This window comes from Gemmatimonadaceae bacterium, from assembly GCA_035633115.1.
GTDB lineage: Bacteria > Gemmatimonadota > Gemmatimonadetes > Gemmatimonadales > Gemmatimonadaceae > UBA4720.
This window is the reverse complement of the sequence record DASQFN010000058.1, coordinates 172,329-229,999: the sequence shown is the minus strand read 5'-3', so window position 1 is coordinate 229,999 and position 57,671 is coordinate 172,329. Positions and strand designations below refer to the sequence as shown.

The following is a 57,671-nucleotide window of genomic DNA, read 5'->3' as shown; positions in this document are numbered from 1 at the left end:
GCGGAGGAACTTGGCGGCATTCGCGCTTCTGTGCTGCGACAGGGCGAAAAGAGCCTTGTCCTTCAGCTCGTCGTTGCTCGACGAGCCCAGAATCTCCTGAAGCATCGTCACTGCACGTTCATCAGGAACCTGCGAGAGCCAGAACACCGCCTGCTCCCGCACTTCCTGATCGGGATCGTTGCGCGCGATTCCGAGAAGGATGTCCGCTGTCTCCGGCGTTCGATTCTGCGACACCAGGAATACTGCCTTCCTGCGCAACCCTACCGAGCATGCATCGCGACGCTCCAGAACCTTCTTCAGGATCGGCATAGCGCGCTCCGCATCCATCTGAATCAGCGCGTTGAGCGCCGCAACGCGCTCGTCATCGTCGTCGTCCGCGGACGGGCAACCCCGTCGAGCCGCGCGAATAGCCTCCGCGTTTGCTGCGCCTGCGACTGCACCAGCCACGGCGCCTGACACAGCTCCCGCAACCGCGCCACTGACCGCGCTCGAGATCGCCGAGCTGACTGCTCCCGACACCGCGCTGGTCACAGCCCTCGCAACTTCGGCAGCGCAGGCCTCGTCTCCCTGCCGGGCAAGCTCGCCACAAACGCGCGTGCGCAGCGCCTTGGCGTCGCTTCGCCTGGAGAGATCCGGGTACCGGCTCTCGATCAGCGACAGCGAATTCAGCGCGCTGTGCAGTCGCTCTGAGCCGCCGATGCGATACTCCGAAAACGCGAGATAGTACAGCGACTCGCCCGCATACGCGGATTGCGGGTACTGCGCGTAGATCCGCCTGAATATTTCGGCGGCCTTCTTATAGTCGCCTTTCCCGAGCGCGGCACGAGCCTCACGGTAAAGCGAGTCAGCCGGATCCTTCGCTGCCCACGGTGCCGGCGCCATCACCGAAAGCGACGTAGCCTTTGCCGCCGCAGCATCGCGGCCGGGCTTCTCGCCGCGTGGAGCAGCCTTGTCGGTAGTCTTCCCCGCGCCGCTCATGAAAAACGCCGCGGTGACGACCATGAATGCTGTCTTCATCATCTCTCCCTATAGTCCTCTCGTTGGCCCCGCGGGAATCGCGGTGCGCAAGCGTGTCATTACCTGTCCACTCTGAATGCTTCCTTCAATCAGCTCGCGGTCCTGCGCCGCAGCACCCGGCGAGAGCTGAACTATCTGCGCCAGCACGAGCTCGAGATCGCCGAGCAGTCTGGCGCGCTGCGGATCGTCGGCCGCCGGTGAATCCAGCAGCAGACGGGTGTTCGACAGCAGGTCACGCGCCCAGGTAGACAGCTGCGCGTCCATCCTTGCATCGCGCGAATCGGTTCTGAACGCCGTCAGCAGCGCTTCAGCATTCGCGAGGTGACGATTGGCGGCCACCTGATAGGGGCCTTCCGGCCGAACGGATCCAACGGAGCCATAGCCCGATCCGGGCGGGAGATCATCGGAGCGAAGCGTCGTGCCTGCGCCTCTCCGGGTCGTGGTGCTGCTCCGAACCGTTTCCGATCCGGCCCGAGGAGTGACGCCCGCGACCCGAGTCTGGGCCGTTCGCGCAGGTGAAGTCTCGCGAGCCGATTCGATTTCGGGCGCCGACTCGATCTCGGGCGTCGATGCGAACTCGGGCGCCGGATCGGTGTCGATTCGGGCAACGTCAGCGGGTGCCGGTGCAACAGTTTTTTTGACGGATTCAGCAGGCGCACCGCTCTCCATCGACCACCGGCCAATTCCAACACCGGTCGCAACGAGCAGCACTGCTGCAGCCACGGCGCCGATCCAGCTGTAACGCGCGAGCGGACGATGCGTCGGAGAAGCGACAATCCGCATCGGGCGCACGGCCCGCTCGGCTTGCGCCTTCTCGATCGCCGCCCACATCTCGTCACGAGGGACGACTGCTGGTGGCTGGTTGTACTGCTGCGCCGCTTTCTGGAGCAGCTCGTCAAATCGGTTGTCGTTACTCATCATGAAACCCACTCCTCTCGGAAATCGGCGAGCTGTTCGCGAAGCTTTGCGCGCCCCTGAAAGAGACGTGTCTTCGAAGTCCCGGCGGGAATGCCGAGTGCCGCTCCGATTTCGTCGTGTGTGAATCCTTCGACATCATGCATCAGGAAAACCGTTCGGTACTTTTCGCTCAGCGAGTCAACGGCCGCCTTGAGCCGCGTTTTCAGATCGGGATCGGCCTCACGCCCCGCGGTGCCAAGGCCGTGGGCCTCTTCGATCGGGACGTTCCGCGCGCGCATTTTCTTGACGGTGCGAAGCCCGTTGAGCGCGACGGAAACGCCTATCGAGTGAAGCCACGTCGCGAACGACGAGTCGTGCCTGAACTCGGCAATTCGCTCAAATGCGCGGATGAACGTTAGCTGAGTGAAGTCGCGGGCAAGCTCGTCTTCGCCAGCCAGGCGGTAGGCGAGACGATACACGCGGTCCACATGGCTCTCGTACAACTCGCGCTGTGCCCGGCTTTCGCCTGCAATCACGCGCGCGATCAGTTGTCGTTCGTCCACCCGGCCTCGGCTCTCATCGGTGATTCGAAGCGCCGTCATTTGCCCCTGTAGACACGGTAAGCCGCAATTTGGTTCTGTCGAGGGCTCGACTGCGGACTAGTCAGCATCCGTGCGCCTGGGCCGCTGGCGGCATTCCCCTGACTCCGCTAGCACTGCGCACGCTGCGTCAGCGGAATGCCCCCAGCGCCCCCGTCTGCCAACACTCCAATGCCCGGGTGCGCCCCTCTCCTCTGCGAAATTGCTCGGCCCCGTGGGTTAGGGCTCCGAGAGCGTTTCAGCCTCCGTCCCGCCGCGGCCGCGGTGACGCAAGCTCCCCGTGAAGTCGCTAACGCGCGGGAGAATAGCGACACGCCTGCTTCGGGAGGCATGCCGGGAGGGCGGTTGTGAGGGGGTTCGCCCGCGGAGCGTACACAAGCACCGAGGAGACCGACGGCTTTCGAAGCCGCGGCTCCAGGAGGGAGCCGCAGCGGAGAGTCGGGCTCCGTAGAGTGCGCAGTTGTTAGCGGATGCGGCTGACCCCCTCACAGGCGCCCGAGGCGCAATAAAACCCTAAAAGTCGAGGTGATTCCAATTTGCAATCGCGTTCAGCGCCAAAGCGAAGGAGCCTTGAGACTCCCACCGCCAAAGCGGGCGGATGCTGAACAAGATCACGTGACCCTTCCCCACGGGGGCATCCACCACCGCGGGTTTATTGTTCAGCTCATCCCCGTTCGCAAGCAGGCCTGACACGAGAAGCGAGTCCACCTTCTCGTGGAACTTGAGGATTACCTTCGCCCTCATTCTCTCTCGCTGTGCATCGATCGCCGGGCTCCTGCCTTCCACCACGATCGTGTCCCTGGCGGCAACCGTGAAGAGCGGCGCCTGATTGAAGTACACGGGGAACGAGCTGCCTTCGTACCCGTAAAGAACCGGACTCGCCTTTGCCACCGGCTGCGCGCGGAAGATTGCACCCCGTGCGTTGAGCCGAGGCGTTGTTGCGAGAGTGACGCTGGTGTTGAATCCCATCTCAACGGGCAGCCGGCTGGTATTCCCGCTCGCGAGCAGCAGGCCGCCACGCTCGACGAATCTCCTGAGCGTGGCCAGACCCTCGAGTCCCATGCCGGCGCGTATGTCATCCGTCTCGTCCCACTTCCCGAGGTTCGGAGTGGCCGCCGTCTTTTTCCAGGGAATCGGCGGCCCAACCATGGGACGCCCATTGAGCAGCGTCGTCACCGCTCCGCTCACGTGAGGGAAGACGACAACATCGAAGCGGTCCAGGGTGCCGGCCCGCCTGAGGTCCTGGTCGGAGATATATGTATATGGTATGCCCATCTGGTCGAACGCGAACCGAATCCATCCCTCGTTCTGCGTTTCGATCCACGAATGCAGAAGGGCAGTTCGGGGAACGTTGATAAGGTGCTTTCTGACCGAGGGCACACTCGAGACTGCTACAGCATTGAGCCCCAGCGCGCTCACCAGGTCCCGCGCTTGTGACGACGTATTCTCGATGATGAATGTGCCGGCCGGATACGTCGTACCACCGACGGTGAATGTCGCCGCAGCCGCACTCGCGCGCCCGCCGCGAAGCTTCCAGGGAAGCACCGCTGACCGCCAGTCACCGAGGTGCTTGACGATGAGCGTCGTGCCGGTGCCCACCGTACTCCCCGCCACCGTCGCGTTCTGGGTAATGAGCTGCATGGGCCGGGTGAAGATCGTCGAGTCTGTAACCTTTATCGTCTCCACGTGCCGAAGTGCATCCATAGTCCAGCCCGTGTCGTCGTAAGGAGGCGGATCGTCGGCCTTGAATTTCTGGATCGCCAGCAACGTCCTGACCGTGGCTGAGTAAGGTTGATCGAGGCGAACGATCCAGTCGCCGGTGCGAACCATCACCGGCGTCGATCTGGCGGGAGTTCGAGTCGGACGCGTGACACTGTCGCCGGCTCGCGTGATGGTATCAGTGGCGCGGCGGAGAGTGTCCGTTGCCGGAGTCTTCTCCGGCGCGGCCTTCAGCGCCATGTCAGCAGTCGCGACATGGACCTCCGCTCCCTGCGCGCGGAAAAGATTGACCATGTCTGCCGCTTCGGCCGCGTGTCGCTGGTTCCGGGGAATAACAAACGCATGCGGCGCGGAATTGCGCCCGCGGGCGATCATGCGCTCGGCTTTCGCGACGTAGTTCGTGAGGAATGTCTCGCGATGATCGGCAACGTACCGCAATGCGATGAGCGAGCCGGATTGCTGGAAGTTGATGTTGTTCCGGATGCACCAGCGGATGCCGTTGACCGGCGGATTGGAACGATCCCATCGGCGTGTCGTGTCGGCTGTGGGCAGCTGCACCAGGCGGCACCCGGCACCTGACGACGTATACGTCTCGTAAAAGCGACCGATCGAGTTATGGAGATTGGCTACTGCGAGAAGCGTGTAGTTTGGCGCCCACCCGTCATAGAAGCCGTGTGTCCAGATGCCTGGAAGTCCCCGGCGAGTGAGCTCGTTGATCTCCTGATAAGCGAGCGTATGCCATTCGTTTACGACTATCGGGTCGTACTCATCGTTGTAAGGACCCGTGCCGGTGCTCGTATACAGAAATGGCACGGATTCGTGAAGATCGTGCACCACCACGGGCTTCCAGTGGAGAAAGCCGGCCATGAAGTTCTGTGTGAGCTTCTGCGACAGCACCATTCCGTCTCGGTTGTTGTCGTGCGCGGTGTATTTCCCCCAGTAAATCAGCGGAGCGAAACCGGGCCCGAGCTGGAGAGCGCGCCCCTGCTTGTCCCAATCGACCATGCGGTCACGACCATCCACTTCCGTGACCGGGGTGATCAGCGTGATGACGTTCGAGCGAATCGCGCGCGAGTTGTCCGACTCGTCGACGGCAAGACGATAGGCGAGCTCCATCAGCATCTCGGGGCTTCCCGTCTCCGGCGAGTGGATCGACCCGCTCAGCCAGTAGATGGGCTTCGCTTCGCGGATGAGTCGCGCTTTCTCCACTGCGCTAAGTCCGCGCGGGTCGGCGAGACGCGCCAGCTGCGTGCGATAGGTCTCGAGGTTGGCGATCGTGCTCTCGTCGGCGATCGCGAGCAGAATCATCTCGCGACCCTCGTCACTCATCCCCAGCGAAAACAGTTTCGTTCGTGGCGATGCAGCGGCGATCGCCCGGAAATACCGATTGATGTCGGCGACGTATGACAGACGTCCGAGTGTACCCGGCACGTACCCGAGAACTTTGAGCGGCGACGGGACGGTGCTCGACGCCGGCAGGGACTCCACGAGATCGGTGTTGAATTTCCAGACTCGATCGGTCGTGGTGAGCTCGCGGATGCGCGCGGTGTAAGCGCTGTCGACGGGTTGCTGAGCGAGAGCCGCTGGAAGCGCGCTGACAAAGGGAATGACGGAAAGAATGACGCGGACCAGTCTCATGTGATGTGCGGTTTATTGGGAGGGATATGAAATCGAACGGTCAAGTTCGCCTTCAGCTAGAAAGCTCCCGCTGCAAAGCTCAAGCTACCGGCACGTGCGGTGCTGTTAACAGTCTCAAGTCGGCGCCGGCGCCGGACTCCGCTGAAGGCGCATGACGAAGAACACTACGGTAAGGATTCCGAGCATCACGGCCAACGCCATGAACTCCCGCAGAGTAGAGCTGCTCATCAGCCAGACGATGATGGCCGACGCCAGAATTGGAACCACAGGCCCGCCAGGCACCTTGAATGGAACTGCTCCGTCCGCGCGCACATCGCGCCGCTGAAGCTGAATTGTCGCCAGGCAGCAGGCGAGATATACGAGGAGCGTCAGCAACACCACGAAAACGGACAGGGACGCAAACGTTCCGGTGAGCGCGAGCAGCGCACAGATCGCTGCGTGAAGAGCGATCGCCACATGGGGCGTGCGGTAACGATCGTGGACGAGTCCAAAGAATCGAGGGAGAAGGCCATCGCGGCCGAGTGCGTACGGCATGCGCGGCCCGGCCAGCATGTCGCCCGCGACGTAACCGAATGTCGAGATGGCTGCTCCAAGCAACACGAGCAACTCGCCACCCCGGCCAAGCACAACCTTCGCCGCCGCCGCCAGCGGCGATTTCGTGTTGGTCGCGAGCTCAGCGCCCAATATTCCCTGCGTGACGATCTGCAGCGCGATGTACAGGATGGTCACAATCGCCAGCGCCGCGAAGATCGATCTCGGTACGGTTCGCGCTGGATTGCTCACCTCCCCGCTTGGGGTCAGCGCGGACTCGACACCCATGAAGGCGAAAATGAGGATGACTGTGGCGCGCGCGGTTTCGCCTGCACTTGGCATTCCCGGCCAGGCGAGGTTGGCGCCGCGAACTGCGAACAACCCGAAGCCCACGAGAACGAGAATCGGGATGAGCTTCCCGGCGGTCACGGTCTGAACGAGTCCGCTGCTGAGCTTTACGCCCCGGATGTTGGTGAACGCAAGCGACGCGTAGAGAAGAAGAAGTACCGCAGTGCGCGCCACCGGCGTCTGGAGCGCGGGGACGAGCTGGCCGAGTGAGTCGATGAAGACAATGGCCACAGAAGCGCTGGCGAGTACCATCGACATCCAGAGTCCCACCGCCACCATGAACCCCACGTACTGCCCGAACGCAACCTCGGCGTACGCATAGGTTCCGCCGGAGAGCGACACGCGGCTTCCTGCGTCTGCGAAGCAAAGAACTATCAGCCCCATGGCAACGGCGCAGACGACGTATACCATCGGAGCCGCGGCACCGACGGTCGCAGCGACCAGCGCCGGAAGCACAAAGATTCCCGCCCCGATCGTATAGTTGATGATCCCGGCGGTGAGACCACGGAATCCGACGGCGCGGATCAGTCCCTCTTCTTTCACCTGGTGTCCTGTTTCACTGTGAGTCGCGCGTTGGCATCCGCCTGCGCGCGAACGCGGATTGCGTCGCGTCGCGCGTTCACCGAAAGAGCCTGAACCCTTTTCACGTCGGCTGAGAGCTTGACTCCCGGCGCCAGCTCACGGTTGAGGCCCTTCGAGAGCTGGTCCGTCCCTTGCTGAACTATGTCGCCCACCGACCACCTCGCGTGCGAGCGAAAATAGTCCCGAACCTGGTCGTGCTTCAGCCATTCGAAGCCGCTCACCAGAAGATTCGCCGAGCCTGCGTCGTAATCGAGATCGGGGACGAACAGCTCGTTTCTCGCCGGATCGTATTTCGGAGTGCCGATGAAGTAGATGCGGCCCGAAACCGTGCCGCCAAACTCCAGCTCGAGGGCAAGCCGTCCCCCTCCGATCCCGAAGAGTCGTACGTTCTTCACAACGAGCGTCTGTCCCTTCCCCTCGACGATCTTGCCGACAAGCCCCTTCTCCAGCAGGCGCGTCGCGAGCGCGTAATCGACGACGCCCTCCATCAGGATGTGAAGACCGTCTCCCACTGCGGCTGGATAAAGCGGAGGAAGCGGAGTCTCGACCGTTGGCGGCTTTCGGCCGGTAACGACGCGAGGGGATGCCGAGAATCCGAGCGCGGTGACGAGGGTGCGCTTCACGCCGACGGTCTCGCCCATGCGGACCGCGCTCGGATTGAGCAACAGCCAAACGCTGTCCGTGAGCGGAATCGGGCGTTGCAGCAGATGCCACCAGCCTTCGAAACGGCTCCGGATATCGATGGATGCGATCTTCTGGTCGACCAGCCCACGCTTGTCGTTCAGAAGATTCCGCGTCGCCTCAATCACCCGGCCGGTAACACTGATGTTGAAGACCGTCACCCGGCATTTATCCCTGTTGGCGCTGCTGTACGGCTCGACACCGGCGATTCGCGTCTTGCCGCGGAGCCTCCACCCCTGGGTGAGACTGAGCGCCGACGTGACCTGGATTCTCGCGCGCGGTCTCACGCCTTCCGCGCCACAGGAGCCGCTGACCTCGGGGACAACCGGTGCCTTGTACCACCCTCTGCCGGCGTAATGAATCACTGCTGTGAGGTGCGCGACCTGCCCGTCGAGCGAAACCTTGAATGGGTCCCGCACGGCCTCGAACGCAACGCGCATTCGCGGCTGCCCGGGAACCGCGTGTCGCTCGTTGAGGTTGCCGAACTTCTTCGGCACGGCGTTCTCGAGGGCCTGAACGACGGGCGAGAGATCGTACGTCAATGGAATGTCGAGAGTGGACGTCGGCAACGCCGGGAGCGTGTCGACGTCCGCCGTAACAGCCGGTGCCGGCGCCTCCAGGTCGAGCTTGTCGCATGCGGCCAGCAGCGTGGCGGCAAGGATTACGGCGGGGACAGGTAGTCGCACGGCTGAAACGTAGCAGCGGGCCAGCGCTTCGCTATCTTTGCTGCACGACTCACTAACCGGAGCTCACATGTCTGGCCTGTTGCTGCTCATCATCGTCGTCGTCGTCGCGTTCTTCGGAATTGGAGCATACAACAAGCTCATCTCGCTCAAGAACCAGGTACAGAACGCGTGGAAGCAGATCGACGTTCAGCTCAAACGCCGTCACGACCTGATCCCGAATCTGATCAACACAGTGAAGGGCGCGATGAACTTCGAGCGTGAAACGCTCGAAGCAGTCGTTGCGGCACGCAATACCGCAATTGCCGCGTCAACTTCCGGCAGCGTTCCTGCAACCTTGGCCGCGGAGACGCAGCTCACGGGCGCGCTCAGCCGTCTTCTCGCCGTTGTCGAAGCGTACCCGGACCTGAAAGCAACCGGCAACGTCGCTCAGCTGCAGGAGGAGCTCACGGCGACTGAGAACAAGATTGGCTTCTCCCGCCAGCTCTACAACGACACAGCGACGCAGTACAACACAGCGCAGCAGACTTTTCCGACGATGCTTTTCGCGGGAATGGCGGGTGCGACTCAGGTTCCGTTGTGGGAGATCACCGATGAGCTCGAGCGAGCGGTGCCGCAGGTCGATCTATCTTCGGGTCCTCCGCGGCAATCACTTCAGGGGAAGGCCGGCCAGCGGTCGCTCGAGTCACCCTCCGACGCCGACGTGTGACTTGTGCAGCCGGGAATGGATCGTACCATCCTCGGCGCGCTCTAAGAACTCCGAGAGGGCGGCACGATCGCCGTGCAGCAGCTGCGGCTGCACCCGCTCGAATGTCGCCCTCACCCTGGCGGGATCGAACGTGCGCGCCTCTTCCCGGATGCGCTCGGCCAACAGCTCCGGATCGTTCTCGTAGACAACGAAATTCGACGAGTATTCGGGCTTGCGAGGGCCGTACACGCTCTCACTGATCCAGTGTGAGGAGGCCCAGTACGTGTCGGGCATGTATATCCTGCAGCCGCACGCCTGAAGCTCGCATACCGGAAGGCCGAAGCTTTCACAAAAGGCGAGGAAATACATGGACGAGCGCCGGTAAACCTCGCGGATCTCTTTCATGCTGTACCGCCCTTCGAGGACAACGTAGTCGACGCCGGCGAGCCTCAGCGCATCGAGCTGGACTTTGCGGTAAGCGAGATTCTGTTCGCCGTGCCGAATGAAATCCACGAGAACGGAGAATTCTCCCCCCTGATCGGGATAGAGCGATCCGTCGTCGAGATCGAGGCCGATGAGGGAGTATGGGAGCGGGCCCGGCGGCAGGCGAAGCTCGCGCTCGACCGACCCCATGAGATACCAGTCGTATCGCTCGAGGCCGTAGGAGCCCCTGTCGAAGATGCGGTCCGCCCCGCCTCGAATTGCCGTTTTCTCCCCACGCAGGAGAAACCGGGCCCAGCTGTTCAGCGTCGGCAGAAAGACCATGTCGTAGTTGACCACCGGAACATTGGGCAGCCGCTCGCGTAGTGTCTCAATGTTCGGGAATACACCCTTGGCGAAACTGGCAGGTACGTGGAGGACGACAACAATCAGATCGGCATCGCCCACCCGCTCGACGAATTCATCGAACGCGCGTCGGCTCGGAATGAGTCGCAGCGTCGAGCCGGCGATCGATCGCAGCGAGGTGGGATCCACCGACCGCCGGAGGCCGAGATGAGCGAGCCCGTCATAGTGCATCACAGGCTCTGCGCCGCACGCCTCGAGCATGCGGAAGAGACCTTCGGCAAGGGGACGGACATAGCTCGGCCGATCGTCCGCGAGTATCGCTACTTTCATTTCATTCAGTTCGAGGTGAGGCTACAATGTTGGGGGCAATGAGCGAAACCGGGAGTGCGGTCACTGCCGACCTGTCAAAATACCGCGGCGGCCGCGGGAATCTGTTCGCCCAACAGGAGGCGAACAGGAAGGCCAGCCGCCGCCTTGTAGCGGGATTTATCATCTTCCTCGCATGGCTGGGCTTCGGCGGCGACCTCATCTGGTACCTGTGGTCGTCCGGTGCTGCCGGAGAGCGAGCCGCTCAGGGTTTGCCCCCCTCGGTGCACATGTTTCCCGGACTTGGCATCCTGCTCCTGATGATTGCCGGCGGAATGGCATGGTGGGGATACCGGTTCGGCGCAACGACGCTGGTCAAAGCAACCGGGGGGCGCGAGCTGACCGAGCCCGCAACGGAAGCGGAGCGAAAACTCGTGAACGTCGTGGACGAGATGACGATCGCTTCAGGCGTGCCGCGTCCGCGGATCTGGCTCATTCCTGAGCCGGCCCCCAACGCGTTCGCAACCGGCGTCCATCTCAACGATTCCCATATCGCCGTCACCGAAGGACTTCTCGAAACGTGTACGCGTGACGAGCTGCAGGCGGTGGTCGCACACGAAATGGGTCATGTGGCGAATCTCGACGTTCGGCTGATGACGCTCCTGACGGCGCTGGTTGGAGGCGTCGCCGTGGTACATGAGGCAGCATTCCGGTGGATGCGCTTCGGCGGCGGCCGCTCGCGGTCACGCTCGAACGGCGACAGCAAGGGCGCGGGAATTCTCGTGATCGTGCTGCTCGTCGTCTGGATAATCAGCTGGGTGATTGCGCCGCTGGTGACACGCTACATGGCGATGAGGGTCGGCCGCTCACGCGAATTTCTGGCCGACGCCATGAGCGCCCAATTCACGCGTAACCCCGCCGCGCTGGCGGATGCTCTCGTCAAGATCGGGGGATCAACAGTGAAGCCGAAGGCAATCCCCAAGAGCTCGGCGCAGCTGTGCATCGTGGATCCTTTCCACTCTCTCTGGGATGAGAAGGAAGGGCGGCTGGCGAATCTCATGGCGACGCATCCGCCGCTTCGCGACCGGGTCGCCCGCCTGCGCGTTATGGCCTATCAACCCGAGTTTGAATCCACCGCTCCGCCGGCGACTGCAGAGATATCGTCCTGACTGCAGCCGTTCAGGGAATCGTCTCCAGCTTCCATAGTCCGTTCAGCATATCGGACGCATAGAGCTTCGTTCCCAGCGCCTGAACTCCCCATACGAAAACAGGCGAGCCGGTACCGGTGAGCCCCTGTGCAACCTCGCGTCCAACCTTCCCCAGATCGCAGCGCCCGAGGCTCTTCATCGCGGAGCTGCATTCTCCAAGATTGCCGCGAACGTTGAGCGCACGCACGCCTCCATTGTAAAAGGCGGCGAACAATACGCCGCGGCTCTCGTCCGCCGAAAAGTTGTGCGCGCCCGCTCCGGCCACGCTGTAGACGGCGACTTCCCGCGGATTCGCGAAATCGGAAACGTCCACGACGTGGACGTCGCCTTCCGAAGACGATCCAATCGACCCCGGCCCTTCTTCACCTACGAACGCGTAGCGCCTGGTCCCGTCGGTCTTGTCATGGAACCACCAGATGTTGTGAGCCTGGCCGCCGACAGTCCTCACGTTGCCGAGCAAGAGGGGATTGGCGACGGTTCCGCCTTTTCCACCGCCCCCGATGTCGAAGATCGACATGCCTTCGGTCCATAGCGCGGCCATGAGAATTCCATCGCGCACGAATACATCGTGCACATACGGGTCTCCCATCACCTTCGAGAGTACTTGAGACGGCGCCGCTGGATTGGTGATGTCGACAACCACCAGGCGGGCGGGCGCATCCTTGCCGGGATCGACGCACAGAAAAGCGTACAGCCTGCCGTTCACCCGCTGCACTTCGGCAGTGTGTACGCCCGGATCGGTATTCGCGTTCGTGAATCGCGAGATGAGCTGCGGCTTTTTCGGATTCGCCAGATCGTAAATCACGATCGACCCCGGAGCGAATTCCGTCGCTACGACGAGAAGCTTGCCGTCATCGGACGCCTGAATGTCGCCGAGCGTGAATGCGTCCGCCACGATCAGCGAATCGATGAGAGCTGGAGTCGTTCCCGAAACGTCCCAGATCTTCACGGCGTTCCCGACGGATCGGACGTCGTTCACGACGCGCGAGCCCCACGTGGTGGTGTAAGCGACGTTCCCGACGACCCAGAGCTCCCCGGTGAAGCGATCGGGGACAGGCCCGTTACCCTCGGTGCGAAGGGCTACCGCCGAAATCGGAGGAGGAGTGCCATCGCCGTCGTCCGGATCGGTGGGCGAATCGTCGCACGCCGTCAGTGCGGCAAATGCGCTAACGGTCGCCAGGCAAAAGGATGCTCGCATTCTACGGAATAGTTCTCAAGGCGACTCGCTTTCTCTCAGGGTGGGACAGTATTCCAACACCGACATGGGCGCGCGGTTCCGCCGAAACCCAGGCGGATCAAACCCATCCTTAGTGCGCGTGCCGCACGGCTGCACCGTACGTGCCTGTCCGTCGATGAATTGTTCCAGCTGAGATCGTCATTCCGGCGGAGTAGCTCCACAGAGTATTCGAGCCGTAGAAGTCCCTCGAAACGAAAGCCGAGGGCGTGGCGAGGTCGGTCACATGCTGCCGGCCGATCTCGATGAATGGCGTGAGCGCTACCGAGCTCGAGCTCCACGCCCTTGCGCCGAGTCGCACGGAAGCCATGTCCCACCGCGTCCGGCCGAGGATGCTGAAATCCGTCGCAGGGCGCTGAGTCCGAAAGGGATCGCTGAGCCGCTCTTCCTCGGGCCGTTCCGTCCGCTCGAGTCGTGCGGCCACTGCGAGCCACCCGCGAGCGAGCTCTCCTTCGGCAAGCATTGTCGTGAAACTGAAAAATTTTTCCCCTGCGTCGTAATCGGCGCTCCGACCCCATTCGACAAGTCCATACCGGCGCCACGTCCTGACCGTGTCATCAGTCGTCTGCATCGCTGAATGCAACTCGTGATCGTGTCCCACCGGCCGCTCGCCCTCTCTGCCGGGGAGTGCCCGCTCGTCTGCAAATCGAAGTGAGACATTCCACTTCCGCTGATCGAGTCCGCCTCCCCCGTCGAGCTCGGGAGACTTCACCCTCGCATGACTCGCCTGCACCTCCAGCCCGACCGCAGGGAACACCGTTGCACGAGCGGACCACGAATCCCATAAGCGGTCCGAATTCGGCCAGTCGCTCGGCGAGACGGGCTCATCGCCATTGAAGCGCGACGTTTCGAACAGCAGCGGGCCCTGTCTCACCGCAACTGTTGCCAGCAGACGCTCGACGATTTGCGCGATGTGATGATTCGCCGGGTATTTCACGAACGGCCGCACCATCGGATCGTCGGTTCCAAATGCGACGAACCCTTTCCCTGCCGCCAGAGAGAAACGCGTTCGCTTCAGCGTCCCGACTCCGCTTGCGACAAGCTCGTGCAGATACGTGTGCGGGTGCCTGCGATCGACGTATCCCTCGCCGTGCATTCCTGCATCGAGCTCACCTCGCTGCAGTGTGATTCCCTCGAAGTCGAGCATACCGTGAACAGCGATGCGGCTGTCCAGCGCCGAGAGCATACCCATCACCATCGGCTGAGTCAGGTATCCCTCACGAAGAGTGCGATTCGCGTATGCCGGCGACGCCACTGTGAGAAGGCCTGTCGCCTGGGCGCCAAGGGACAACACGACCGGCGCATCAGCGCTCGAGTCCGGTGAATCATGGCCCGGGGGATGTTGAGCCTGCGTTGCGGCGGCGAAGAGTTGAGCAGCTCCGGCCGCGAAGCGAATCCACCAGGCACTCACAGGTTTCCGCTGGGCGCGCGAACAACCTGAGCCAGCTCCTCTCTCGGCGAGGGCGTGCTCGGCGTCGGGTCTTCTCCCGGATTGATGAACAGATCGTGCTCGAGGCCGTACTGCCTGTCGTAGAGCTGACGATACCGGCCGCGCATCGCGATGAGCTCTGTGTGCGCTCCGCGCTCGACGATCTCACCGCCCTCGAGCACGAGTATCTGGTCAGAGCTCTCGATTGTCGAAAGTCGGTGAGCGATGACAAAAGTTGTACGCCCGCGACGCAGCGACCGCAGCCCGTCACGAATCATCGCCTCGCTCTCGCTGTCGAGGCTCGATGTGGCCTCGTCGAGCAGCAGAATTCTCGGATCGGCAAGAATCGCCCGGGCGATCGCAATCCTCTGACGTTGTCCGCCGGAAAGCTTCACACCGCGCTCGCCGACGACGGTCTCGTATCGAGCGTCGAATCGGTCGATGAATTCATCGCAGTGAGCTATGCGACTCACTTCGCGTATCTCTTCGTCGCTCGCATCCGGGCGGGAGAATGCGATGTTCTCGCGGATGGTTCCGTCGAAGAGGAAGTTGTCCTGAAGCACGACGCCGAGCTGGGACCGGAAATCCTGCAGTCTGACTGAAGCGAGGTCGCGGCCGTCGACGAGCACACTTCCGCTGTCAGGCCTGTGGAACGCCATCACCAGCCCGATGAGGGTGCTCTTGCCCGATCCGCTCGACCCGACCAGCGCGGTTGTGGAACCCTCCGCCGCCCGGAATGAAACATCCCGCAGAACGGGTACCCCGGGCACGTATGAAAACGTCACATGGTCGAACTCGACAGTACCGGCAACGTCGCCGAGCGGAGCGCGTGCCGCGTCGTCGCGGTCTTCCGTGCGCATCTCGCGGATCTCGCGAATCCGGTCGAGCCCAGCAAAGGCTTCCGTGATCTGCGTGCCGATGGACGCAATCTGAACGAGCGGCGCGGCGACCATGCCGATGAAAAAGATGTACATGACGAAGCCGCCGAGCGTCATCGTGCCGGCGAGAATTGCGTTTCCGCCCACGATGATCATTATCACCCCGATCACGCCGACGATGAGCGTCGCCCCGGCGCCGACGAGCGACGTGGCCGTGAGCGTGCGGGCAACGTTGGCGAACAGTTTGTCTATTCCTTCGCCGAAGATCCGGTCTTCACGCTCTTCCGCTACGTAGACCTTCACGATCCTGATACCGCCGAGCGATTCGGCGAGGCGCCCGGTGACATCGGCGTTCAGCTTTCCACGGTCGCGGAACAACGGTCGGAGCCTCGCAAAGGCGGCAGCCATCATCCCGCCAAAAGCAAGCAGGATGACGATTGTTATCACAGTCAGCTTCCAGTTGAGGTAGAACAGGACGGCCAGAGCGATCGCCGCGGTGACCATTCCTCCAGTCAGCTGTATGAGTCCCGTGCCAACGAGGTTCCGCACTCCTTCAGCATCCGTCATGATGCGCGAGATCAGCACGCCGGTCTTGGTCGAATCGAAGAAGGATACCGGAAGGTGAAGCACGTGGGACTGAACGGTCTTCCGCATGTCGGAGATGGCCCGCTGCGCGGCGATGCTCACGATCTGCGAGAGCGCGTACGCCGCGACAGCCTGGATCAGCACGGCGAGGCCCGCCGCAACCCCGAGCGGCACCAGCAGATCAGCGCGGTTTTTCCCGAGGACGTCGTCGATGAGGTATTTCGAGCTCGCGGGAAGCACGAGGCCGGCGAGTCGATTGACGAGCATCAGCGCGAGGCCGATGGAAAGCGAGCGCCTGTGCTGCCAGACGAGCTCGCGCGCCTCCGCCCACGCCCTGCTGTAGTTGATTTTCTTCGACGGTTCAGCAGCCATGATGTGCGGAATCTAGCGATCCTGTCTCACTGAGCGAAGGAGCTTGCGCTCACATGAGCCGCGCTGAATTGTTCGAGCACTTCTCCTACACATCGAATCACATGCCGACTACGTCACAGTTAATACGATCAATCGCACTGCTGCTGATCGCTTCTCCGTTGGCCGCTGCTGGGCAGTCGCTCTCGCCCGCCGAACGCAGGATGCAGAGTTACGTGGAGCAGCACGTTGCGGAGCAGATCGCGTTTGTCGGGCGGGTGGTCGACATCGGCTCCGGCACGATGAATCACGCCGGCGTCCGCGCAGTGGGCGAAGAATTCGCGCGCGAGCTTCGTTCACTCGGATTCGAGACGCGCTGGGTTTCGCTCCCCGATTCAGTGAAGCGCGCGGGTCATCTGTTCGCCGAGCACAAGGCGCGCAAACCGAGGAAGGGCCGGCGGCTGCTCCTTCTCGGCCACCTCGATACGGTGTTCGAGGGCGAGGGGCAGAAATGGACAATACTCGACGACTCCACGGCGAAGGGCGCCGGCTCGAGCGACATGAAGGGCGGCGACGCCGTCATTCTTTATGCACTGAAGGCCATGGCGGCAGCCGGAACGCTCGAGGACACCGACATCATTGTGGCCCTGATGGGCGACGAAGAGCTTGCGGGCGAGCCATTCAGCGTTTCGCGGGCCGCCCTGATCGACGCCGCAAAGCGGAGCGATGCGGTCCTCGCATTCGAAGAGGATGCCGGCAAAGCGACGGTCGCGCGCCGCGGGTGGAGCTCGTGGCTACTCACCGTGAGCGCCAAGCCGTCGCACTCACAGGGAATCTTCTCGGCGGCCTCAGGCTACGGCGCGGTTTACGAGGCCGCGCGCATCCTCAACGCTTTTCGTGAAACTATGGCGGGCGAGCAGTACCTGACATTCAATCCCGGCGTGATCGTTGGCGGAACGAACGTGGCGTACGATACGACACTCAATTCTGGAACTGCCTCGGGGAAGCTCAACATCATTCCGAAGACAGTTCAGGTGCAGGGCGACCTGAGGTTTCTAACGCTCGAGCAGCTCCACAAAGCACGCAGCCGGATGCGCGAGATCGTGGCTACGAATCTCGCGGGAACTTCGGCGGCTATCACATTCTCAGTGGAGTCGCCACCAATGCCTCCCACTCCCGGTAACTATGCGCTTCTGGCGACGCTGGATACCGTGACGCGCGCGTTGGGCATGGGACCGACCGAAGCGCTGGACCCGGGGCTTCGCGGCGCCGGCGATATCTCATTCGTCGCGAGCTACGTCGACGCGCTTGACGGTCTCGGACCGGTTGGCAATGCGGGGCACACTCCTGACGAGACGGTCAACCTGAAGTCGATTCCTCGAGCGACCGTGAGAGCTGCTGTACTGATCAACCGACTCGCTCATACCAGGAAGGCATCTGTGCGCTAGCCACAGAATCACAGAAGCACAGAAGGCATCACCTGCTGTTTTCGGCGTCGATTCGCAGCCGTTTTTTCTTGATTGAACTCAGTTTGGCGAGCGCCGCCGGATTGGCACGAGCTGTCCCAAAGAAACGCTGCTGTGATTCTGTGTTTCTGTGGCTAGCGCACAGATCTCGCCTAAACGAGATCGTTGCCGAGGTGCACTCCCTCGAACGCTTCGAGCAGAATCGACAGAACACCCTCGCGAGTAACCGGCCTCGGATTCGGATATGGTCGCTCCACCGCAATCTCCGCCGCGCGCTCGAGATCGTCTTCGCGTATTCCGAGCTCCGCGAGTGATCGAGGAATCGGAAGTCGGCGGCCTAGCTCGAACAAGCCCGCAGGCGCGTCGGAAGCTCCCAGCGCGCCGGCTACGCGTGACATCGCTTCGACCGCCGCAGGAGCGTTGTACTCCGCTGTGTACGGAAGAAGAACTGCGTGAGTCTCTGCATGCGGGAGATCGAAGCTCCCGCCGAGTGTGTGACACAGCTTGTGATGCAGTCCCATCTGCACCATGCCGAGCACGGTTCCTCCCATCCACGCTCCGTAAAGCGCCAGCGTTCGCGCGTCGAGATCGTCGGGCGCGGTCACGATCAAAGGCAGTGCGGAAACCAGGGAGCGTATTCCTTCCGCGGCCATCAGTGTCGTGACCGGATTCCCGTCAGGCGCGTACATAGCTTCGACACAGTGCGCGATCGCGTTCATGCCGCTCGCGGCCGACACTGAGACCGGGAGCCTCAGCGTCAGCTCCGGATCGTAGATCACCGTTCGCGGCTGCGCGCGCGCATCGCGTGCGGTCTCTTTGATTCCGCCTTTCGTCAAACCCCAGATCGGAGTGACCTCCGATCCGCTGTATGTAGTGGGGATAGCGACGATAGGAAGACTCGTTGTGACCGCGACGGCCTTTGCGACACCGATCGACGAGCCGCCGCCTATGCACACAATCGAATCAGCTCGGGCTGTCTTCGCCTGATCACGCGCACGTTCCGCAACTTCCGCCGGAACATGCATCACAGCCTCGTCGAAAACCCCCGCGACCCTTTCCCCGAGCAGCTCCTTCGCGCGCTCCAGAAGATTGCCTCGCCCGCGACTCCCGACCAGAAGAACGGCTCTCGCTTCGAGTCTGTCGACCTCATCGGCGAGCTGCGAAAAGCAGCCGGCGCCGAAAACGACGCGCGCCGGGAGCGCGTCGAATGTGAATCGCATCTAAGCGTCGGCGAGAACAGCTGCCATCATCTCGCGGACCTTCTGCACTTCATCTTCGTTGACGATGTGATCCATTCCGGGATAGAGCTTCATCGTCACGTCGGCGCCCATCTTCCGGAGGACGCGCGCGGATTCGTGAACGCGCTGAGCGGGAATATGAAAATCCGCGTCGCTGCAGCCGAGAAAGATCGGAGTGCCGTCGAAGGATCCGGGATAGTTTCGCGGCGTGTCATCAGGACCGATCAGGCCGCCGCTCAGGCCTGCTAAGCCGCCATATCGGCGCGCGTGACGGGCGGCGTACTCGAGCGAGAGGCAGGCGCCCTGTGAGAAACCGAGCAGCATCGTCCGCTCGAGCGGAATGCCGGCGTCCACAATCCGCTTCAGCAGGTCGTCGATCGCCGCCAATCCGGAAGTAATACCGGGTTCGTTTGAAGCAATAGGAGAAAGGAAAGAATTCGGATACCAGGTATTCCCCGCTGCCTGCAGGGCGAGGTAAGCAAATCCCGCCGTGTCGATCGCCTGAACGAGCGTCAGAATGCTTTCGGCTGTCGCGCCGCGACCATGCAGCATCACCATCGCCGCCTTGGCGGATTCGAGCGTCGCCCCCGCGGTGCGGACGGGCTGTCCCCGATGGGGCGAGGTGGCTGGATCGCGCGATCTCATTGGGCGTCGTCCGTCCAGCTGTTCCTCGCTCGAGAAATGAGGCCGTCAGTCAACTTTTCTCATCCAGAAACTGCTCGAGAAATAGTTGTCACCAAATCCCAACCCATTCGGAGGCGGAAATGCTGATTTCAGCTTCTCCGGATGCTTCGAATAGACATAGCTGCCGCACCACAACACTTCGAAATCTCTGTTTCCAATCAAAAAGGCCTGCAGGAGGTATTGTTCGGTCCAGAAGTTCTGCTTTCGCACTACCCAATCCTTCGGGTAATGGTGGGGGAGGAAAATATCGTGAATGTGGACAACGACTCCCTTCTTCAGCGTCGGAAGCACTTCCAGAAAGAGAAGGTTTACGTCGCCGCCCATGCGGACGACATGGCTCGAGTCGATGAAAAGAATGTCACCGGCCTCGAGCTGAGTAAAGAAATCTGCTCCCACATGTTCCACTTTCTTGCGAATCAGCTCCGCCAAGCCGGGAAATCCCTTTTTCAATACGCGTTTCGGATATGGCTCGATCGCGATCAGCTTTGTGGAGTGTCCATCCGCGGCATTCATGAGACTCGCTCGTGCCGACACGTATGTCGAGTTTCCCGATCCTACCTCGATGATCGTTCGCGGAGAGAAATGCCGAATCATCCCGTGCAGCACGGCGGCTGATACGAGCCCGAACGCGCCGTTGTTGATGAAGTATTCATGCGGCGTCGCAGTCTTGTTCAACGGGAAGTCGTATTCATGCTGGAATCGTGGAAAAACATCACTGAGCAGCTGTAATTGTTTTTCCACGTTCAGATCGACGCCCGCGAGCTTTGCTTCCTCTTCCCACATCGCCTCGTCTGCGGCCAGAGCCTGGGTGTCCGGGATGGGATTATAGAAATGATGTCGCGTCACGTTGATGCCGTGGCGCTGAAACAACTCGAAGGATTTCTGGGAGAACAGGACCTTGTGGATGGCGCGCTTGATCCTGCCCATGACTAAATATGCGGCATTCCCGCCGCCTTGAACTAGTCGGTCAGAGCGTACTGGTGCGAGGAGGGTGACGGTACGCTGGCTACGTTGACGTCGATCGGGAGCTTCACGCCGTTGTGCGTTTGCACCACGTCGAGGACGCCCTGCCAGACGTTGGCGAACGAATGCCCTACTTCGTGCGGCTCGCTGTCCTCGGAAAATCCGCGCGAGCCGGCTATCCAGAATTGCGGCTCAGCGGAAATCGCCGCGGAGACGAACACCCGCGAAACGTCGCGGTACACGAGCTTCGCGTTGTGGTTGTGTGTGTAGAATCCCGGGCGGTAGCGGCCGTCCGCGAGCACGCTTGCCGTCCACGACTTGTAGTAGTCGCGCATCGACTTCGGGACCGAGTCCATTCGCTCGATGTCGAGGAATATCACGGTGCCCCTGGGGAATCCCTCGGCGGCTGTGCGTGTAATTGCGTCGCGTGCATCGATATGCCCTCGCGCACCACTTACGAAACGAGTCGAGCAGTTCGAGCCTTGCTTCGCGCGAGCGTACGTCACGACTTTGACCGGAACGCGCTTCCGAACGTATCTCGTGACGCGCTTGCCGTTTCGTCGAGTGGTGACCTTGACCCTTTTCGTGACGTACTTCGTCCTGACGATCTTCTTTGGCGGGACTTTGGCCCACGCCTGCTGCCCGACGTAGATCACGGCGAGTCCCCAACCCATGCCGGTGAGCTTCTCGCGCGTGCCCGACCACGAATCGCTCCTGTGGCAAGGGGACGGCAGGTAATACCCGACCCACTCGTAGGGAACACTCTCGTCGCGCCAGGCGCGCATCGCTTCGTCACCCGGATACGAGTACGTGTCGAACCCGAGATAGCTCGTGCGCTGAACGTTGCTGACGATCTGCTCGGATGCAGCAGTAATCGCGTCACCGACTTCAGTGACGGGATCGCTGAGCGTACGCGAGAAGTCGTAGGGAACGACGAGGAGCGGAATTGCGAGCGTGAGCGTCGCGACCATCTTGAGCTTTGTCATGGGCACGAATGTCCTACACGTGGTGCGATCGAAAAGTGCCCTCATTGCGCATGTGAAAATTCACGCCTCGGAAAGATTTGTGAGCTTGCCACGGAGCGAGAAATCAGGGCGCGTGATGCGGCAATCAGAACTGGAAGTAGATGAACGGCCGCGTATGCACGGGCGAGAACAGAAATAATCCGACCAGCCACACAGTCAGCACGAATGCGCTCACGAATCCCGGACGCGGCAGGAGCATGTAGAGACCGGACGCGCGATGCGGACGGAGAGCTATGCCGGCGGCGGCATCGTATATCCGCGACGCAAAGCCCGTAGCGGGAATCCACATCTCCGGCGAGGTGTTCGTTCGCTTCTCCTGCTCGCTAATCCACACACCGGCTGCGTGCGCAGCGACGACAAGCGGGACGATCAAGAGAAGCGGCAGATAAACCCAGTTCGCTCCGCCCGGCTCGAGGCCGACGATCTTTCGCAGCATCAGCATTGCCGTCCCGAAATCGGCCGCGCGGAAGAACACCCATCCGACGCAGACGAACGCGTACGTCGTCAGCCACCCGACAACGCCATGAAATGGCTGGCGTCCCTGCGATACCTGCTGCGTCCAGATCTTGTGAACGGCAAGACCGACTCCATGCAGCAGTCCCCACACAACGAATGTCCACGCCGCTCCGTGCCATAGCCCGCCGAGCAGCATCGTGAGCATGAGGTTGATGTATGTGCGCCGAGCACCCTTCCGGTTGCCTCCGAGCGGAACGTACAGGTAGTCGCGCAGCCACTGTGAGAGTGTGATATGCCAGCGCCGCCAGAATTCAGTGACCGACCTGGCGATATAAGGCATGTTGAAATTCTCGGGGAGATCGAAGCCGATAATTCTCGACACGCCGATGGCAATGTCGGAGTATCCCGAGAAGTCGCAGTATATCTGGAGCGAATACGCCACGACTGCTGAGATAACCGTGAACTGCGAATACCCTTCCGGCGCGAGGAAAACCGGGTTCACGAGTGTCGCCAGCCGGTCGGCGATGAACAGCTTCTTCGTCACGCCGAGCAGAATGAGCTGCAGTCCGACCATCGTACGCTCGCGAGACGGCTCGAGCTTGCGGTCCATCTGCGGCAGGAACACGGATGCGCGGACGATCGGACCCGCGACGAGCTCCGGGAAATACGACACGAACATCGCGTAACGCCATATGCTCCTGCACGCCGGTATCTCGCGGCGATAGACGTCGATCGTGTAGCTCAGCGTCTTGAAGACGAAGAAAGAGATCCCAAGCGGCAGCGCGAGTCCGAGCGGTATCGTAGAGACACCGAGGAGATCTCCGATCGTGTCGGCAAAGAAATCAGCGTACTTGAAGTAGGCGAGCAGTCCCAGATTCGAGACGAGGCTCAGCATCAGCCATTGTTTTCTCTTAGCGGGATCCTCGGTGTCTTCGATCCGCACGGCGCAGGCGAAGTCGATCAGGCTCGGCACAGCGAGAACCAGCAAATGCCACGGCGTGTGGGATCCGTAGAACACTGCGCTGGCGATCAGAAGTAGACATTGCCTCGATTCACGCGTGGGCATGACACGCAGCCCGGCCAGCACAATCGCGAGAAAGGCAACGAATTCCCAGGAGATGAAAAGCATCTCGCTACCCGTCTGCCATCTGGACCATGCTTCTCGGCATCTCTGGACGCACTGCACTCCAGATCGCCCGCCCGACCAGCTCGTGTCCCTTCGCGTTGAGGTGGCCGACGCCGAGCGTCGTCGTCTGGAACCCTCGCACAACGTGGCCCGCGCGCCGCGCCGCGAGCATCGTCTCGCGCATCGACACGCACCGCACGTGATACTGAGCGCAGGCTGAGAGCAGACGCTCCTCTCCGTCATCGACCCGCTCGCCACCTTTGACTCGTACGTCAGCGGTATAGACAATCAGCAGACCTGGCCCGTACGCCTTCGCCAGAGCCTTCACCCCGGCACGCGGGACGGCGGCGAGCATCTCCGGCGTCGGAGCCGGTCCACGGGGCTCGACGGGTGTGTTGAGAAACGCCCGCAGATTCTTCGGCGCCCGCTCGAGGACGCGACGCCATCTCATCCGTGCGAGCATCGCGACTGTGAAGCGCCCGCCATTTATGGCCGTGTCGGGATTCACGTCCGGTGAGTGAACGATCTCGACGGCATCGTCCTGCCCGATCCGCATCCGGGGAAACCGGCGATTGAGCGGGTCGGCGCCAAGGTCGTCGCCGTCGAGAATCACTACGACCTGCACCGGCCGCCACCGGTCGCGCACGTCGCCAGCAACCATCAGGTACTGCGGCGGAGAAGCGCCGCGCCACCCGTACTGGCGGACGTTGAGGAAGTAGCGCTCGCGCCGCGCGAGACGCTCGATCCAGGAACCCATTGTCTCACCGTCGCCTATCTCGCGGGCGACAACGTGAGAGTCACCGAGAACAACGATGAGCGGCGCGCCGGATAACGTCGGATTTCCAGTTAGACGAGCGCCGGCGGCGGAGAAGTTAGCCTCGGCGATTCCTTCCTCCAGCTGGCGCGTGGTGACAACCGGCGCGTCGAAAGCGTCCAGCGCCGGCCGCGCAAATGGAGGCAGATCGGGTGTGGCAAGCGGCCTGAGACCGAGCTCGAGAACAATCAGCGCGGTAACAACTCCGCAGAACGTCGCAACGCCACGATAGAGGGGGGACGTCATCCCTGAATGACTTCCCCCGAGCGGCGAAGGCAACGCCCAATGGGCGCGCCGATCGGTCTAGCGCTAAATCAGCTGGATCCGCCGAATCCGGCGAATCGCCTAGCCCGGCAAATCAGCTGAACCCGCCGAATCGGTTCCACAAAAAAAAGCCCCGATCCTCGGATCAGGGCTGTTTCGGGCAATTTGTGGACGATGAACCTCGCGCGCCGTCAGCCCTCGTACTTGATGACGCTCACGTCAACGCGAATGATCCTTCCCCCGCCCGGGGCAGCCTCGATCGTTACGGCGCCCGTCGATTGATCGACGGTCTTGAGGCGATGGTCCGGCAGGGCAACCGTCTGGAACGAGACGCTCACCAGCTTTTCCGAAGAGCCGTAAGGCGGCTCGAAGCGCGGAAGGTAACTGCCGACCTCGAAGGGCTTCTGGAACGAATCGCCCGAGAACAAGAGGACGAAATCTCCATCTGTGCCGTCACTCATCGCGACCCAGCAACCCACCGCGTGGAAGCCACTGTTCTCCAATGTTCCGGTGAAGGTAGGCGGAGTTGCTCCGCGCACATGTCCGATGGATGTATAGGTCCTGCCCAGGGTCTCGACGGTGCACCGGTTATCCGGCGTGATGGTTGCCCGGAGAGGAATCGTCTCAACGGCAGGCGGGCCGGACAGGTCCTGGATGCATCCAGTAGCGACAAGCGCTGCAGTCGAGCAAAGGGCGGTGATTCTCATTGATGTCGGATGAAAGAAAAAACGAACGGGTCGACTGATGCTCCTCTGCCTTTGACAGACGAGCGGTCGACCCGCGGGTCACGTTGTCGCTGCCTTCAGTTCTACCGTACCGAGAGCCATCCGTTCCGAATCCGACGATAGGAGCGACCCCGAAATCGGTCAAGTCGTGTTTTCGGGCAAGTTGCTTTCTGTGTTATAACACATATATTTACATCATGACCATAAAGCTCAAAGACGAGATCAAACAGTCGAAGCCGTTCCACACTCTCGAGCAGGAGGCGATGCTCAGCATCCACCGCACCGACGCCGTGCTCGGCTACGCGATCATCGAGACGCTCAAGCCGTTCGACATCACACCGACGCAATACAACGTTCTCAGAATTCTTAAGGGCGCCCGCCCTGATGGCCTCTGCCGGGAAGACATTCGTGAGCGGCTCATTTCTCAGGTACCTGATGTGACCCGATTGCTGGACAGGATGGAAGAGGCTGGACTCGTTGAACGCGAGCGGGACTCGACGGATCGGCGTCTCGTCAACAGTCGGATCACCGAGACTGGCCTCGCGCTGCTCGAGAAACTCGAGGCACCGATCGCAAAGGCGCACGAGGAGCAGCTCGGACATATGACCCGCACAGAGCTTCGAACACTCATCACACTCCTCGCCAAGGCACGAGAGAGGGAGTCATCATGAAAACATCCCAAACCAAAGGCATTGCTGGCTCGACGGCGGAGACGCCGACACCGCGCAACGATCTTCCCTACGGTATTGCCCCGAAAAAGTACCGCTTGCCAGACGACACGCGGCTTGGACCGGTGCGTCTGCAGGTCGCCGATCTCGCGCGCTCATTGGAGTACTACCAGCAGGTCCTCGGGTTGCGCGTGGTCGCGCAGTCCACCGGTCGCGCTTCGCTGGCCGCGCAGGGCGATGACACGGTTCTCATCGAGCTTCACGAGCTGCCTGGAGCGCACGCAGTTCCACGGCGCGGGCGGCTTGGATTGTATCACTACGCGATTCTGCTTCCTGACCGAGCGTCACTGGGTCGATTCGTCGCGCATCTATCCAGCATCGGGGCGTACGCGGGAATGTCGGATCACCTCGTGAGCGAGGCTCTCTATCTCACGGACCCCGATGGTCTCGGCATCGAGGTTTATTCCGACCGTGACCGGAGTACCTGGAAGTACGAGGGGAGACAGCTCGCGATGGCCACCGATCCGCTCGACGTTCAGAGCCTGGTCGACGCAGCGGGTGACGTTCCATGGAGCGGAATGCCGGCCGGCACGAAGATCGGCCACGTTCACCTGCACGTTGCGGACATTCCCGAAGCCGAGGCGTTCTATCACGGGGGGCTCGGGTTTGACAAGATGGTCTGGAGCTATCCGGGCGCACTTTTTCTCGCGGCTGGCGGCTACCACCATCATCTGGGAACGAACACGTGGGCGACGGGAGCGCCGCGCTCGGAGGAGAATGACGCCCGGTTACTCGAATGGACCGTTGTGGTTCCGACCCCGGCTGATGCGGCTGCCGCCGCGCAAAGTCTCGAGGCCGGCGGCTACTCCGTTCACGCCGACGCCGATCGGCAGAGCTGGAGGACAGCCGATCCGTGGGGCACGCCGCTCCGCATCGCCCCCGCGGAATCAGTCAGCTGATCCTTCCGCCGAACATCGCGTAGAGGTTTTCGAACAGGAAGCCGCCTTCGTCGAGTGGCGCCTCATCGGCCTAACCGGTGGCCTCTACCGTGTAAGAAAAATGTATTGCGGGCTTCCGCCACTACGATTCGCTTCACGCGACTGGCATATTGGATCAGCTCCGCCGTCGCCGGTACCGGTGACGCCGAATAGCCCCCTTCCCCGACATACATGCCACGACTTCGTTTGCTCGCTGCAGCCGTCGCTTTTCTTCTACCCGTTTTCAGTCCTGCACAGCAGCTCGCGCCAGCGACTTTCTCGGCGCCCTCGCTCGACACGAAGCTCCCTGTCGACAGCAAAGTGCGAATCGGAACGCTGCCCAATGGCATCCGCTATTACATCCGGCAGAACGCAAAACCCGAGAAGCGGGCAGAGCTTCGGCTTGTCATCAACGCAGGCTCCATCCTGGAGAATGAGAATCAGCTCGGATACGCCCACATCGTGGAGCACACGGGCTTCAACGGCACCAGGCACTTCGCGAAGAATGACCTGATCAAGTATCTCGAGTCGATCGGGGTCCGGTTTGGCGCCGACCTCAACGCCTATACGGGCTTCGACGAGACAGTCTTCATTCTTCCTGTTCCAACGGACACGGCGCGGATCATCGAGCAGGCTTTCACGATCCTCGAGGACTGGGCACACGGCCAGATATTCGACTCGACCGAGGTGATGAACGAGCGGGGTGTCGTTCGCGAGGAATGGCGCGGAGGGAAAGGCGCCGACGAAAGAATGCTCAAGCAGTGGCTGCCTGTGGCATTCAAGGGATCGCGCTACGCGGTGAGGCTTCCGATCGGTACCGAAGAGAGCATCATGGGTGCGACTCCGTCGAAGCTTCGTTCGTTCTACCAGGACTGGTATCGCCCCGATCTGATGGCAGTGGTCGCTGTCGGGGACTTCGACGTTGCGCAAATCGAGGCGCAGATAAAGAAGCATTTCAGCGGCATACCCGCGCGGAAGAATGCGCCCAGGCGGGTGAGCTACGACGTTCCGGCGAACAAGACGCCTCTTGTCGCGATTGCAAGCGACAAGGAAGCGACTTCGTCGGGTGTCAACGTCATCTTCAAGCTTCCCGCTACCTCGCTGCGCACTGTTGGCGACTATCGCCGGGAGATCGTCGAGCGACTGTACCTGCAGATGCTGAACGATCGCTTCTCCGAGATCGCCGAGAAGCCGGATGCACCCTTCCTCGGCGCGAGCGCGTCGAAGAGCAGCTTCTTCGCCAGGACAACGGAAGCTTTTGCACTTGCTGCGGGCGTGAAGGACGGCGGTATCGAGGCAGGCCTCGAAGCGCTGCTCAAGGAAGCACGCCGCGTTGACCAGTTCGGATTTCTCCAATCCGAGCTCGACCGCGCGAAGCAGAACCTCGTCCGCTCATACGAGCGCGCGTACGCCGAGCGGGAAAAGACGCAGTCTGGGCAGTTCGCAGATGAGTACATCCGCCACTTCCTCGAGGAGGAGGGCATCCCCGGTATCGAATACGAGTACAAGCTCGTTCAGTCGATTGCCGGCACGGTTACTCTCGCGGAAGTGAACCAGCTCGCGCGCAGCTGGATCACCGACGAGAACCGCGTCATCATCGCTCAGACACCGGTGAAAACCGGTGTGCCTGTGCCGACCGAGAGCGGGCTGCTTGCGGTGTTCGATCGTGCATCGAAAGCGCCCATCGCAGCCTACGCGGAGAATCTCTCCACCGAAGCTCTTCTCGCCAATCCGCCAAAGCCAGGCAAGGTGCTGAGCACGCGCACAATCGCGAGCATCGGCGCCACAGAGTGGAAGCTTTCAAACGGAGCGCGTGTCATCGTCAAGCCAACGGACTTCAAGGATGACGAAGTGCTTGTCGGCGCGTACAGCAAGGGGGGGACTTCACTCGCGTCCGACGCCGATGTCGTGTCCGCCGATCTCGCGGCGCAGATCATGGGGTTGAGCGGCGTTGGCACGTTCAACCGGATCGATCTCGAGAAGAAGCTGAGCGGGAAAGCGGTGGGCGTTAACGCGACGATCTCCGAAACCACCGAGGGATTGAACGGTCGCAGCTCGCCGAAGGATCTCGAAACGCTCTTCCAGCTCATCTATCTGGGCTTTACGTCGCCGCGCCTCGACAGTGTCGCATTCGCAGCGTTCAAGAATCAGGTCACACCCTTCCTCGCGAATCGCGGATCGTCACCCGAGGAAGTGTTCAGGGATACCGTGCAGGTCACGATGAGCCAGCACAGCGTTCGCGACCGGCCGTTCACGCCGGCGGTATTTGCCGAAGTGAATCCCGCGAAGTCGTTCGCCTTCTACAAGGACCGATTCGCCGATGCGAGCGACTTCACGTTCGTATTCGTCGGTAATGTCGATACGACGACCCTGAAGCCGTACGTCGAGCAGTATCTGGCTAGTCTCCCGTCGCTGGGCCGGAAGGAAAGCTGGCGCGATACGGGCGTTGCTCCGCCGAAGGGCGTCGTGCAGCGCACCGTTCGGAAGGGCACCGAGCCCAAGGCGAATACTCTGATTCAGTTCACCGGCGCCTGCGTGAGCACGCCGGAAAACCGGTTCGCGTTGCGCGCGCTGACTACACTCATTCAGATGCGTTTGAACGAAACCCTGCGTGAGAAGCTCGGCGGCACGTACAGCCCGAATGTCGGCGGCGGCTGCAGCCGGGAGCCGCGCCCGGAGTACGCGATTTCGGTGTCGTTCGGATCGTCGCCGGAGAACGTCGAGCCGCTGACGAAGGCGGTGTTTGCGCTGATCGACTCACTGAAGGTCAACCCGGCTCCGCAGAGCGACATCGACAAGGTAAAGGAGCAGATTCTGCGCTCGCGTGAGGTTGAGACGAAGCAGAACTCGTACTGGCTCACGAACATCCTGGCGCGCGACGCGGCCGGCGAGGACCTGGCCGGCTTGACGAGCGTCTACGACGAGATGGTGAAGCGGCTGACGCCGGCGCAGCTGCAGCAGGCGGCTCGGCAGTACTTCAATACCGCGAATTACGCGCGGTTCGTACTGCTGCCCGAGACGGTCAAGCGACAATAGAAGCGGGAGAGCGCACTCTTCAACTGAGAACTACACGCGACCCGCTGACCGCTTAACGCTGGCCGCTGCGCGCTAAGACGGAACACCGCGCGTGGGCTGAAATCTCCGCCGATGTTCCGCTTGAGCACGCAGCGCTGAGCGCTTAGCGATCAGCGGTCGCGTGTAGTTCTCAGTTGTTGTTATTACCCGCCGCGCTTGCCGAGCGTAACGCTCAGCTCGATGCGCTTGCCGCCGCGCATGACAACGACTTTCACTACATCGTCGGGTTTGTGCGCGTAGAGAGCGTCGGTGTAGCTGTAAAGATCCTTTACCGGCTTCCCACCGAATTCGACGATGACGTCACCGGCTTTCAGCCCACCCTTGTCGGCCGGGCTTTCCGGCCTCACCGCCATGAGACGCATTCCAACAACGTCGGTGGCTGCCATGTCGGGAACAGAGCCGAGGTAGGTCTGCGACCCCTGCCGGCTCATGGATCGCACTGGCGCCGCCGTCTTCACGAAAGTGAGGTGCGACGGCCGCTCAGCAATCGATCGCGCCACTCTGTAAGCGAGATCCACGACGCGGGCTGTGCCCGACGAGTTGATCTTCTCCACATCGTCGGTAGCCCGATGGTAGTCCTCATGCTGATTCGTGAAGAAATGCAGGACGGGGATGTCCTTCGCGTAGAACGATGACTGATCTGACGGGCCGAATCCGTCGCCAATTCCTGTCAGCCTCAGCGCACCGTTTGCCGACGCTGCGTTCGCGCTGTCGAGGAGCGCTTTGAACTCGGTGGCGGTCGCCGTCCCGTACACAGTAAGCCTGTCGTTCTGGAGGCGGCCAACCATGTCGAAGTTGAGCATTGCGACGATGCGGTTTATCGGCACGGGCGAATGGGCGACAAAATATTGTGAGCCGAGAAGGCCGAGCTCCTCGCCGCTGAAGTTTGCGAAGATCACAGAGCGGCGCGGCGGATTCATCGCGAACAGTCGCGCGAGCTCCATTACCGCGGCAGTGCCGGACGCATTGTCATCGGCGCCGTTCCGGATTGCGTCCTTTGCGTCAGGGTCTTGCGCGAACGTGGTGGAGCGTCCGAGGTGATCGAAGTGCGCGCCCACTACTATATACTCTTCGCGGAGCACCGGATCTCTGCCCCTCACGAGGGCGACAACGTTCTGCGAGCGCCGGGGCTCGGTGCGTCCGGCACGTGCATCGGCGGCCGAGCGCGCTTCGAACGGCTGGAGGTAGCCGGGGAACGGTGCGACGAGCCCAAGCGTCTTGTACCGGCGGGCAAGGTACGCGGCGGCGGTGTCGTTCCCCGGCGTTCCGGTAAGACGGCCTTCGAGCTGGTCGCTGGCGAGATAAGCGATATCGCGGAGGATTGCCGTCGAGTCTGCGTTCGGTGGACCCGGGGGCGCCTGATAGGCCGAGGTGCAGGCGGTAACAGCGACGAGGACGGCGACGGCGCCGAGGTGTCGCATTGATTTTCTGAGACGTCCCTGGCTGATCTGCATAGTGGATCGAATCCTAATTCGCTGCGCGGTCAGCGGCCAGCGACCCAGGTATCCAGTACTGGTACGGTTTGATTTGAGAGCAGAGAGTTTTATGGATCTCATTGCCAGTTTTGGCATAACGCTCAGTTCGGCGTTTGGGTCACTGAGTGGGCCTGATAAAACTGGCAATAGGATCCATAAAACTCTCTGCTCTCAAATCAAACCGTACCGCTGCGAGCTATCCGCCGCGACAAGAGCCTACCGGCAACGCCTTACGAGGCGCTTCGCCGCCGGGGAATGTGGGAACAGGGCCAGAGCTCGCCTCGCGTGTGGGCGCGCGGTGGCGCACCGGCCGCGCCGGGACAACAAATCCGCGACGCGAATGTTGATGCGATAGCTCGCTGGATCCCACGCTGCGCCGCGCAACCATCCCGCCGTCTGGCCACCGCGGCCAACGATGGCCATCGATCGCATCTGGGTCGCACTTCGCGCAGCCGATGCGATCACGATCAGCAGCGTTCCAGCAGCAGCAATTCGCCAAGCCTTGTCGGACAGCTCCACGGGCCGCGGGCGTACCCTTCCTCCCGTTGCGGCGCCCACGACGCTCCAGATCAGAAACGCGGGTGCGGCGAGCAGAAGGACGGCGTCGAATGCGCTCACCACGATCGTGGCGACGATCGTTCCGGCGAGCGCAAGCTTGAGAAGAACGCGATCGCTGACAACCCGCCGGCGCACTCCGTTGCCGGTCACCATGCCCGCATCTGCTGGAACGTTGCGTTCGCCGTTTGCGGGCGGCCGCGCCGGCTCTCCTGGAACGCTCGGCTCCCCCGCCACAGAACCATCCCCGCCCTCGCGCCAACCTCGAAATGCCCTGAAGAACAGCGTTACGAAGACGAGCAGGAGCGCGATCGCCGCAACGAATCCCCGCTCCGAAACAAAGGCGACCCAGTCGCTGCTCGGCCACGGGTTCGCAGTCATGCCATCGTCGCCGAGTGAGCGATCGTTTGCTGGAGCATATCGTACATAGCGAACGGGCCAGTTGCCGGGCCCTACTCCGAAGACCGGATGCGCCCTCGCCATGCGGAATGAATTCTCGTACTGCGCCACACGGCCGCGTCCGCTCCCTGTGCTATAATCGACCATCCCGCGGGCGGAATCGAGATACGGCGAATCGCTCGCCCAGTTGAGCTTGTTCGGGAGAGCTATCGCGACGATACCGCCGAGCGCGCCGGCGAGGAGCACCTGCGAGAGCCGTCCGCCGACCTGAGCGCCTTCCCAGTAATTGCGGGATACGAAGAGCGGTCCGGCAAGCACGATCACGCACGCGACCACGGCGAGCCACGCCGCGCGCGAGCGTGACAACACGAGCGCGGCGCCGAGCACACCGACGCCAAGTGAGCCGAGCAGCGCGCCGGTCGAGTGTCGCGACGTAACGGTGGACCAAACGACTGCAGGCAATCCTATCGCGGCAATGTGGGCAACGAAGTTTCGGTTGCCGAGTGTTCCGCCGGGTGCGCGGTTGAGGCTGAAGTAGTCCGTCTGGAATCCGTAAGTCTGTGCGAGTGAAGCGGCGGAGGCGAGAACGGTCGCAAACGCAGCGGCGATAAGGATCGGACGGAACATCTCGAGTGTGCCCAGCCTGCGAGCGCCCCAGAAGATCAGCGCGCTCGAGACACTGAGTCCGAGCGCGCGTTGGCCCGCCCAATGATTTGTGGCGAAGAGTGCGGACGCGGCGCTCCAGGCGAGGAAGAGTGCGATCAGAGCATCGGGGAGATCGATGCTGATGGTGCGCCGCCGGACGACGAGAACAATCGCGATGAACAGCGCGACTACGTGGAGGACAAGCTCCTTGGGAACGAAATAGCGGTCGAGCTCGAAGAGCTTATACGGCGCGGCGGCAATTATTACAGCAACGATGCCCACTTGAAGGAGGATCGCCGCGATCCGGTTTGCCATGCACGAATATTACATCGCTACTCAAAGAACGAATTCAGCCGCTCAGCCGCTTTGTGAAACGAATCACGCCAGTCGTATCGTGAGCCGTTCGGCAGCCTGAACAACTCCCTCACTATCGAGGGTCAGCGGCGCTGGATTGCCGAAACGAAGGTGCCTCTTCCCCAGCCGCCTATCGAAGAGAATTGTCGTGTGCCAGTCGCCAAAAAGAGATGACCACCATCTGAACCCCCGTAAGCGCTGCTTGTACAGCTTCTCGGCAATTCGTTGAGTCGCCCGGACGTCGGAGCCGGCCAGAACGTCGGGTCGAATCTCGAACTCGGCCAACACGCGCGGGTCACAGAGATCTGCGATTCCATGTGCGTGCCTGCCGATGGCTGGTGCGTTCAGCTCGCCCTGCACGAGCGCGAGCCGCCTTCTCGAGCGAATGAGGTCGGCCTTATCCAGCACTTGATTTCGCAGGCCTTGAATGACTTCGGCGACGGCGTGGGCAGGCGATTCGCCGAAGTACCCGGCTGGGGTGAGGTGCGTGATGTCGAACCGACCCGCACCTTGATTCGCTGGCACGCGGGAGGCGCTGAACATCTCGCCAGCCTCGGCCGCGGGGTCAAACGGGAAGACTCGCCACAGCGAGATCAACGGCTCAGGCAAACGCTCCGCTTCGCTCGTTCTCCACAGCCGCAATTACCTCGGAAAGGCGCCCTGCCATTAGGACGTCAAGGGGACGGCGATTGTCCAGGTGCGCGTTGATTCCTCTGAGCCACTTGGGAATCGTTGACGGCGAAAGGACTTCGAGCAGGAGCGCGACCACCGTCTCGATACCTTCGATTCGGTCGGAATGCTCAGGACTAAGTCCTGCGCCACCCTTCCACCGCGCCATGTTGCTGCGATCGACCCCGAACGCGTCGGCCATGGCGGAATCGCTGCTGAAAACCGAGCGCGCCACCAGGAACTTGTATTTCCTTATGGCCGCCAGGTGCGCCGGATTCGCCAGGTCGAGCGATTTTGGAAGAGGGGTCTTCAGTGCGATGTTTGACATGTCTGTCGACCGCGATACAAAACGGTGAGCCTACTCAACAAATATGTTGAGTAGGGTCTGTGGCGGGCAAGGCTCCAATACCCGGGTTCTATTGCACCGCGTTGATCATGTCGAAGATCGGCAGATACATGCTCACGACCATGCCTCCCACCACGACGCCGAGGAACACGATCATCATCGGCTCCAGCAGGCTGAGCAGGTTGCTCACCGCCGCGTCGACCTCGTCGTCGTAGAAGTCGGCAATCTTCGACAGCATCTCGTCCAGACCTCCCGTCTGCTCTCCAACCGAGATCATCGAGATCACCATCGGGGGGAATACACCCGACTTCTTGAGCGGCTGGGCAATCGTGTCACCGCCGGCGATCGACGCGCGCGATTCCATGATCGCATCCTGCACCACCCGGTTGCCCGCTGTCCTTGCCGTAATCTCGAGGCCGTCGAGAATACTCACGCCGGAGCTGACCAGCGTGCCGAGCGTACGCGTGAACCGCGACACGGCCGCCTTCCTGATCACGTCCCCAAGCACCGGCACCCTCAGCAGAATCTTGTCGATGTTCAGGCGACCATTCGGCGTCGCCGCGTAACGCTTGTATAAGAAGAACGCGGTGACGACAACCGAGATCACGACGTACCAGTAGCCCTTCAGGAACCGCGACAGCGCCATCACCACGCGCGTCGGCAGAGGCAGAGCGAGACCGGCGGAAGTGAACAGATTCTCGAACACCGGAATCACGAACACCAGCAGCACCGTGACGGCAATTGCCGCTATGCTCATGATGACGCTCGGATAGATCGTCGCGCCCTTCACCTTCCGAATCAACGCATCGTTCTTCTCCATGAATGTGGCGAGACGCATCAGAATCGTGTCCAGGATACCGCCCGCCTCACCCGCTGCGACCATGTTCACGTACAGCGGACTGAACGCGTGGGGGTGCTTGCCCATCGCGTCGGCAACGGTCTTACCCGACTCAACGTCGAACACCACCTTCCGCGTCACGTCCGAAAGCACTTTGTTCTGGCTTTGCTCGGCCAGAATGTTGAGCGCCTGAACGAGGGGCAGTCCGGCATTGATCATTGTCGAGAACTGGCGCGTGAAGATCACCACGTCGCGCATCCTGATGTGCCCGCGCCGCGCCTTCTTCGCTGCTGCTGCTTCGTCGATCTTGACGACGCTCAGGCGCTGGCGGCGAAGCTGTGCGATTACGTCGTCACGCGACGATGCCTCGAGCGTAGCCGACTTGAGGTCGCCGGAGAACGACCGCGCCGTATACGTGAAGCTCGTCATCTGTTACCGGGCCCTCGCTACTTTCTCGTGCATCTTGACGACGCCCCGTACCAGGACGCCTTCGTCGTGCCCGGTCGGCTCACGGCCGATCATGCGATTGAACTCGTCGGGGGCGCTCGTCACGCGCAGCGCTTCATCGGCCGTGATCTCGCGACCCATGTAGAGAGCGTACAGCGAGTCGTTGAGCGTCTGCATCCCCCACTTCTTGCCCGCCTGCATCGACGAGTAGATCTGATGGATCTTGTCGTCACGAATCAGCGCGCGGATCGCCGGCGTGATTATCAGAACCTCCGCCGCAAGAACGCGCCCTCGCCCAGTGGCGCGCGGAACGAGCGTCTGCGTCACGATCCCCTCGAGCACGAACGCCAGCTGCGCCCGCACCTGCGACTGCTGGTGCGGAGGGAAGACATCGATGATCCGGTTGATAGCCTCGGCGGCCGAGTTCGTGTGCAGCGTGGCGAACGCGAGGTGCCCCGTCTCGGCGATGGTGAGCGCGGCCTGAATAGTTTCCAGGTCCCGCATCTCACCGATGAGGATCACGTCCGGATCCTCGCGGAGAGCGTACTTGAGCGCGTTGGCAAAAGATTTCGTGTCGGTGCCCACTTCGCGCTGATTGATCAGGCAGCTGTGGTGCTTGTGGATGAACTCGATGGGATCTTCGACCGTGATGATGTGACCCTTTCGCTCGTGATTGATCTTGTCGATCACCGCTGCGAGGGTCGTCGACTTTCCGGAGCCGGTTGGCCCTGTGACGAGCACCAGACCACGGGGCTTTTCCGCCATCTTCGCGATGGCGGGCGGGAGTCCCAGCTCCTGGAAGCCCTTGATGTCGAACGGAATCTGTCGAATCACCATCGAAACGCAGCCGCGCTGCCGGAAGCAATTGCCGCGGAAGCGCGCAAGGTTGGCAATGCCGAATGAAAAATCGAGCTCGTCCTCCTGCTCGAATCGCTTCTTCTGGTCCTCCGTGAGAACCGAGTAGGCGAGCTGGAGAGTGTCCTTTGTGCTGAGGTAGTTTCCCGTCGAGGCGTTGGTGATGTCGCCATCGATGCGCAGCTTTGGCGGCTGGCCGGCCACGATGTGCAGATCCGACGCTTTCGACGCCACCATCTCATCGAGCAGAACGCGCAGGTTGACTGCGAGAGCGGGCGGCGCCCGTCCGACAACAGGATGCGCCAGAGGCGGCTCCTGCCCCGGCGACTCGGCGGATGAACTCACCGGGACGAGGGGGCTGAGACGTGCGGGCGTAGCTGGCGCGGCACGCGCCGGCGATGCAGTCATTGGCTGTTCTCCGGTCTGCTGCTGGAAAGGTCCCCGCTGAGGGACGATTGTGGGGCCTCTTCGGTAAGCAGAAGGCACGGTAGCGCCATCAGATGCTGGTCTCGCGGATAACCTGATCGAGGGTAGTGATGCCCTTTATCACCTTGAGCCAGCCGTCCATGCGGAGCGTCAGCATCCCCTCTGCAATTGCCAGCTTCCCGATTTCGGCAGCGCCTGCGTTCTGCATGATCAGCCGGCGCAGGGGCTGGGTCATGTTCATTGTCTCGTAGAGCCCCTGCCGCCCCTTGAGCCCCGTGCCCTGGCATGCGTCGCAGCCCCGACCGCGGAAGAACGGGAGATCGCCGATCGGAGTGTCGAGTGTGACTTTCTGAAGGTGCGGAGCGGCGTGACGTGCGGCATGCAGCTTTGTATCGGCAAGGGCCACGTCGCTGAACTGCAGCTCCCGCATCGTTGTCCGTGCGTTGACCTTTGCCATCGCCAGCTCGGGACCCTCCGGCACGTACTTCTCGGCGCAGCTCAGGCAGATTTTCGGGACTAGTCGCTGGGCGACGATGAGGTTGATTGCCGACGCGACATTGAATCCCTCGATTCCCATGTCCATCAGACGCGTAACAGTCTCGGGGGCGGAGTTCGTGTGCAGCGTCGAGAGGACCAGGTGGCCCGTTAGCGCGGCCTTGATGGCGATGCTCGCCGTCTCGAGATCGCGGATCTCGCCGACCATGATGATGTTCGGATCCTGGCGCAGGAACGCTCTCAGCGCGGCGGCGAAGGTCATGCCGATCTCGGAGCGCACGAGCACCTGATTGATTCCGAACAGGTTGTACTCGACCGGGTCCTCCGCCGTCATGATGTTGACGTGGATGTTGTTGACCTTCGAGAGCGCCGAGTACAGGGTGGTCGTTTTTCCCGAGCCCGTGGGACCGGTGACGAGCATCATGCCGTACGGGTTCGCGATCGCGTCCATTATCTCACGCTCGGCTCGGGGCTCGATGCCAAACGTCGTGAGGTCGAGGTTGAGATTCCCCTTGTCGAGAATTCGGAGCACGACCTTCTCACCGAAGAGCGTCGGAAGAGTCGACACGCGGTAGTCGATGACGCGATTCATGATCTTCAGCTTGATGCGTCCGTCCTGCGGGATGCGACGCTCCGAGATGTTGAGGTTCGCCATGATCTTGAAGCGCGAGATGAGAGCCGAGCGAAGCTTGAGCGGCGGCTTCATGATTTCGTGGAGAATTCCGTCGATGCGGTAGCGAACTCGCAGCTCGTGCTCGAAGCACTCGAAGTGAATGTCCGAGGCGCCGCGGGCAACGGCGTCCGTGAGAAGCGCGTTGATGAGCTTGACGACCGGTGCTTCCTGGACCGCGATGGAGAGCGCAGCCGCCGTCATGTCCTCCTCTATCTGCTCGACGAGCTCGATATCGGTATCGCCGAACTTGGCGATATCCTTGAGCAGGTTTTCCATCTGCGCTTCGTTCGACTCGTAGTAGCGCTCGATGGCGTGGCGGATGGTGTACTCGCCCGCGATCACGGGGAAGATGTCGCAGCGGGTGATGAACTTGAGGTCGTCGAGGACGCCGGTGCTGGTGGGGTCGGCCATCGCGACCGTGAGGGTGCGGCCGTCGCGCTTGAGGGGGAGCACGAGGTGCTTCGACGCCATCTCGCTGGGGATGAGGCGCGCGATGCGAGGGTCGACCTCGAAATTCGTGAGATCGACCGCGGGCATGCGGTACTGCCGGGCGAGCGTTCTCGTGAGGTCGGTTTCCTTGACGAAGCCGAGGGCGACGAGGCTGTAGCCCAGGCGCATGCCGCTCTCGCGCTGCTCCTGCAGCGCCAGATTCAGCTGGTCACGCGTGATTAGCCCGTCACGAACGAGTAGATCGCCTAGTCGTTCGTAAGTGGCGGCTGAAGCGGTCAATTTTGTGAGTCCCCCCGGCGGGATTTCCGTCTGCTCCTGGGTGGCGCCGACGTCCCGTCGCTTGCTGTACGGGGATGACGCGGAAGGAGGGAAAAGGTTACCTGGGGAGCGATTTTCTTTGCGAGCCGGGCGCCGATTCCCCGCACCCGCTGGAGCTCCTCGGTGCTGCCGAACGGACCCAGGGAATCGCGGTCGGCGACGATGCGCCCCGCGAGCGCGGGACCGACGCCGCGGAGCGTCTCGATTTCGTCAGCGGTCGCGAGATCCATGTCGATGATCGCGGGGATGACCGGCTCGACGGGAGCGGCGGGTCCGGGTTCGATTGACGCCGATGATTCGGCCGACTTGGTGCGTCGACCCTTCCCCGTTTTTCTGCCTTTTTTCTTGCTCGCGACGCGTTGCCGTGCGGAGTCGACCGCTTCTATCTGAGCGTCGAGCGCGCGACGTGCGGCAGCATCAGGTGGCGCGTCACCATGGAGGACTGCAGCGCCGCGTGCACCGGCACCGAGCACGACGACGGCGCCGAGGAAGAGCAGCGCTTTTCGCTCGCCTGGGGTCGGCATGAGTCATCGTAAACAATCCCGGCCGAACGCTACGCATCGGACGATTCGGTGCGACATCCATTTCGCGCAGTGTAAACCGCACACGCTGGTAGCTGGAGCCTAGCAGCGGGAGCTTGCTAGCTGCAATTCTTGGCTGAACTCAGGAACCTGGCCACAAAAGCAGGATGCCGCTATCGAACCAGAGCTTCAGCGACCTCCCCGACTATCGACAACGACCGAGCCGAGATCTTGTCGAGAGTATCAGTGGGCCGATGATGGTACGGGTACTCGTAATCGATCACATCGATAACTCGCAGCCCCGCCTGCAGAAGAGGAATATGATCGTCGGTAATGGGATACGGCGTCTGCTCAGCGACAAACACGTCGTCGTGCCCGAGCTCGGCGGCAACCTGCCAGACTCGTCGCACAACTTCGGGCGCCTGAGCAACCGAGTTCTGCTCCTGCTTGATGCGAAGGTCCCTGTCCCCGATCATGTCCCACAGAACGCCGAAGATCGGCCGGTAATTCGGACTCGGCAGATGCGACGCGAAGTACGTCGATCCCATGAGGACGTCCTGCATCGTCCCGAAATTTCCGTAATCCTCGCCGTCGACGAACAGCAAATCGACACCCACCGCGGGTGGCGTTTTCTTCAGCGCGTCGGCAAGCGCGACAAGCAAGCCAACACCCGACCCTCCGTCGTTCGCTCCCGGGACCGGCAATGTCCGCTGAACCCGGTCCTCGGCCTCGTCGCTCACCGGTCGCGTGTCCCAGTGAGTCACGTACAGCACGCGGTCGGGCAGATCGGGGCGGAAGCGCGCAAGAATGTTGCGCAGCGGAACCTGGCGCCCGTCCGCCAGCGTGTGCGTCCAGCTCTGGACGATCACGGAGTCGGCTCGCTCCCGCATCCGCGCAACAATCCAGTCGCCGGCGCGCTGGGCACCCGGTGATCCGGGAACGCGTGGACCGAAATCCACCTGCGCCTTTGCGTAGCGAACCGCCGACTCGCCGTCGAACTTTCCCGGCCTCGGTCCGCCGCGCTCACACGCCGTAAGAAGAAGGAATGCAAGCGCGGCTTTTCTCACTGCACGTCTCCGGCGTAGAACTTCAAATGCAGCACGGCGCTCAGAACGGTCTGCGTGAACCGACGATTGAGGTTTCTGTCGAAGCTCTCAACCCGTGATACGACAAAGCTGGAGGCGAAGTTCTCAGCGACGTCGGTATCGGCGCTGAAGCTGATCGCCCGTCTCCCATTGTCGCTGAGCCGGCTCTCCTCGGTTATCGAGAGCGGATTCAACACGAAGTTATCACCATGCGTGTCCTGATAGCTGACGCGAGTGCGCAGGTCGCTGCGCGGCTTCCATGACGGCGGGAGGGCCCACGGCTTTGCGATCTCGACGGTGACGTCGGCGTCGGCGCTCTTTGCGCTCAACCCGGGCCGCGTCTCTCTCCGTCGGGACAGCGTGTAGCCGACCGTCGACGACAACGGCCTGGCGCCCGCAAACACAATCGACAGGTTCGCGGGATAGCTCGTCACGACTGTCTCTCCACGATCGACGCCGATCGGCCCGCTGAATGGAGTCACCGCTCCCGCAACAGCCGCCGCGAGCTCGAACTCCGGCTGAGTTGAATTCAGCTGTCTCGTCTGAACCGCGCGAGCGCTCCCTCCGACGGTCGCGATCAGTCTCCGCAACCGGTCAGGCTTCATGCTCCAGCGCAGCGCAACATCGGGGAATACGAGCTGCGTCCCGTCGGTGATCGCGCGGCGGTCGTCGAATCTGCGCGTCCAGTTCCGCGCGTTGATGAGCTGGTAGCGATTCGAGATGCTCGCGCCGAACGGCAGCAGAATCGAATGTGTCGCCGAGATCTGCCGAACCAGCCCCGCACTCGTGGCCGGCCGGCCGCCGAGCTCTCGGAAGGTTCCTCCACCCAACGCGAGCTGGTACGAGAGCGGCGGAGATATGGGCGTCCCCTCGAACACCGAGATGAGACTTCTATTGTAGTTGACGTCGATTGGCTGGATGGCCGTGAGGAGGCGGTGGAGAATGCTGGTGCTGTCGAGGTTCTCGCGCGCTGCACGCGGAAGGTCGATCGTAACTCCCGCGGTCGTGGTCTGCGAGCTGCCGAGGCGTAGCGGCAGACGCAGTGCCTGCGTCGTGTCGCTCTCGCGCTCGTACCCCAGGGTGTTCGGATCGCGCAGCATGTTATAGGTGCTGCCGATGTCGAGCCGCGGCTTGATCCACGACGATACGATCGGGGTGAAACTGATTGCGGCCTGGAGGTCCCGCTCCCGCTCGAGCCCCGTGTCAGCCCCGAGGAATCTGTCGCGATCATCCGTAGCGATTACGCCTAGCGGGGAGTCCAGGCCGTATCCGCGAAGGTCGCGAACGGAGCTGAAGTCGAGTCTCCCGCTCAGCGTTTTGGTCGGCTTGAGCTGAAACGAAGTGCCGTTGCGCCAGTTAGTCGTTTCGCCTGCAATCTCACGCCCGATGTCGTCGATCGCGCCCGCGGGCTTGAGAAAAGCTGTTCGCCTGTCGCTCCCCCTCGTGTAGACGCTCGTCAGATGGAGCTCCGCCGGCGCAAAGCGCGAAAGACCGGAGAGCAACGCCCGCGAGAGATTGTAATCGAGCCCGATTGTGAAGTTATGCGCGCGCCCGTCCTCGTATTCGGTGCGCGCTGCGGCCGACGTGTAAGTGCTGGTGAGAGACAGGCTGTTGAGGAGCGCGGCAAGGCGGTGATCCTTCAGTGGCGTCGCCAGAGCCACCGCGAAGCTGACTGAAGTAGCGCTCGTGTGCGGAGTGCGCAGGTTCTCGATGATGTCGCCCTCCAGATCGGATTGCGACATGAACAATGGGTCGATGTCGGCCGAAGTGTAGTTGACCGAGAACGGAATCGTCAGTCCGAACGACTTCGGGAGAAGCTTCTCGAGATGGAACGCCGACGAGACGTTCACGCTGTTGTCAGTGAGAAACGTGGGCTGCTCGGCGAGCTGTCTGAAATTCGGATCGCGCCTGCTGAGGTTGAGGCGGATGTCCGCAAAATCGCTTGCGAGAATGGAGAGGCCGATCTGTCCCGCAAAGCCGGCAGCGTCGACAACCCCGCCCAGCCGGATGTCGTCCACCCAGAGCTCGAGCGTGTCGCCGGGCGCGATCGGAGAGCCAGAGCTTCCCAGGCCGGTGCGAATCATTCCGACAGCGAGCTCCTGGACCGATGCAAGGTTCGGCGGGTTCACACCCGGGTCCGACGTATACGCAATGTACCCACCGGAGCACGCGACGTAGCGCAGACCCGTCGGCGGAACAGGAGTGTTCGCAATGAGAATGGAGTCCAGACCAGTGCACGTGTTGCGCGCCCGGCCCTGCAGGTACGCGTTCTGAATCTCCGCCCGAAGCTTGAAGAGTTTCTGAAAATCAACCCGGATTTCCGGGAGCCACGCTTCCCGTCCCGGTCCGCCGTTCAGTGTAGTCCGGTAGAGATAGAAGTTGTTGGGATCTCGGCCGATCTTGATGAAGAACTGGAGGTCGCCGTTCGAGCCCCAGCCGTTGCGTATTCCGCGGGCCCAGAGGCGCAGCTCCTTGTACGCCATGAAATTCTTCTCGCCTTCAGGGAAGCGGAAATACGCCTCTGCGCGGTCGAAGACCGCGAGATTGCCGGCGGTTAACCGGAGAGACCGCTCGTTGACCTGTATTCGGTCAGTCTCGAAATTCGAGCGCTTCGTATCCGGCTCGTCCACGACGCCCGGCGGCGATTCGTAGCTGATGCCCGCCGCGAGACCGCGGTCCTGCGTGCCGATCACGCCCGCATTAATGAATCCCGACCCGGGCTGCTCCGCGCCCACGCCCTGCAGGCTGGTCTCGCGCCGCTTGATCCATGGCGATCCGGTCAGGCGAAGACGAGCGAGTGCGATCTGGCTGAACTCGGCGTCGCCGAGCGCGTCGCCGGAGATCATCGTGAGTCGAACGGTTCTCATCCGTCTGAGCAAAGGCAACCCGATCGAATCGTCAGGGGTTCGGAACGGAATCCGGAACAATACCCAACAGACGCTGTCGGGCGGCGGACCGACGACGACACGGGGAGCGACCGAGCAACGGCCGACACGATTGTACTTCGAAGCGTCCCCGAGGTTGACGATGTAGCGCCGCAGCTCCTCCTGCTCGCGTTCCGCTCCAGTGAGGTTGAGAACGCCGTCGCCATCGATGTCCTCCTCGTCGAGACGATTGTTCGCTACGGTACAATCCACGCGCGAATCGCCGAGCACGCGAACGAAGAAGTAGCCGCCGCGGCACGTCGCGAATGCGTGGCCGGTTCGCGTGGACGGCGGCGCTCCGGGAAGAGTGTCCGCAACGATTACTATCGTGCCCGCGAGATCGCCCAGCAGACCATTGTCGTTCACGCCGACGTTGAACGCGCGGGACAACTGGTCGCGCTCGCTGTCGAGGGCGTCGAAGCCCTGAATCTTCTTGCCGGTGTACGTGGTGTCGCGTCCGGCGGAAGTGCCCTCGGTGCGGCGGATGATCGCTGTATCAGGCGCGAAAGTGACGGAATTTTCCGAGACGTCGCCGAAGTCGATCATCAGAATCGGGTTCTTTGCACGCTTGACGGGCGACACGTTGATCTGCGCCCAGAACTCGATGTTCTCGACGCGCGAAAGATCCGACCCCGTGGCGCCGAGAGGCGTGCGAATCGATCGCCATCGTCGCCCACTCGGCGTATTGCCGACGGTCCATCTGAAGTTTCCCTCTCCCCTCAATCCACCTATCGACAGCGGATACAGCGTCATCCACAGCATCTGCTCCGGACCGGATAGTCCGGTGCCGATGAGCGTCGTCTGCGGGTCGATCTGCTCGATGGTGTAGCGTATGGCGCGCCCGTTCGCATCGAGTCCATCGCTTTGCCAGGCGAGAGTAGATGCGCGAGTGAGATCGATCGACTGAGATCCGTAGCGCGTGGCAAAGTCGCGCCCCAGCGCCGGCTGGCTGCCGTAGTACCATTGCGTATCGAGCAGCGGCACCTGGATTCCGCCTTCTCCCTCGAACGATTCGAGGTACGCCTGACCCGCGGCGTTCGGCTCGGGTCGACTCGCGGCAAACTCGCCCGATACACTGATCCGCGACGGAACCGTAGTCTCGCCGTAAGGCAGCCGTGATACGAGCGAAGTGAGCGGCGAGGCGTTGAAGTTGAAGAGCGCCGTCACGCCGGCAACGAGCGAGCCGGCGGGCTCGAAGCCGAGCGGCGGCCGGTTGAACGTTGTCTTCTGCGTCTGCGAGATTGCCGTGAAGTTGATGCTGCCGCGCGCGAGCGGGAACTCCGCTGTCGCGCCGAAGATGGATGTCGGAGTCTCGGCGAAAACCGGATTTTCCTCGAACTGCGCCGTCACCTGACGCGGCCGCGGGAAGAGCGTATCGGGCCGCGCAAATGAAACCCGTCCGAGATCGTAATCGACCGTGTAGTCGGTGCCGCGCACGAGTGGGATTCCGTCAATGAGCAACCGCTCCGAGTTCGGCCGCAGCTGCACTGCGCCGAGCATCAGACTGCCCCTGTCGCCGCTCCCTTCAGCCTGATAGCGCGCGCGGATGTGATAGACCGAAAGCGGACGCTGCGCCGATTTCACGTACTCCGACGGCGTCGTGTAGATCGTATCGTTGCTGGGATTGAGCCGGCCGGCGAATCCGTCGATGGCAAAAGGCTTGAGCGACGGAAAAACGAGAAACTGGTCGCGAATGACCCGCGTTGCCGACGCGCCCAGGCTCAGCTCGAAATTCGGATCAGCGGGCCGGGGCCAGAGGCGGTTCTCGACGTCGAATGTCGAGTTGTTCGTTTTCTGAGCGATGCGAAAAAGCTGGAGAAAAGTTTCCGCGTTGCCAGTCTCGTCGTTTGCCTTCTCCTGATCGACTCCCGTTCCGGTGACGATCTTGACGATCACGCTCTGCCGCTGAACCTCGGGCCCGCCTATGCGATAGATGCTTCTGATCTCCCGGTCGAACGCGGGATCATCCGGGGTCACTCGCGGATCCCACAACAGGTTCGCCAGCTGATCTGTCTTGGCATTGTACTCGAGATCGGGGGTGCCGCCCGTCGTCACGTGAATCGTATCCCGACCGTTGACGTTCACGCGATACGCGACCACGAGTCGCTCGTTGTTGAGCGAGAGAGGGCGTACCAGGGCGATCCACAGCTGCGACGGATCGACGTAGTAGTCCACCCCTTCGCGGAGACGCTCGTAAACCTGTCCGCGGCGTGACCGCGGGTCGCCGATGATGCGGAACTGGGGACCGCTCGGATTCGGCGGCTGGCCGCCGATCAGCAGCCGATAGAGAAAGATCTTCGTCGGCCGAAGCGTATCCGGAAGCGAGAGGGCGAGCGAGGTCATCCGCCTGCTGTCCAGGATGTCGATGTTTGGATAGGCGGAGCCGAACAGCTTTGGGGAAACCGTGAAGAAGAACCGGCGCGGCTCGAATTGATGGTCCTCTATCCGGCGGTCCACTGCCTGAAGAGTCTGATCGCCAACGGTGAACACGCGATCGTTGACGATGTTGCCCTTCTGCTGCGCGAGGATGGTGCGAACGCGTGCAGGTCCAAGCTTCGTGATCGCCTGAATTCCGTAGTTCCCGCTGGGAATTCCCGCGGTGATGAATCGCGACACCGGTGGCTGAAACGTCACGTTGCCGATCTCGAGACGCTGCAGGAGCTCGGTTCCCTTCCCCTGATAGTTGATGGAAATGTTGTTCGATGCGTCGAACTCCCGCTGCGTGTCATAGTCGACGTCGACGTGAATGCGCTCCGCTACGATTCCCCCGGAGCGTGCGTTGAACTGAAAATCCAGAAGGGGCGCAAACGCGCTGCGGCAGTTGAACACGGGGTTGATGATTCCGCCCGCGCATTGCGCGCTCTGGTTCTTCTCGCCGCGGAATTCCATCCGTCCGTTCAACTGGAGGGCGAGATCGGTGTGCTCCGAGATGATGTCGCCCGCGCGGTCTGCAACGGTCTTCGGCTCGGCAGGAGCTTCACCCGCAAACGTCGGCGGAATCTCCGACGTCGCAAAGCTCGAGGTTGCAACCTGCCCCCACACGGCTTGGATGATGGCACGCATGTTCTGCTGAAAAGCCGTTGCGCGGGCAGCCTCGATTTGCGCGACCGCCTGCAGGTAGCTTTCGCGGTCCGCACGCGATACAACCGGGGGCAGGCGCAGTCCCAGCGAATCACCGCCCAGCCGTATCCTTGGACGCGGTGCCGGCCGCCCGACTGTAGGCAGTGGCAGTCGCAGTGTGGTGTCTGCCGGCTCTCTCGCGGTGTCGGTGGGCAACCGCAGCGTATCCTTCGGCGCCGGGACAGTATCCCTGGGCACACGGACGGTGTCCTTCGGCGGAATCGTGTCCTTCCGGGCAGTTGTCGAACGCCGGGCGTTGACGGTGTCCGGCCTGGCCACACCGCCCTGCTGAGCGCTCGCTGCAGCAGTCCAAACAGCTGCCGCGAGCGAGACGAACAGCAGGCGGCGGTGTATTAGATTCACCCCGTGAAGATACTCCACAGATACGTCCTCAAGGAGCACGTCGGACCCCTCTTCTTCGCCCTCACCGCGCTCACTTCGTTGCTGCTTCTGCAGTACATCGCGAAGCGCTTCGGCGAGCTCGTCGGGAAGGGATTGCCCTGGAGTATCATCGGCGAATTCCTCGGGCTTTCGGTGCCTCTCACGGTTGCCCTGTCGATGCCGATGGCCGTGCTCGTATCGACCTTGTACGCGTTCAGCCGCCTCGCCTCGGAGAACGAGATCACGGCAATGAAGGCCGGGGGTGTGAGTCTCCGCAGCGTGCTGAAGCCGGTGCTCATTGCCGGCGTAGGTATGACCCTGTTCATGCTCCTGTTCAACGATCAGGTACTCCCGCGCGCCAATCATCGGCTTCGCACTCTTCAGGGGGACATCGCGCAGAAGAAGCCTACGTTCGGGCTGCGCGAGCAGGTCATCAACGAGGTGAGCCCCGGGAAGCTCTATCTCCGGGCCAACCACCTCAGCAAAACTTCCAACAGGATGCGAGAGGTTACGATCTACGACGTCGGCGACGCAACCCGCCGCCGCACGGTTTACGCCGACAGTGGCAACATGGCGCTGTCGCTGAACCGCACCGACCTCCAGCTCACTTTATACAGCGGCACGATTCAGGACGTTCCCGTCAATACGCCGGAACAGCTCCAGCGGATGTACTTCGATACCGAGCTGATTCGCGTGAAGAGCGTTGGAAACGAGTTCCAGAAGAGCAAGAGCGACAGCTTCAAGGGTGAGCGTGAGATGTCCGTGTGCGAGATGGAGCGGCAAGCGGCCGTCGCGCGTCAAACGCTCGCCAATGCGCGGCGGGAGTTCGTCAAGAAGCTCGCGGACGCGAAGCGCCGGAAAGTAAAGCTGAGCGAGGATGTCCTGAAGACCAAGTTGAACGATCCGATGACGGTGGGACTCGGGAAGGCATACTGCGCAGTGCTCGCCCAGATCGGAGTAAAATCTCTCGGCGCCCAGGCACTGACGTTCCCGAAGCCTCCGAAGCATGCGCCACGCGCGTCAGACTCTTCCGCGAAGCCGCCATTTCTCCAGAGGCGTAGCGACGGTCAGCCCGCCGGCGCCGGGGCAACTGCGTCGCGACTCGACACCGGCGCTACAACGGCCGCGGAGCTCCCGGCCACGCTCGAGGGCATTCGAATTCGCGTCGAGGATGCCCGGAGAAGTCAGAACGCTTACGAAGTCGAGATCCAGAAAAAGTTTGCGCTCGCCACTGCCTGCTTCGTGTTTCTCCTGCTCGGCGCCCCGATAGCTCTGCGGTTTCCCCGCGGCGGGGTGGGCCTGACCATCGGGGTCAGCCTGGTGGTCTTCGCACTCTACTACGTTGGCCTCATCGCTGGAGAATCACTCGCGAGGCGAGGCATTGTCCCGCCCTTCATCTCCATGTGGGGAGCGAACCTGATCTTCACCGCTCTCGCTATCTGGCTGCTCTCACGCATGGGTAAGGAGAACACGTCCGGACGCGGAGGGGACGTGCGCGACCTGCTGGATTCAATCCGGTCGCGGCTGGGGCTGGCGCGCCGCCGCGCGCCAATGGCGTCACCGGGACCACGACCCAGCGCGTCGTGAGCCTTGTAAGACCGCTCGACCGGTACGTCTTCGCCGAGTTCTGGAAGATTTTTGTCGCGACTGCCGTCGGCTTTCCCCTGCTGCTGATCATTTTCGACATCACCGACAACCTCGACAAATATCTGGCGCAGAAGCTCCCGGCGATGAACATCGCGCTGAGCTACGTTTACTCGCTGCCCGATTACATGTTCTTGATTCTTCCGGCGGGGGTGCTGTTCGCGACCGTTTTCTCCATCGGATCGCTGACGCGCCATTCGGAGATCACAGCGGCAAAGGCATCGGGTGTGAGCTTCTACCGCTTCATTGCCCCGATCTTCGTCGGAGGTGCGATCGCAACCGTCGCCGGCCTTGTACTCGGCGAGATAACTCCTCAGGCAAATCGAAGGAAGCTCGAGCTCCTGGAGACGCAGAAGTTCTCGACGCAGAGTGAGAGGTACAATTTTGCCTACGCGGCGGAGCGAGGCAGAGTCTACAAGGTGCAGACGCTGCACGTCGAGCGAAACTCGATAGACGGTCTCACCATCGAGCGAAAAGGCAGAGGCCCGGACTACCCGACCTACATTCTGAACGCAGGCAACGCGTATTACGACCCGCGCAAAGGGTGGAAGCTCACGCAGGGAACGATGCATGTGCTGACCGATTCGATGTTCAATATCACTTATGCGTTCGACTCGCTGCGCGATGCCCGGCTGGTCGAGCGTCCACAGCAGCTGACGGTGGCCTCACGCGCGCCAACCGACATGGAGTATCGGGAGCTCGGCCGCTTCATCGACGCGATGGAACGGTCGGGCGGGGACGTCAACTCGCTTAAGGTCGAGCGAATGCTGAAGATCGTGATCCCTGTTACCAGCATGGTCATCCTGCTCTTCGGCGCGCCGCTGGCGACGAGCACACAGCGCGGCGGGGCGGCGTACGGCATCGGTATCTCTCTTGGCACGACGGTGATCTTCATCATGCTGGTGCAGATGACGAAAGCGATCGGCGGCAAGGGAATGCTTCCCGCCGAGCTCGCCGCGTGGGTTCCAAGCATTTTCTTCGGGGTCCTCGGACTGATTCTTTTCGCGCGCGTGCGAACTTGATACGCGCTGTCTCGTCTCTTTTCGGGCGGGTTGGAGAGCGCGTGTATTTCATGCGCGACATCGGCCGCGGATTTCTCGATCCGGGGACTTACGGCCGCGAGACGATCAGACAGATGCGGAACATCGGTGTTGATTCGCTTCCGCTCGCCGCAATCGTCGCCGCATTCATTGGAGCCGTGACCGCCTTTCAGACGCGCTATCAGCTTTTCGGCGGCGTCCAGCTCTCGGTGGTGGGGTTGATCTCGAGGCAGTCGATCATTCTCGAGCTCGGTCCGCTGCTCACCGGGCTTGTCCTCACCGGGCGTGTCGGAGCGCGCATCACCGCCGAGATCGGAACGATGCGCGTGACCGAGCAGATCGACGCACTGGAGACACTGGCTTACGATCCTGTCGCTTACCTCGTTGTTCCGCGATTCATCGCCGCCGTTGTAATGGTCCCAATGCTGGTGATTCTCGCGGACGCCATCGGCGTCGGGACGGCCTACCTTACCGCGGTGGTCGCAACGGACGTGACCAGCGCCGCATTCTCCGAGGGCCTGCGCCTCGCGTTCGCGCCGTTCCAGATAGTCTATAGTATCATTAAGGCGACGATCTTCGGCGCGGCGATTGCTTTCTTCTGCTCCTACGAGGGCTACACCGCGAATGTCGGTGCTGAAGGCGTCGGCCGCAGCACCGCGCAGGCGGTCGTCATCACGTCGGTCGCAATACTCGTCCTCGACGCGCTCACCGCACTCCTGCTCGCACCCTACCTCCAGGCATGAAGAAACGAGACGACGTACTCGTTGGACTGCTGATGGCTCTCGCCGTCATGGTCGCAATCATCGGATCACTATGGCTCGCGCGTGGCGGCCTCTCGAAAGGCTACGCCCTCTACGCGAAATTCCCGTGGAATTCAGGGCTCAAGCAGGGACAGCCGGTTCTCCTTGCGGGCGTCAACGTCGGGTACGTCGACCAGGTCGAGCTCAGACAGGATGGAACTGTGCTGACGACGTTTCGGGTCGGCAGAGAGTACAAGGTTCCCAGGGGCACGACGGCGACGGTCGTTCCGAACGGAATATTCGGCGACATGGCCATCGCACTGACACCGAAAGCCCCCAATCCTCAGTCAGTGCCGGAAGAGGACACGATACCGGTAGGACCATCGTCGCCGGGAATCGCGCAGCTCACCGTCAAGGCCGACTCGATAGCGACATCCATCAACGCGATCACGACGGCGCTGCAGCGCGAGCTCATCGCGGCGGGAGGAGTGACGGACCTACGGAAGAGTCTCGCTTCGTCGAATCAGCTGGTGCTGAACATGAACCGGCTGGTATCGGATTTCAGCAGAATCGCCGCGGAGCAGAACCGGCAGCTGACGCTGACACAGGCGTCGCTTCGCCGGGCGACGTCGGGCGTCGATTCCGCGAAGATCGATTCGACTCTGACGAACGTGCGCCAGACGAGCGCGAACATGGCGGCCCTCGCGGCGGACTTCAGGGTGACCAGCGCGAAGCTCGATTCGATCGTGACGAAAGCCAACTCCGGGCAGGGGTCAGTAGGTCTCGCGCTGAACGATCCCGGGGCGTACAACGACGTGCGCGCGCTGATTCAGCACATGGATTCGATAATGGTCGACCTGAAGCGGAATCCGAAGCGCTACATCAACCTCAGCATCTTCTAAAAGGGTGAGAGTCGCTTCGAGATGGCGGAGGTAGCAGAGAACCGCTTGCCGCAGAGACGCAGAGGAGCAGAGAAAACCAGTTGGGGGGAACAGCCCGCGCGGCTCGGGCCTTTCAGCCCGAGCTGAGTCACAAACACAAGAAAACTTTGCGTCTCTGCGTCTCCGCGGCAAAGTAGGTCCCAACCATCTCACCCACCTTCGAGATCTCTGGATACGATCGATGGGAGAACGAATCGCTTTATCCCGTCGCGAACCATCGCAGAGTTGAAATTGATCAGCAGCCCGACCTCGATATTTGTCAGGCGCAGGTACGTCAAAATCTGCGCACCATGGATGTCGGCCACGTGGTCGACGGCTTTTACGTCGACGATGACGCTTTGATCAACAAGCAAATCGAGACGGTAGCTCGAGGCCAGGGCTCTTCCTTTGTACATCAAAGGCACTTTGACCTGCCTGGCAACTGCGATCCCTTCTTCCTTCAGCTCCCACTCGAGGCAATCCTCATATGTGGATTCGAGAAGGCCAGGTCCGAGGTGCCGGTGCACTTCTATCGCCGCACCGATAATTCTCGAGGTAAGGGATTTGAACTTTCCGTCGGGAAGTCGCGGCATCCCTTAAGACAACATCGCGCGACCCGTAACGGCGAAACCCGGTTTTGACTCGAATCATCAAAAACGGTCAACCCGGCCCCGGAGCTAGCAGAGCCTAGCCGCCGCAGAGGAGCAGAGACGCAGAGCTGTTTCTTTCAGCTCGGCGCGGAAAGGCCCGAGCCGCGCGGGCTGTTCCCCTAAACTGGTTTTCTCTGCTCCTCTGCGCCCCTGCGGCAGGCAGTTCTCTGCTATCTCCACCCGAGCGAAACTGACACGACGAATGCCCGTGGGGAGCCCGGCTCGAACGCAACGGGCACACCATTCACTACATCGGGATTCACAAAAGCGGAGCCGATGTACCGCCGATCGGTGAGATTCTCCACCGCCACGAAAGCACGAAGCCCGATCTGACTGCTCAGATGGATCAGTCGACTAGTCGACATCGTGAGCGCTACCGTATGGTAGTCGGGGACACGAACGACGTTGGCATCGTCGGCGAAGTAATCCCCTACCCCGCGCAGCGACAACTCGAGCCTCAGCGGTATGACGGGGCCCAGCGGATGCGCGACACTCGCGAAGTACGAAGTCCCCGGAACTCCGGCAACCGCATTCCCCGCGTAGTCCGCGATTGCTCCCGGCTTCCCGTAGTGCACGGAGTCGACTGTGTACTCGATGTAGCGGTTGCGTGAGTAACTCGCGTTTCCGCGGAGCTCGAGACCTGCAGGCAACACGAGCGACGCGCCCGCCTCGACGCCGCGGCGTCTCACCTTTCCCGCGGTGAAAAAGAAACGGCCACCGCGATAGGGGACGATGTCGTTCGTGACTTCCGTCCAGTAGCCCGCTACGTCGTACGCGAGCGTCGCATCAGCCAGAGCCGCAAGCACCAGCGCGTGCTTTGTCCCGAGCTCGAAAGTGGTTGAACGAATGGCATCGAGGAGCGGATTTATCGCCGTGACGGTGTCCTGTCCGAACGTCGAAGCGGGGTCGGTCTCGTTCCCCGCCGGCGCCTCGATTCCGCCGCCGACGCTCGCATAAAAGCTGTGCACGGATGACGGTCGATAGTTCACTCCTATCTTCGGAGTCAAGCGTGAAAACGACTTGACGGCATCCAGCGACGGGTCGATGAAGCTCCGATAGTCATAGCGGATCACGTCGTAGCGCGCTCCAAGATCGAGTCCCAGGCGCTCGTTGAAGAGCAGCTCCTCCTGAGCGAAAATGCCGCTGTTGAGCGCACCCTCCCCCTTGTTGTCGCGGAGCTCCGTGCCCCGCGTTCCCTCGGGGGTCAGCGAATAAAACAGGATCGTTCCGTTCTGATAAGCCTCGTCCACACCGAGCAATGTCGTCGCCCGCAACCGAGGGGAGACAGCGGCCGAGCCTCGATAAACGACGTTGCCGCCCAGGTGGTAGCGGTTGAAGTCGCGGAACGTGTTGCGCTCCGACCTTTGCAGCACCTTCGGGTTGACGAAAAGCATTCCCGACAGTGAGCTCGATTCGCCGAACGAATGCTCGAGCGTCATACCGATGCGTCCGAGGCGATTGAAGCGGCGCTCGTCGCGCGAGGCGTACGTCGCGTTTGCGATTCGCGGGGTCGCCAGCGCTTCGGCCATCGTCAATGGACCCGGAATATGGAACAGGTCGTTCGCCGCGCTGACGAAAAGGCCGAAGTCGGTACTCCCGCCGAGCTGTGAAGTGAGGGCGGTGTTGAGAAGGAAGCGGCGGCTGTCCGAACGATCGCGCCAGCCGTGCTGCGAGGTATTCGTAAATGTGGCCACGAGAGAGCCCGTGCCGAGCCTCGTACCGGCTCGCACGACGCTGCGCCGGAGCCCGAAGCTTCCACCGATCTGCTGTAGATCAGCGAAGAACTTCTCGAACGAAGGAACCGTGGAAATACTGACTACGCCTCCACCGGCATTGCCCCAAAGCGCCGACGCATTCGATCTCACCACCTCCAGGCGCTCGGCGGCGGCAAGATCGATAAGGTCGAACGACGTGCGGCCGTCGGGCTCGGTCTCGGGGATCCCGTCGAGAAGAACGCGTACGCCGCGAGATGTCCCGGCGTTGGATCTGTCGCCGGCGCCACGCGCACCAAACCCGCGAATCGAAAGTCGAATGTCGCTTCCGCCGGCGCGCGATTGCGCGACGACTCCGGGAACATCCTGGAGCGCCTCGTCGAGAGAGTATCCCCGGCGGTTCTCGAGCCTCTCACGCCCTACGACCGTAATCGCCAGCGGAATGGCGAAGGTGGACTGTGCGGCTCTTGCTGCTTTGACTGTAACTGTAGGCAGGCGAGTGCGGGCGGAGTCGGCAGCGGTTGGCGGCGTCGCTACGGTGGAGTCGCCAGTCGAGTCGGGCGCCGGCTCCTGAGCGTCGACGGCTGACGCGGCGAGAAGGAGAACTGCCTTGAGGACGAAGGTGACCGGGCACGGCTTCATCCCAAGAAACTAACCGGACGCAAAGCGGGCACGAACCGAAATTCGTGCCCGCTTAGCCATCATACCCGCATGCTAGAAGCTGTAACGAACCGAGAGCTGAGACCGCCAGTAACTGGATACCAAGTCTCCAACTACGTATTCCTTGGTGTTCACATTGAAGTTGAAGGTGCTCTGCGCCGTCTTCGGATCGATCCCAGTCTGCCCGGAGTGCTGGAGAATCGGGACGTTGTTGCGAGTACTGGCCTGGGTAATCTGGACCTTGCCCCAGTTCTTGTTGAGCAGATTGCCGAAATTGAAGATATCGAACTGTACTGACAAACTCTGGCCGGAAAGCGTTGGAACTGACTGCCGGACGGATACGTTGAAGTTGTTAAAAAACGGCAGACGGCACGAGTTGCGCTCGAGTATTTGTCCACGTTGCCTGCTCAGACACGGGGAATTTTCGATGAACTTCTCGAATGCTTCCGCCTGAGCAACAGCGGTGACAAGGCTGGCTCCACTTCCCGAGTTCGTGAACAGTATCTCGCTCGGCAACCGCGCGTCGGTGGGAACATAGATCAGGTCGTTGCCCTGAGTGCCGTCGGCGTTCAGGTCGCCGGAACCCGTCGAAGCGCCTCGATCGTAGATGTAGTCGTGGGGAGCGCCGGAAACACCGAAATAGCTGGCCGACAGGTCTGTAGAGAAGTTTTTCAGCCACCGGAACGTGTAGGTCCCATTCATCGAGATCTTGTGTGGCTGATCGAAAAGACTGATGCTCGTATACGGGTCGAAAATGTCGCCGGCGGTTGTACGGCCGAATGAAAAGTTGGAGAGGTGCGTGCTTGAGGCGAAGCTTTGCACGTCACGAGCCTTCGAGTAGGTGTAGGCAGCTGACCCCTCCCAGTTGCCGGCGTAGCGCTTCCGCAACTGAGCCGTGAGGTTGTACGCGAAGTCTTGGCTCTGATTTATGAGGTCTACCGCCGTGCCGAACCGGGCCAAGCCGCCGTTTACCCGGACGGCATCCGGAAGGCTCGGGCGCGCTACCCCATTGGTGAGGATGGTGTCGCCGTAGAGGGGGCGGCCGTGTAGATCGACTCCCCGCGGAGTCGAGCGCAGGTTCCGATTGACGAAGAAGAACTGGTTGAGGGTCTTCGAGAACAGGCCTTCGACCGTTGCCACCACGTTGCCCCGAAGCACTTTGTCGAATCCAACGGTGAGCCGCATTGGCTGCGGGAACTTGAGACTCTCGTCGAGGAAGTTGACCGTGCCGACCGGCTGGCTGCCGCCGCCGTCCGCGCAGGTATTGTATACGTTCGGGTCAACACTGAACTTGGGAGCGGGGTTAGGCACGGACCCACCGCAGCTCAGGTTTGCGAGGATCAGGCCGTTGTTGATGTAGGCGTTCTCGAGCCAGACATACGGAGGTACGCCCACGAACAGGCCAAGTCCACCTCGGAAAATATTCGCCTGGTTTCCAGTAATGTCGTAGTTCCAGCCCACCCGCGGCGAGAACTGTACCGAGCGTTTTGGGATGTCATCCGTCCGGCGACCGTACGCGCTGTCGATCGGGGCGAAATACGGGATGTCCGTCAGGAAACTGCTGATGTCAGCGCGAAGGCCAAGTGTCACCCCGAACTTCTGGCTTACCTGCCACTGGTCCTGTGCGTAGAGCGCGGTCTGGAGCGCGTCGAAGTACACGTTTCCGCTGTCCCGGAGAATGATGGCGCGGCGGAAGGTCCCCGCGGTGCCGGTCTCAAAATTGGCGAGACTGGTGAAGGTCCATACGCCGAACGAGTTCTGCAGGAACTGGTTGCGAAGCTTTACAAGCTCGTTGCGAGTACCGACGGTGACGGTATGGTTTCCGAAGGGTTTGGTGTAGTTGTCCGTGATCTCGTAAGTGTCTGTGTCCAGCTCATTGACCATGGAGGACGCGTCAGCACCGGCAAAGATCGAGGCAGTTCCACCACCCGTCCGTGGCACGGTGATCTGGACCTGGGGGAATTGCGTGGGCGGAACGCGACGATCTCTCACCCGGTTATAACCCAGAAACAGCTCGTTGAACGAGCCGTTCGAGAAGCTGGAGAAGAGCTGGAGAACCGGCGCGTGTTTCGTCTGGGTGTAATCGTGAAAGTTGCTCGTATACACGATTGCGCTCGCGGAACGGAAGTTCTCGAGCCGCGACGGAAGCTGGCCGATGCCGTAATTGTAATGAAATACGGCTCGGTGACTTTCGTTAAAGCGCATGTCGAGACGCCCAAAAAAGTTCGACACCGGATTCTCGCCTGTGACAGCCCCAGGCGTGCCGGGCTCGGCATTGTGCGTCCGGAAGGCGTTCTCGAATCGGAGGAGGGTTGCGGAGTCAGCGGCGAACGGAACCGTCGCGCTGGCCGGCTGCCCTAGGTAGGGGCCGCTGATTGGCGAAGACTCCTTTTTCCACTCCGGCGCGACGAAGAAATGGAGCCTGTCCTTCACGATGGGCCCACCGAGAGTGAAGCCGTAACTTTTATTAACGTATGGGGCGGCTCGCAGCGTCGGCACATTTCGGCCGTAGTTCTGGTTTCTATAAAACGTGTAAGCGGTACCAGTTACATCATTGGTGCCGTTTTTTGTTACGACGTTAAGGAGCAAGCCGCCGAAGTTGCCCTGACGCACATCGAACGGCGCAAGGAGAATCTGAAGCTCCTTCACCGCATCGATGGAAATGGACTTGGAGTTGGTCTGCGCGCCTGGCTGTCCGGTGGTCCCAAGCCCAAATACATCTCGCTCGGTTGCCCCGTCCAGCTGCACGTTGTTCATCCGGTTCGACATTCCACCAGCGGAATAGCCCGGACCCGAGGACGAAACCTGCGGCGCGATGTTGACGAAGTCAGCGAGATTGCGGTTCAGGCTGGGGATTCGGCGCAGGACTGAGTCCGAGATTATCGTCCTGGTCCCGGCGCTGCTCGGGGACACGTCGATGGCGCTGCGCACTTCGACCGTCGCAAGAGTGGTCGCCCGCGCAGAGAGCCGAAAATCGGCGCGAACATTCTGCGTTAACCCGACAGTCACGTTCTCGCGCGTCTCGGGATTGAATCCGATCAGCCGGGCAACAATGGTGTAAGGACCGCCGACTTCGAGGCCCTGCACCAGGTAGCGTCCGCCCTCGCGTGAGCTTGTACGAGTACTGGAACCAGTCGCGCGGTTGCTGATCTGGATCTGGGCGCCTACGATCCCGTTACCGGCGCTGTCGGTGACGAATCCACTTATAGCGCCTGTGGTGATCCCCTGCGCGAGGGCGTCGGTGCCAAGTGAAGCGAGAAGCAAAGCGCCGATCGCAACGATGCTGCCTTTCAAACGTCGTATGGGCATGTGTGGATCTGTCCGGGAGGTTGGAAAATGGAAGCTGACCCTGATGAGCAAAGCCGTACCTAATGAGTGACGTGATCGAAGGGCGCCGAGCGTGGCCCCGTACTGCGCTTATGTCAGTTTGGTCTCTCTCAGCGACGCCATGGCGGCTGTATTTGAAGCGTAAAAGCTACCAGCAGTGCCACGTGGCTGCAAGCAATTTTTCGGTAACAACGGTATCATGAACTGCCGACAGGCGGCTTGGGTACAGCGACTTGTTGCGACGGGCTCACGCAGCCGCTTTCCGCCGTCCGACAGTCGCGAAGTAAACCGGGATTCCAGCCACAATTCCGCCGAGCACGCCGAGCGTCTGCCACCTGCTTCCGGGGTCGATTATCGCGTTCGA

41 protein-coding genes (2 of these 41 cut by a window edge) are annotated in these 57,671 nt (G+C 61.7%); 10 read left to right on the top strand and 31 right to left on the bottom strand.

The window, feature by feature from the left end:
* The 6 genes from VES88_08400 to VES88_08375 all read right to left on the bottom strand — a co-directional run.
* Positions 1 to 1,017: the 5' portion of a HEAT repeat domain-containing protein gene (locus VES88_08400; GenBank protein ID HYN81508.1), read on the bottom strand. 498 nt of this gene lie to the left of the window's left edge; the window shows 1,017 of its 1,515 coding nt (coding positions 1-1,017); its start codon is at positions 1,015 to 1,017; its stop codon lies off the left edge, out of view.
* A 9-nt stretch (positions 1,018 to 1,026) separates the two neighbouring features.
* Entirely contained in the window at positions 1,027 to 1,938 is a 912-nt protein-coding gene (locus VES88_08395) for a hypothetical protein (protein HYN81507.1), read from the bottom strand.
* Positions 1,935 to 2,516: a sigma-70 family RNA polymerase sigma factor gene (locus VES88_08390; GenBank protein ID HYN81506.1), complete on the bottom strand. Its 582-nt coding sequence runs from the start codon at positions 2,514 to 2,516 to the stop codon at positions 1,935 to 1,937. Before VES88_08390 ends, VES88_08395 begins: the two co-directional genes overlap by 4 nt.
* A 510-nt stretch (positions 2,517 to 3,026) precedes the next feature.
* Positions 3,027 to 5,870: a M14 family zinc carboxypeptidase gene (locus tag VES88_08385; GenBank protein ID HYN81505.1), complete on the bottom strand. Its 2,844-nt coding sequence runs from the start codon at positions 5,868 to 5,870 to the stop codon at positions 3,027 to 3,029.
* 114 nt (positions 5,871 to 5,984) lie between these two features.
* Complete coding sequence (locus tag VES88_08380) at positions 5,985 to 7,292, bottom strand: amino acid permease (GenBank protein ID HYN81504.1); 1,308 nt, start codon at positions 7,290 to 7,292, stop codon at positions 5,985 to 5,987.
* Entirely contained in the window at positions 7,289 to 8,698 is a 1,410-nt protein-coding gene (locus VES88_08375) for a DUF4403 family protein (protein HYN81503.1), read from the bottom strand. Before VES88_08375 ends, VES88_08380 begins: the two co-directional genes overlap by 4 nt.
* 67 nt (positions 8,699 to 8,765) lie before the next feature.
* Between VES88_08375 and VES88_08370 the strand changes: the two genes are divergently transcribed.
* Positions 8,766 to 9,404: a LemA family protein gene (locus tag VES88_08370; protein HYN81502.1), complete on the top strand. Its 639-nt coding sequence runs from the start codon at positions 8,766 to 8,768 to the stop codon at positions 9,402 to 9,404.
* On the opposite strand, the gene VES88_08365 is transcribed toward VES88_08370, so the two are convergent.
* Positions 9,381 to 10,499, bottom strand: a complete 1,119-nt coding sequence (locus tag VES88_08365) for a hypothetical protein (protein HYN81501.1) — start codon at positions 10,497 to 10,499, stop codon at positions 9,381 to 9,383. The genes VES88_08370 and VES88_08365 overlap by 24 nt on opposite strands.
* A gap of 26 nt (positions 10,500 to 10,525) precedes the next feature.
* On the opposite strand from VES88_08365, the gene VES88_08360 reads away from it, so the two are divergent.
* A complete protein-coding gene (locus VES88_08360) occupies positions 10,526 to 11,644 on the top strand; it encodes a M48 family metallopeptidase (GenBank protein ID HYN81500.1) in 1,119 nt (372 codons plus the stop codon).
* Between the two features lie 10 nt (positions 11,645 to 11,654).
* Here VES88_08360 and VES88_08355 read toward each other — a convergent pair whose 3' ends face one another.
* From VES88_08355 to VES88_08345, 3 genes are all read right to left on the bottom strand, one after another.
* A complete protein-coding gene (locus VES88_08355) occupies positions 11,655 to 12,881 on the bottom strand; it encodes a hypothetical protein (protein ID HYN81499.1) in 1,227 nt (408 codons plus the stop codon).
* A 109-nt stretch (positions 12,882 to 12,990) separates the two neighbouring features.
* Positions 12,991 to 14,328, bottom strand: coding sequence for a hypothetical protein (locus VES88_08350; protein HYN81498.1), 1,338 nt, complete (start codon positions 14,326 to 14,328; stop codon positions 12,991 to 12,993).
* Positions 14,325 to 16,181, bottom strand: coding sequence for an ABC transporter ATP-binding protein (locus VES88_08345; protein HYN81497.1), 1,857 nt, complete (start codon positions 16,179 to 16,181; stop codon positions 14,325 to 14,327). The genes VES88_08350 and VES88_08345 overlap by 4 nt, the downstream gene beginning before the upstream one ends.
* A 53-nt stretch (positions 16,182 to 16,234) precedes the next feature.
* On the opposite strand from VES88_08345, the gene VES88_08340 reads away from it, so the two are divergent.
* On the top strand, positions 16,235 to 17,605 hold the full coding sequence (locus VES88_08340; protein HYN81496.1) for a M20/M25/M40 family metallo-hydrolase: 1,371 nt from the start codon (positions 16,235 to 16,237) through the stop codon (positions 17,603 to 17,605).
* A 170-nt stretch (positions 17,606 to 17,775) separates the two neighbouring features.
* Here VES88_08340 and VES88_08335 read toward each other — a convergent pair whose 3' ends face one another.
* The 7 genes from VES88_08335 to VES88_08305 all read right to left on the bottom strand — a co-directional run bounded on the left by VES88_08335 (position 17,776) and on the right by VES88_08305 (position 24,900).
* Positions 17,776 to 18,843, bottom strand: coding sequence for a maleylacetate reductase (locus tag VES88_08335; protein HYN81495.1), 1,068 nt, complete (start codon positions 18,841 to 18,843; stop codon positions 17,776 to 17,778).
* The gene (locus VES88_08330) at positions 18,844 to 19,506 is read right to left on the bottom strand and encodes a dienelactone hydrolase family protein (protein ID HYN81494.1); all 663 of its coding nucleotides are present in this window, start codon (positions 19,504 to 19,506) and stop codon (positions 18,844 to 18,846) included. It abuts the gene before it with no gap.
* 45 nt (positions 19,507 to 19,551) lie between these two features.
* Positions 19,552 to 20,472 (bottom strand): class I SAM-dependent methyltransferase, encoded by a 921-nt coding sequence (locus tag VES88_08325; GenBank protein HYN81493.1) that lies wholly within the window; start codon positions 20,470 to 20,472, stop codon positions 19,552 to 19,554.
* Between the two features lie 32 nt (positions 20,473 to 20,504).
* The gene (locus VES88_08320; GenBank protein HYN81492.1) at positions 20,505 to 21,494 is read right to left on the bottom strand and encodes a glycoside hydrolase domain-containing protein; all 990 of its coding nucleotides are present in this window, start codon (positions 21,492 to 21,494) and stop codon (positions 20,505 to 20,507) included.
* 124 nt (positions 21,495 to 21,618) lie between these two features.
* A complete protein-coding gene (locus VES88_08315) occupies positions 21,619 to 23,118 on the bottom strand; it encodes an MBOAT family protein (GenBank protein ID HYN81491.1) in 1,500 nt (499 codons plus the stop codon).
* A gap of 4 nt (positions 23,119 to 23,122) precedes the next feature.
* A complete protein-coding gene (locus VES88_08310) occupies positions 23,123 to 24,175 on the bottom strand; it encodes a hypothetical protein (GenBank protein ID HYN81490.1) in 1,053 nt (350 codons plus the stop codon).
* A gap of 209 nt (positions 24,176 to 24,384) precedes the next feature.
* Positions 24,385 to 24,900 (bottom strand): hypothetical protein, encoded by a 516-nt coding sequence (locus VES88_08305; protein HYN81489.1) that lies wholly within the window; start codon positions 24,898 to 24,900, stop codon positions 24,385 to 24,387.
* Between the two features lie 215 nt (positions 24,901 to 25,115).
* Between VES88_08305 and VES88_08300 the strand changes: the two genes are divergently transcribed.
* The 3 genes from VES88_08300 to VES88_08290 all read left to right on the top strand — a co-directional run bounded on the left by VES88_08300 (position 25,116) and on the right by VES88_08290 (position 29,599).
* Entirely contained in the window at positions 25,116 to 25,589 is a 474-nt protein-coding gene (locus VES88_08300; protein ID HYN81488.1) for a MarR family transcriptional regulator, read from the top strand.
* Positions 25,586 to 26,545, top strand: a complete 960-nt coding sequence (locus VES88_08295) for a VOC family protein (protein HYN81487.1) — start codon at positions 25,586 to 25,588, stop codon at positions 26,543 to 26,545. The genes VES88_08300 and VES88_08295 overlap by 4 nt, the downstream gene beginning before the upstream one ends.
* A gap of 210 nt (positions 26,546 to 26,755) precedes the next feature.
* Positions 26,756 to 29,599, top strand: coding sequence for an insulinase family protein (locus VES88_08290; GenBank protein HYN81486.1), 2,844 nt, complete (start codon positions 26,756 to 26,758; stop codon positions 29,597 to 29,599).
* 182 nt (positions 29,600 to 29,781) lie between these two features.
* Here the strand turns inward: VES88_08290 and VES88_08285 are convergent, their stop codons facing one another.
* The 10 genes from VES88_08285 to sprA form a co-directional block, all read right to left on the bottom strand.
* Positions 29,782 to 31,059 carry a M28 family peptidase gene (locus VES88_08285; GenBank protein ID HYN81485.1) on the bottom strand — a complete coding sequence of 426 codons (1,278 nt, stop codon included), beginning with the start codon at positions 31,057 to 31,059 and terminating at the stop codon, positions 29,782 to 29,784.
* A 270-nt stretch (positions 31,060 to 31,329) separates the two neighbouring features.
* Positions 31,330 to 33,027: an O-antigen ligase family protein gene (locus VES88_08280; GenBank protein HYN81484.1), complete on the bottom strand. Its 1,698-nt coding sequence runs from the start codon at positions 33,025 to 33,027 to the stop codon at positions 31,330 to 31,332.
* Between the two features lie 63 nt (positions 33,028 to 33,090).
* Positions 33,091 to 33,675 (bottom strand): RES family NAD+ phosphorylase, encoded by a 585-nt coding sequence (locus VES88_08275; GenBank protein ID HYN81483.1) that lies wholly within the window; start codon positions 33,673 to 33,675, stop codon positions 33,091 to 33,093.
* Positions 33,668 to 34,063: a hypothetical protein gene (locus VES88_08270; protein HYN81482.1), complete on the bottom strand. Its 396-nt coding sequence runs from the start codon at positions 34,061 to 34,063 to the stop codon at positions 33,668 to 33,670. The genes VES88_08275 and VES88_08270 overlap by 8 nt, the downstream gene beginning before the upstream one ends.
* 88 nt (positions 34,064 to 34,151) lie before the next feature.
* The gene (locus VES88_08265; GenBank protein HYN81481.1) at positions 34,152 to 35,348 is read right to left on the bottom strand and encodes a type II secretion system F family protein; all 1,197 of its coding nucleotides are present in this window, start codon (positions 35,346 to 35,348) and stop codon (positions 34,152 to 34,154) included.
* A 3-nt stretch (positions 35,349 to 35,351) separates the two neighbouring features.
* Positions 35,352 to 36,566, bottom strand: coding sequence for a type IV pilus twitching motility protein PilT (locus VES88_08260; protein HYN81480.1), 1,215 nt, complete (start codon positions 36,564 to 36,566; stop codon positions 35,352 to 35,354).
* Positions 36,567 to 36,717: 151 nt separating this feature from the next.
* Positions 36,718 to 38,544, bottom strand: a complete 1,827-nt coding sequence (locus VES88_08255; GenBank protein HYN81479.1) for an ATPase, T2SS/T4P/T4SS family — start codon at positions 38,542 to 38,544, stop codon at positions 36,718 to 36,720.
* On the bottom strand, positions 38,541 to 39,107 hold the full coding sequence (locus tag VES88_08250) for a helix-hairpin-helix domain-containing protein (protein HYN81478.1): 567 nt from the start codon (positions 39,105 to 39,107) through the stop codon (positions 38,541 to 38,543). The genes VES88_08255 and VES88_08250 overlap by 4 nt, the downstream gene beginning before the upstream one ends.
* A 170-nt stretch (positions 39,108 to 39,277) precedes the next feature.
* On the bottom strand, positions 39,278 to 40,171 hold the full coding sequence (locus VES88_08245) for a M28 family peptidase (GenBank protein ID HYN81477.1): 894 nt from the start codon (positions 40,169 to 40,171) through the stop codon (positions 39,278 to 39,280).
* On the bottom strand, positions 40,168 to 46,596 hold the full coding sequence (gene sprA, locus VES88_08240; GenBank protein HYN81476.1) for a cell surface protein SprA: 6,429 nt from the start codon (positions 46,594 to 46,596) through the stop codon (positions 40,168 to 40,170). The genes VES88_08245 and sprA overlap by 4 nt, the downstream gene beginning before the upstream one ends.
* A 3-nt stretch (positions 46,597 to 46,599) precedes the next feature.
* Here sprA and VES88_08235 point away from each other — a divergent pair, with 3 nt between their 5' ends.
* Genes VES88_08235 through VES88_08220 form a run of 4 tightly spaced genes read left to right on the top strand, consistent with a single transcriptional unit; the run spans position 46,600 to position 50,940 of the window.
* The gene (locus VES88_08235; GenBank protein HYN81475.1) at positions 46,600 to 48,201 is read left to right on the top strand and encodes an LptF/LptG family permease; all 1,602 of its coding nucleotides are present in this window, start codon (positions 46,600 to 46,602) and stop codon (positions 48,199 to 48,201) included.
* A complete protein-coding gene (locus VES88_08230; GenBank protein HYN81474.1) occupies positions 48,198 to 49,280 on the top strand; it encodes an LptF/LptG family permease in 1,083 nt (360 codons plus the stop codon). Before VES88_08235 ends, VES88_08230 begins: the two co-directional genes overlap by 4 nt.
* Positions 49,277 to 50,041, top strand: a complete 765-nt coding sequence (locus tag VES88_08225; GenBank protein ID HYN81473.1) for an ABC transporter permease — start codon at positions 49,277 to 49,279, stop codon at positions 50,039 to 50,041. Before VES88_08230 ends, VES88_08225 begins: the two co-directional genes overlap by 4 nt.
* Positions 50,038 to 50,940, top strand: coding sequence for an MlaD family protein (locus VES88_08220; GenBank protein HYN81472.1), 903 nt, complete (start codon positions 50,038 to 50,040; stop codon positions 50,938 to 50,940). The genes VES88_08225 and VES88_08220 overlap by 4 nt, the downstream gene beginning before the upstream one ends.
* Before the next feature lie 188 nt (positions 50,941 to 51,128).
* Here VES88_08220 and VES88_08215 read toward each other — a convergent pair whose 3' ends face one another.
* The 4 genes from VES88_08215 to VES88_08200 form a co-directional block, all read right to left on the bottom strand.
* Positions 51,129 to 51,551, bottom strand: a complete 423-nt coding sequence (locus tag VES88_08215; protein HYN81471.1) for a GxxExxY protein — start codon at positions 51,549 to 51,551, stop codon at positions 51,129 to 51,131.
* Positions 51,552 to 51,778: 227 nt separating this feature from the next.
* Positions 51,779 to 53,962, bottom strand: coding sequence for a TonB-dependent receptor (locus VES88_08210; GenBank protein ID HYN81470.1), 2,184 nt, complete (start codon positions 53,960 to 53,962; stop codon positions 51,779 to 51,781).
* Between the two features lie 72 nt (positions 53,963 to 54,034).
* Positions 54,035 to 57,289: a carboxypeptidase regulatory-like domain-containing protein gene (locus VES88_08205; protein ID HYN81469.1), complete on the bottom strand. Its 3,255-nt coding sequence runs from the start codon at positions 57,287 to 57,289 to the stop codon at positions 54,035 to 54,037.
* Between the two features lie 265 nt (positions 57,290 to 57,554).
* On the bottom strand, positions 57,555 to 57,671 hold the 3' end of the coding sequence (locus VES88_08200) for an amino acid permease (protein ID HYN81468.1). The gene runs 1,299 nt beyond the window's last position; only the last 117 of its 1,416 coding nucleotides appear in the window; its start codon lies beyond the right edge, outside the window — the gene reads right to left on this strand; the stop codon is at positions 57,555 to 57,557.

What these genes read in the sequence shown, in the direction of transcription:
- VES88_08395 (HYN81507.1), bottom strand. Translation starts at nt 1,938, where the DNA reads ATGATGAGTAACGACAACCGATTTGACGAGCTGCTCCAGAAAGCGGCG.
- VES88_08390 (HYN81506.1), bottom strand. Translation starts at nt 2,516, where the DNA reads ATGACGGCGCTTCGAATCACCGATGAGAGCCGAGGCCGGGTGGACGAA.
- VES88_08385 (HYN81505.1), bottom strand. Translation starts at nt 5,870, where the DNA reads ATGAGACTGGTCCGCGTCATTCTTTCCGTCATTCCCTTTGTCAGCGCG.
- VES88_08370 (HYN81502.1), top strand. Translation starts at nt 8,766, where the DNA reads ATGTCTGGCCTGTTGCTGCTCATCATCGTCGTCGTCGTCGCGTTCTTC.
- VES88_08365 (HYN81501.1), bottom strand. Translation starts at nt 10,499, where the DNA reads ATGAAAGTAGCGATACTCGCGGACGATCGGCCGAGCTATGTCCGTCCC.
- VES88_08360 (HYN81500.1), top strand. Translation starts at nt 10,526, where the DNA reads ATGTTGGGGGCAATGAGCGAAACCGGGAGTGCGGTCACTGCCGACCTG.
- VES88_08355 (HYN81499.1), bottom strand. Translation starts at nt 12,881, where the DNA reads ATGCGAGCATCCTTTTGCCTGGCGACCGTTAGCGCATTTGCCGCACTG.
- VES88_08345 (HYN81497.1), bottom strand. Translation starts at nt 16,181, where the DNA reads ATGGCTGCTGAACCGTCGAAGAAAATCAACTACAGCAGGGCGTGGGCG.
- VES88_08340 (HYN81496.1), top strand. Translation starts at nt 16,235, where the DNA reads ATGAGCCGCGCTGAATTGTTCGAGCACTTCTCCTACACATCGAATCAC.
- VES88_08335 (HYN81495.1), bottom strand. Translation starts at nt 18,843, where the DNA reads ATGCGATTCACATTCGACGCGCTCCCGGCGCGCGTCGTTTTCGGCGCC.
- VES88_08330 (HYN81494.1), bottom strand. Translation starts at nt 19,506, where the DNA reads ATGAGATCGCGCGATCCAGCCACCTCGCCCCATCGGGGACAGCCCGTC.
- VES88_08325 (HYN81493.1), bottom strand. Translation starts at nt 20,472, where the DNA reads ATGGGCAGGATCAAGCGCGCCATCCACAAGGTCCTGTTCTCCCAGAAA.
- VES88_08320 (HYN81492.1), bottom strand. Translation starts at nt 21,494, where the DNA reads ATGACAAAGCTCAAGATGGTCGCGACGCTCACGCTCGCAATTCCGCTC.
- VES88_08315 (HYN81491.1), bottom strand. Translation starts at nt 23,118, where the DNA reads ATGCTTTTCATCTCCTGGGAATTCGTTGCCTTTCTCGCGATTGTGCTG.
- VES88_08310 (HYN81490.1), bottom strand. Translation starts at nt 24,175, where the DNA reads ATGACGTCCCCCCTCTATCGTGGCGTTGCGACGTTCTGCGGAGTTGTT.
- VES88_08305 (HYN81489.1), bottom strand. Translation starts at nt 24,900, where the DNA reads ATGAGAATCACCGCCCTTTGCTCGACTGCAGCGCTTGTCGCTACTGGA.
- VES88_08300 (HYN81488.1), top strand. Translation starts at nt 25,116, where the DNA reads ATGACCATAAAGCTCAAAGACGAGATCAAACAGTCGAAGCCGTTCCAC.
- VES88_08295 (HYN81487.1), top strand. Translation starts at nt 25,586, where the DNA reads ATGAAAACATCCCAAACCAAAGGCATTGCTGGCTCGACGGCGGAGACG.
- VES88_08290 (HYN81486.1), top strand. Translation starts at nt 26,756, where the DNA reads ATGCCACGACTTCGTTTGCTCGCTGCAGCCGTCGCTTTTCTTCTACCC.
- VES88_08285 (HYN81485.1), bottom strand. Translation starts at nt 31,059, where the DNA reads ATGCGACACCTCGGCGCCGTCGCCGTCCTCGTCGCTGTTACCGCCTGC.
- VES88_08280 (HYN81484.1), bottom strand. Translation starts at nt 33,027, where the DNA reads ATGGCAAACCGGATCGCGGCGATCCTCCTTCAAGTGGGCATCGTTGCT.
- VES88_08270 (HYN81482.1), bottom strand. Translation starts at nt 34,063, where the DNA reads ATGTCAAACATCGCACTGAAGACCCCTCTTCCAAAATCGCTCGACCTG.
- VES88_08265 (HYN81481.1), bottom strand. Translation starts at nt 35,348, where the DNA reads ATGACGAGCTTCACGTATACGGCGCGGTCGTTCTCCGGCGACCTCAAG.
- VES88_08250 (HYN81478.1), bottom strand. Translation starts at nt 39,107, where the DNA reads ATGCCGACCCCAGGCGAGCGAAAAGCGCTGCTCTTCCTCGGCGCCGTC.
- VES88_08220 (HYN81472.1), top strand. Translation starts at nt 50,038, where the DNA reads ATGAAGAAACGAGACGACGTACTCGTTGGACTGCTGATGGCTCTCGCC.
- VES88_08215 (HYN81471.1), bottom strand. Translation starts at nt 51,551, where the DNA reads ATGCCGCGACTTCCCGACGGAAAGTTCAAATCCCTTACCTCGAGAATT.
- VES88_08210 (HYN81470.1), bottom strand. Translation starts at nt 53,962, where the DNA reads ATGAAGCCGTGCCCGGTCACCTTCGTCCTCAAGGCAGTTCTCCTTCTC.
- VES88_08205 (HYN81469.1), bottom strand. Translation starts at nt 57,289, where the DNA reads ATGCCCATACGACGTTTGAAAGGCAGCATCGTTGCGATCGGCGCTTTG.